52 protein-coding genes (2 of these 52 running past the window's edge) are annotated in these 57,671 nt (G+C 43.3%); 12 read left to right on the forward strand and 40 right to left on the reverse strand.

Annotated features, from left to right (window positions below; genetic code table 11):
- From NYE58_RS23410 to NYE58_RS23420, 3 genes are all read right to left on the reverse strand, one after another.
- A protein-coding gene (locus NYE58_RS23410; protein WP_341003122.1) for an alkaline phosphatase crosses the window boundary here: on the reverse strand, positions 1-1,547 show its 5' portion. The gene continues 85 nt to the left of window position 1, outside the view; the window shows 1,547 of its 1,632 coding nt (coding positions 1-1,547); its start codon is at positions 1,545-1,547; the stop codon falls past the left edge of the window.
- Between the two features lie 1,076 nt (positions 1,548-2,623).
- Complete coding sequence (locus NYE58_RS23415; protein ID WP_341003123.1) at positions 2,624-5,212, reverse strand: metallophosphoesterase; 2,589 nt, start codon at positions 5,210-5,212, stop codon at positions 2,624-2,626.
- An 88-nt stretch (positions 5,213-5,300) separates the two neighbouring features.
- Positions 5,301-6,209, reverse strand: a complete 909-nt coding sequence (locus NYE58_RS23420; RefSeq protein WP_341003124.1) for a chitosanase — start codon at positions 6,207-6,209, stop codon at positions 5,301-5,303.
- A gap of 235 nt (positions 6,210-6,444) precedes the next feature.
- Between NYE58_RS23420 and NYE58_RS23425 the strand changes: the two genes are divergently transcribed.
- Positions 6,445-7,284, forward strand: a complete 840-nt coding sequence (locus NYE58_RS23425; protein WP_076217885.1) for an AraC family transcriptional regulator — start codon at positions 6,445-6,447, stop codon at positions 7,282-7,284.
- Positions 7,285-7,304: 20 nt separating this feature from the next.
- On the opposite strand, the gene NYE58_RS23430 is transcribed toward NYE58_RS23425, so the two are convergent.
- The 3 genes from NYE58_RS23430 to NYE58_RS23440 all read right to left on the reverse strand — a co-directional run bounded on the left by NYE58_RS23430 (position 7,305) and on the right by NYE58_RS23440 (position 10,197).
- Positions 7,305-7,955: a polysaccharide deacetylase family protein gene (locus NYE58_RS23430; RefSeq protein ID WP_175618995.1), complete on the reverse strand. Its 651-nt coding sequence runs from the start codon at positions 7,953-7,955 to the stop codon at positions 7,305-7,307.
- Between the two features lie 78 nt (positions 7,956-8,033).
- Positions 8,034-8,639: a YkoP family protein gene (locus NYE58_RS23435; protein WP_081383212.1), complete on the reverse strand. Its 606-nt coding sequence runs from the start codon at positions 8,637-8,639 to the stop codon at positions 8,034-8,036.
- A 289-nt stretch (positions 8,640-8,928) separates the two neighbouring features.
- Positions 8,929-10,197 carry a hypothetical protein gene (locus NYE58_RS23440; RefSeq protein ID WP_341003125.1) on the reverse strand — a complete coding sequence of 423 codons (1,269 nt, stop codon included), beginning with the start codon at positions 10,195-10,197 and terminating at the stop codon, positions 8,929-8,931.
- Between the two features lie 55 nt (positions 10,198-10,252).
- Here NYE58_RS23440 and NYE58_RS23445 point away from each other — a divergent pair, with 55 nt between their 5' ends.
- Positions 10,253-10,423, forward strand: coding sequence for a hypothetical protein (locus NYE58_RS23445; RefSeq protein ID WP_175619925.1), 171 nt, complete (start codon positions 10,253-10,255; stop codon positions 10,421-10,423).
- Positions 10,424-10,464: 41 nt separating this feature from the next.
- A complete protein-coding gene (locus tag NYE58_RS23450; RefSeq protein WP_341003127.1) occupies positions 10,465-10,938 on the forward strand; it encodes a hypothetical protein in 474 nt (157 codons plus the stop codon).
- Positions 10,939-11,040: 102 nt separating this feature from the next.
- Here the strand turns inward: NYE58_RS23450 and NYE58_RS23455 are convergent, their stop codons facing one another.
- The 9 genes from NYE58_RS23455 to NYE58_RS23495 form a co-directional block, all read right to left on the reverse strand.
- On the reverse strand, positions 11,041-12,249 hold the full coding sequence (locus NYE58_RS23455; protein WP_076276154.1) for a hypothetical protein: 1,209 nt from the start codon (positions 12,247-12,249) through the stop codon (positions 11,041-11,043).
- Between the two features lie 34 nt (positions 12,250-12,283).
- Complete coding sequence (locus NYE58_RS23460; protein ID WP_341003128.1) at positions 12,284-13,678, reverse strand: hypothetical protein; 1,395 nt, start codon at positions 13,676-13,678, stop codon at positions 12,284-12,286.
- 61 nt (positions 13,679-13,739) lie between these two features.
- Positions 13,740-14,291: a DUF4303 domain-containing protein gene (locus tag NYE58_RS23465; protein ID WP_076276152.1), complete on the reverse strand. Its 552-nt coding sequence runs from the start codon at positions 14,289-14,291 to the stop codon at positions 13,740-13,742.
- A gap of 63 nt (positions 14,292-14,354) precedes the next feature.
- Positions 14,355-14,921, reverse strand: coding sequence for a hypothetical protein (locus tag NYE58_RS23470; RefSeq protein ID WP_076217881.1), 567 nt, complete (start codon positions 14,919-14,921; stop codon positions 14,355-14,357).
- 37 nt (positions 14,922-14,958) lie between these two features.
- Positions 14,959-15,708 carry a hypothetical protein gene (locus NYE58_RS23475; protein WP_076276151.1) on the reverse strand — a complete coding sequence of 250 codons (750 nt, stop codon included), beginning with the start codon at positions 15,706-15,708 and terminating at the stop codon, positions 14,959-14,961.
- Between the two features lie 180 nt (positions 15,709-15,888).
- Positions 15,889-16,506 (reverse strand): hypothetical protein, encoded by a 618-nt coding sequence (locus tag NYE58_RS23480; RefSeq protein ID WP_341003129.1) that lies wholly within the window; start codon positions 16,504-16,506, stop codon positions 15,889-15,891.
- 68 nt (positions 16,507-16,574) lie between these two features.
- Positions 16,575-17,147, reverse strand: coding sequence for a hypothetical protein (locus NYE58_RS23485; protein WP_312148251.1), 573 nt, complete (start codon positions 17,145-17,147; stop codon positions 16,575-16,577).
- Positions 17,148-17,557: 410 nt separating this feature from the next.
- Positions 17,558-19,489, reverse strand: a complete 1,932-nt coding sequence (locus NYE58_RS23490) for an AraC family transcriptional regulator (protein ID WP_341003130.1) — start codon at positions 19,487-19,489, stop codon at positions 17,558-17,560.
- A 288-nt stretch (positions 19,490-19,777) separates the two neighbouring features.
- Positions 19,778-20,149, reverse strand: coding sequence for a MerR family transcriptional regulator (locus NYE58_RS23495; protein ID WP_341004292.1), 372 nt, complete (start codon positions 20,147-20,149; stop codon positions 19,778-19,780).
- A gap of 135 nt (positions 20,150-20,284) precedes the next feature.
- Between NYE58_RS23495 and NYE58_RS23500 the strand changes: the two genes are divergently transcribed.
- A complete protein-coding gene (locus NYE58_RS23500) occupies positions 20,285-21,043 on the forward strand; it encodes an SDR family NAD(P)-dependent oxidoreductase (RefSeq protein WP_076276148.1) in 759 nt (252 codons plus the stop codon).
- Between the two features lie 137 nt (positions 21,044-21,180).
- On the opposite strand, the gene hcp is transcribed toward NYE58_RS23500, so the two are convergent.
- From hcp to NYE58_RS23535, 7 genes are all read right to left on the reverse strand, one after another.
- Positions 21,181-22,473, reverse strand: coding sequence for a hydroxylamine reductase (gene hcp / locus NYE58_RS23505; protein ID WP_036688774.1), 1,293 nt, complete (start codon positions 22,471-22,473; stop codon positions 21,181-21,183).
- A gap of 94 nt (positions 22,474-22,567) precedes the next feature.
- Positions 22,568-23,968 carry an MFS transporter gene (locus NYE58_RS23510; protein WP_139332077.1) on the reverse strand — a complete coding sequence of 467 codons (1,401 nt, stop codon included), beginning with the start codon at positions 23,966-23,968 and terminating at the stop codon, positions 22,568-22,570.
- Between the two features lie 188 nt (positions 23,969-24,156).
- Positions 24,157-24,714, reverse strand: coding sequence for a cysteine hydrolase family protein (locus tag NYE58_RS23515; RefSeq protein WP_076127240.1), 558 nt, complete (start codon positions 24,712-24,714; stop codon positions 24,157-24,159).
- A gap of 199 nt (positions 24,715-24,913) precedes the next feature.
- Positions 24,914-25,522, reverse strand: coding sequence for a CPBP family intramembrane glutamic endopeptidase (locus NYE58_RS23520; RefSeq protein ID WP_076306918.1), 609 nt, complete (start codon positions 25,520-25,522; stop codon positions 24,914-24,916).
- Positions 25,523-25,632: 110 nt separating this feature from the next.
- Positions 25,633-26,955, reverse strand: coding sequence for a GHKL domain-containing protein (locus NYE58_RS23525; RefSeq protein ID WP_341003131.1), 1,323 nt, complete (start codon positions 26,953-26,955; stop codon positions 25,633-25,635).
- Positions 26,956-27,681, reverse strand: coding sequence for a LytR/AlgR family response regulator transcription factor (locus NYE58_RS23530; RefSeq protein WP_312148262.1), 726 nt, complete (start codon positions 27,679-27,681; stop codon positions 26,956-26,958).
- Positions 27,682-27,810: 129 nt separating this feature from the next.
- Positions 27,811-29,025 (reverse strand): MFS transporter, encoded by a 1,215-nt coding sequence (locus NYE58_RS23535; protein WP_341003133.1) that lies wholly within the window; start codon positions 29,023-29,025, stop codon positions 27,811-27,813.
- Positions 29,026-29,361: 336 nt separating this feature from the next.
- Between NYE58_RS23535 and NYE58_RS23540 the strand changes: the two genes are divergently transcribed.
- From NYE58_RS23540 to NYE58_RS23555, 4 genes are read left to right on the forward strand one after another with little or no spacing between them, the layout of a single operon-like run.
- Positions 29,362-30,942 carry a spore germination protein gene (locus tag NYE58_RS23540; protein ID WP_341003134.1) on the forward strand — a complete coding sequence of 527 codons (1,581 nt, stop codon included), beginning with the start codon at positions 29,362-29,364 and terminating at the stop codon, positions 30,940-30,942.
- A 5-nt stretch (positions 30,943-30,947) separates the two neighbouring features.
- Positions 30,948-32,117, forward strand: a complete 1,170-nt coding sequence (locus NYE58_RS23545) for a Ger(x)C family spore germination protein (protein ID WP_076276143.1) — start codon at positions 30,948-30,950, stop codon at positions 32,115-32,117.
- A 2-nt stretch (positions 32,118-32,119) separates the two neighbouring features.
- The gene (locus NYE58_RS23550; protein WP_076276142.1) at positions 32,120-32,362 is read left to right on the forward strand and encodes a hypothetical protein; all 243 of its coding nucleotides are present in this window, start codon (positions 32,120-32,122) and stop codon (positions 32,360-32,362) included.
- A 23-nt stretch (positions 32,363-32,385) separates the two neighbouring features.
- Entirely contained in the window at positions 32,386-33,492 is a 1,107-nt protein-coding gene (locus NYE58_RS23555; RefSeq protein WP_341003135.1) for a GerAB/ArcD/ProY family transporter, read from the forward strand.
- Between the two features lie 425 nt (positions 33,493-33,917).
- Here NYE58_RS23555 and NYE58_RS23560 read toward each other — a convergent pair whose 3' ends face one another.
- Entirely contained in the window at positions 33,918-34,733 is an 816-nt protein-coding gene (locus NYE58_RS23560) for a CAP domain-containing protein (protein WP_341003136.1), read from the reverse strand.
- Positions 34,734-35,018: 285 nt separating this feature from the next.
- On the opposite strand from NYE58_RS23560, the gene NYE58_RS23565 reads away from it, so the two are divergent.
- Positions 35,019-36,008, forward strand: coding sequence for a ketoacyl-ACP synthase III (locus NYE58_RS23565; protein WP_076276140.1), 990 nt, complete (start codon positions 35,019-35,021; stop codon positions 36,006-36,008).
- A 17-nt stretch (positions 36,009-36,025) separates the two neighbouring features.
- On the opposite strand, the gene NYE58_RS23570 is transcribed toward NYE58_RS23565, so the two are convergent.
- Positions 36,026-36,607 carry a LysE family transporter gene (locus tag NYE58_RS23570; protein WP_076276139.1) on the reverse strand — a complete coding sequence of 194 codons (582 nt, stop codon included), beginning with the start codon at positions 36,605-36,607 and terminating at the stop codon, positions 36,026-36,028.
- Between the two features lie 114 nt (positions 36,608-36,721).
- Here NYE58_RS23570 and NYE58_RS23575 point away from each other — a divergent pair, with 114 nt between their 5' ends.
- Positions 36,722-37,276: a helix-turn-helix domain-containing protein gene (locus NYE58_RS23575; RefSeq protein ID WP_076190704.1), complete on the forward strand. Its 555-nt coding sequence runs from the start codon at positions 36,722-36,724 to the stop codon at positions 37,274-37,276.
- A gap of 77 nt (positions 37,277-37,353) precedes the next feature.
- Here NYE58_RS23575 and NYE58_RS23580 read toward each other — a convergent pair whose 3' ends face one another.
- The gene (locus NYE58_RS23580) at positions 37,354-38,472 is read right to left on the reverse strand and encodes a copper amine oxidase N-terminal domain-containing protein (RefSeq protein ID WP_341003137.1); all 1,119 of its coding nucleotides are present in this window, start codon (positions 38,470-38,472) and stop codon (positions 37,354-37,356) included.
- Between the two features lie 254 nt (positions 38,473-38,726).
- Between NYE58_RS23580 and NYE58_RS23585 the strand changes: the two genes are divergently transcribed.
- Positions 38,727-39,353, forward strand: a complete 627-nt coding sequence (locus NYE58_RS23585; protein WP_076190697.1) for a glycoside hydrolase domain-containing protein — start codon at positions 38,727-38,729, stop codon at positions 39,351-39,353.
- Between the two features lie 671 nt (positions 39,354-40,024).
- Here the strand turns inward: NYE58_RS23585 and NYE58_RS23590 are convergent.
- Both NYE58_RS23590 and NYE58_RS23595 read right to left on the reverse strand, forming a co-directional pair.
- Positions 40,025-41,851 (reverse strand): M56 family metallopeptidase, encoded by a 1,827-nt coding sequence (locus tag NYE58_RS23590; RefSeq protein ID WP_341003138.1) that lies wholly within the window; start codon positions 41,849-41,851, stop codon positions 40,025-40,027.
- The gene (locus NYE58_RS23595) at positions 41,851-42,240 is read right to left on the reverse strand and encodes a BlaI/MecI/CopY family transcriptional regulator (protein ID WP_076143756.1); all 390 of its coding nucleotides are present in this window, start codon (positions 42,238-42,240) and stop codon (positions 41,851-41,853) included. The genes NYE58_RS23590 and NYE58_RS23595 overlap by 1 nt, the downstream gene beginning before the upstream one ends.
- A gap of 275 nt (positions 42,241-42,515) precedes the next feature.
- Here NYE58_RS23595 and NYE58_RS23600 point away from each other — a divergent pair, with 275 nt between their 5' ends.
- A complete protein-coding gene (locus tag NYE58_RS23600; RefSeq protein ID WP_076217867.1) occupies positions 42,516-42,905 on the forward strand; it encodes a hypothetical protein in 390 nt (129 codons plus the stop codon).
- A gap of 136 nt (positions 42,906-43,041) precedes the next feature.
- On the opposite strand, the gene NYE58_RS23605 is transcribed toward NYE58_RS23600, so the two are convergent.
- The 13 genes from NYE58_RS23605 to NYE58_RS23665 all read right to left on the reverse strand — a co-directional run.
- Positions 43,042-43,917 carry an amidohydrolase family protein gene (locus NYE58_RS23605; protein WP_076276136.1) on the reverse strand — a complete coding sequence of 292 codons (876 nt, stop codon included), beginning with the start codon at positions 43,915-43,917 and terminating at the stop codon, positions 43,042-43,044.
- Complete coding sequence (locus NYE58_RS23610) at positions 43,904-47,074, reverse strand: GNAT family N-acetyltransferase (protein WP_341003140.1); 3,171 nt, start codon at positions 47,072-47,074, stop codon at positions 43,904-43,906. Before NYE58_RS23610 ends, NYE58_RS23605 begins: the two co-directional genes overlap by 14 nt.
- 251 nt (positions 47,075-47,325) lie before the next feature.
- The gene (locus NYE58_RS23615) at positions 47,326-48,501 is read right to left on the reverse strand and encodes an MFS transporter (RefSeq protein WP_341003141.1); all 1,176 of its coding nucleotides are present in this window, start codon (positions 48,499-48,501) and stop codon (positions 47,326-47,328) included.
- A gap of 179 nt (positions 48,502-48,680) precedes the next feature.
- On the reverse strand, positions 48,681-49,700 hold the full coding sequence (locus tag NYE58_RS23620; protein ID WP_341003142.1) for an LCP family protein: 1,020 nt from the start codon (positions 49,698-49,700) through the stop codon (positions 48,681-48,683).
- A 30-nt stretch (positions 49,701-49,730) separates the two neighbouring features.
- Positions 49,731-50,852 (reverse strand): FtsW/RodA/SpoVE family cell cycle protein, encoded by a 1,122-nt coding sequence (locus NYE58_RS23625; protein ID WP_341003143.1) that lies wholly within the window; start codon positions 50,850-50,852, stop codon positions 49,731-49,733.
- A gap of 138 nt (positions 50,853-50,990) precedes the next feature.
- Complete coding sequence (locus tag NYE58_RS23630) at positions 50,991-51,524, reverse strand: hypothetical protein (RefSeq protein WP_341003144.1); 534 nt, start codon at positions 51,522-51,524, stop codon at positions 50,991-50,993.
- Positions 51,525-51,614: 90 nt separating this feature from the next.
- Positions 51,615-53,000, reverse strand: coding sequence for a sensor histidine kinase (locus NYE58_RS23635; protein ID WP_341003145.1), 1,386 nt, complete (start codon positions 52,998-53,000; stop codon positions 51,615-51,617).
- A 3-nt stretch (positions 53,001-53,003) separates the two neighbouring features.
- Complete coding sequence (locus tag NYE58_RS23640) at positions 53,004-53,708, reverse strand: response regulator transcription factor (protein ID WP_076127275.1); 705 nt, start codon at positions 53,706-53,708, stop codon at positions 53,004-53,006.
- A gap of 137 nt (positions 53,709-53,845) precedes the next feature.
- Positions 53,846-54,928 (reverse strand): Gfo/Idh/MocA family protein, encoded by a 1,083-nt coding sequence (locus NYE58_RS23645; protein ID WP_341003146.1) that lies wholly within the window; start codon positions 54,926-54,928, stop codon positions 53,846-53,848.
- A gap of 17 nt (positions 54,929-54,945) precedes the next feature.
- Positions 54,946-55,863 carry an AraC family transcriptional regulator gene (locus NYE58_RS23650; protein ID WP_248548564.1) on the reverse strand — a complete coding sequence of 306 codons (918 nt, stop codon included), beginning with the start codon at positions 55,861-55,863 and terminating at the stop codon, positions 54,946-54,948.
- 2 nt (positions 55,864-55,865) lie between these two features.
- Positions 55,866-56,864, reverse strand: a complete 999-nt coding sequence (locus tag NYE58_RS23655; RefSeq protein WP_076190676.1) for a Gfo/Idh/MocA family protein — start codon at positions 56,862-56,864, stop codon at positions 55,866-55,868.
- A 189-nt stretch (positions 56,865-57,053) separates the two neighbouring features.
- The gene (locus NYE58_RS23660; protein ID WP_038572157.1) at positions 57,054-57,413 is read right to left on the reverse strand and encodes a GIY-YIG nuclease family protein; all 360 of its coding nucleotides are present in this window, start codon (positions 57,411-57,413) and stop codon (positions 57,054-57,056) included.
- A gap of 42 nt (positions 57,414-57,455) precedes the next feature.
- Positions 57,456-57,671, reverse strand: partial view of a DUF6530 family protein gene (locus NYE58_RS23665; RefSeq protein WP_038572158.1) — the 3' portion only. Its footprint extends 264 nt past the window's final position; only the last 216 of its 480 coding nucleotides appear in the window; the start codon falls outside the window, past its right edge — the gene reads right to left on this strand; its stop codon occupies positions 57,456-57,458.

Raw genomic sequence — 57,671 nt, forward strand, 5'->3', positions numbered from 1 at the left:
CCATCCTGAATGACGATATTTTTATCTATAGGCAGCTTGAGAACTTGGCCTGCTTTTTTCACTACAACCACCGGATTAGTCTTATCGGTCTTATCTAGGGTAATCGTAGCTCCTTTGGCCTTGAATTTATCACTGGATACGTACAGTGTATCCTGAAGCTGCGCCAGATTGAGTCCGGTTACTTCTTGAATATACTTATTCACATCCGTATTCTGGATTACACCGCTGTTCATGAAATCGGTCGGTTTAAAATTAGCCGGATGGTAGGCGAACAATCCAACTTCTTCCGATGTGTGATCATCCGTAGAGAAGGTTACTCCTATTTTATCCCCCAAAATTTTACCGATGACTGGCGAAAGGTTGTCCTGCATTCCCAATCTGACTTGATCCGCTTCTTCTTTGGTTAGATCACTAAGTCCATAATTATCCGCAAGGACCTTTTTGAAATTGCTCTCATTAATACTGCCTTCAATGTAATAACTGGTGTGCTTCGCTTTCTTCAGCACGGAGATTAGGTCTTTGGTAGAATCATAGTTCGTCATATTGAGCCCGCCGGTAGCATGATCCGAAACCGATAAGACTGCTGTATTCCCGTCTTTTTCTGCAAAATCAACAGCGGCTTTGAAGGCTTTATCAAACGCTAAGGTCTCACTCATAATCCCCACTGGATCGTTATCATGACCATACCAGTCAATCTGGCTTGCTTCGACCATCAGAATAAAACCATTCTCGTTCTGTGACAACTTCTCTATCGCTACATTGGTCATTTCGGCAAGGCTCGGTTGCTTTTGCGGATTCAGGTCAAAATCAGCATCCAGTGCTTCGGGGTTGAATAGTCCCCAGATTTTATTCGTTTTAGAATTCATTAAACCTGCTTTATCCGTTACGTATTCATACCCATTTGATTTCAGGATTTTGGTTAAATCTTCTCCGTCCTTGCGGTTAATGTCTTCTTTGCCGGGTACCAAATACCCGGAACCGCCCCCAAGTAGTACATCTACACCACTATAGACCATCTGTTCTGCAATAGACTGCGCATTGTCACGCGTGTATGCATGACTTAAAAATGTAGCCGGTGTCGCATCCGTTAATTCACAAGTGAATACCGTTCCTGTACTTTTCCCTGCCATTCTCGCTGCATCCATAAGGGTAGGCAGAGGTTTGTTCATGTCCTCTGGTTTAACTGCGCTTACGAAAGGCATCGTTATTCGGTCTGGAAGTATGGATACCGTCTCACTCTTAACCTTATGGCCTGTGGCATAAGCCGTAGCTCCCGCAGCGGAATCTGTGGTCAGTGAATCCGTAGAATAGGTTCTCACCAGCCCGCTGAAATACTTATCCATCGCAAGCGCCTGACCTCCCTGATACCATCTGGCCAAGTTCACATCGGATAAGCTCATCCCATCCGTAATAAACAGGATTACGTTTTTGACCGATTTGTTGGTAGGAGCATCAGAGTTATTGGCGTAGGATGTTCCGTTGCCTGCTGCAAGCAGACTGCAAACCATAACTGTACTGCAAATTGTCCCGATAACCTTTTTGCGCATTTGAATCCTCCTCTAGCAGATTTTGTTAAGTACGTTACTAGTTTAAAGGAGGATTGTATGCGGGAGCAGCACCTATTCTCTTATTTTATATTAAATTCTATGCATATTTTGTCTTGACCTGTGCTACTGATATTTGTAAAAAAGGGGCGCCCTAGGGGCACCCTTTGCATTATTATTGTCTTATTACGAGGACATCTCGAGGCGCTCTACCCGTGCTTTGAATTCGGGAAATTTCGGAGCTTGTAAGGATACGGCCTACCAATATCAACGAAGATGTGACATTGTTAAAGTTAAAATTATTCAAGTTCGCTACGTTTTGGCTGCCACGGAATACACGGAACGATCCCTGAAAGTTAATTCGCGAAAATAGTACAAGCGTTACTTGAGAGCTCTGCACAACATTTCTGAGACGGAAACTCGAGAGAACGTTGTTAAACCGAAACGCTCCAAGATCACGAACCGCAACTCCCCCACGTCTGAATCGAATCCGGCGATTGGTAAAATTAGTACCCGACCAAAGAGTAAGACGTATATCACTGTTAGCCAACTAAATCAACTCCTTCTCTGAGATTGATATAGTCTATTACTAACTTCAAAGAACGGTACAAGACAAACACAGTTGCACAAATGATTGTTTTTCAGATTTCCCTACGGTGGTATTATCCAAATCACCGGGTCGAGCCTCGGATAGGTTAGCAGTCGAAGTGATTTTCCAGTTATATTCATCTACCTATTAGACACTTTCTTATACGTTAGGAGGGAATATGAAAAAAATAACTCAAACATTCGGGTATTTAGGTAGTACAATGTTGGCTGCAGCTTTACTGTCATGGATCTGCGTATTTTTGTTTCACGGCTTACCTGGGGTCTATGTATGGATGGCACTTAAATTTATCATCCCAATTCTAGGTTTCGTAGGACCCACCCCGAACCCTCTTGCCGATTCTGCTCATGATCTGGTAAAAAGTGAAGCTATCTTTCCGAGGAGTTACCCTAGGAGGAATGGACAGCTTCAACAACTATGAAAAAAAGGCGTTAACGGATGCCTAAGCTCCGTCAACGCCTCCTCTATCCATTCATTGCATTCCTGCCTCTGCTGGAAGCGAATTATTTCTTGTCCCCACTGCTTTAATCACGAAATTGTAGGCTTTAGCAGAATCTATGCCGTTTAATGTATAACTGTAACTCGTCTGACCGCTTACCGTCGGCACATAAACGCTCCAATTTGTGCTGACTTTATCATTTTTCTCGTACATCCGGTAACCTCGCACAGGCTCAGAGCTATTTGCTGGCGCTTTCCACGAAAGAACTGCACGGTTCCCTGACTGTCTTACTGCACTTGGATTTTCGACAATGCCGGGTTTGACGTCAGTCCGTTTAATACTGTAAGCATCATAGACGGCAAGAGGTTTATCTTTAACAGCTGTGTAGGATGTGAATTTCAGCACGTCGCTTGTAATGGAAACATCCACGAACATTTTCTTATTGGGCTGGTCGTTTTTTGCTGCAAAAAAAGTGTCTGCATCTGGATTAATGGCATAAAATTTCGAAGCGGCCGAGTTGCCCATCAGATACACGGTCCCTTTAGGATTCAGCACATTTCCTTGCTCATCGGTAATGACATTCTTAATCGGAACGTTGTTCAGCATTTGAAAAGACCTCATATACATATGGTCATGTCCCTCAAACACCATATCCACACCCAGCTCATCAAATACAGGAATTAGATATTTCCGGTAAAATTCTACCCGGTCGCTTTCTGCCGAAGCATTATCCCCTGAAGAATACGCTCCCTTATGCATCGAGACGAATTTCCACTTCTTGTCGGTCTTTGCCACTTGATTCCGCATCCATTCCAATTGCTTCGTGAATTGAATATCCGCTTTATACGGCTTAACCTCCCCTTCGTACTGGGAATTGATCTGCATAAACAGGGCATCGCCGTATTCGAAAGCATATACCGACCCGTCATGAGCGCCCGTCCCGACATCTTTTGGAAGATTAAAATGGTTATAGAAGTTGTTATTCGGATAATCCTCTATCTCATGGTTGCCGATAATCGGTGCAAATGGCACATTGGCAAATTCTTTTTTCGGCACACCTAAGAACCACTGCCACAGCTGCTCCAGATCACCGTCATCCGTTAGATCCCCTGTAAGAAGAACAAACTTGGGATCTACCGTTTTCTCAATAGCTCTCTTAAAAGTATCCTGCCACAGATCGAAATTCGATTTACTTGAGCCTTGGGTGTCGGTTACATAGAGGAAATGGAAATCCTGATTATCCGCCTTGTCCGTAGTAAAAGAACCCGCCTCGCTCCAGCCGTCCGCATCACCGTTACCGGCCCGGTAGATATACTTAGTTCCAGGCTTAAGACCGCTTGCAATAACCTTGTGGCTAGCGAACTTTTTATACTTTTTGGAGCTTCTGTCTCCTGATGTCATTAAGGTTTCAATAACTGTTACGCTGCCCTCATAAGAAGCTGCCAGTTGTTCCGGGAACTCGCTTCCTCCCGCATTGGCGGCCTCCACTACTTGCACTACTGTACCTCTGACGGTTTCGGCTGTATACCAGTCAAAGGCAATACTTGTCTTCGGGTCTCCATTAAAAGTCATGTTCAGAAGCGTTGGTGTTTTGATGCCGGTATCCGGAGACTTCGTCTTAAAGCTCCAGGTAATATCGTTCTCAGGTGTCCGGCCATCCGTAGTTCCCTTAACAAACTCTTTAGGGACGGTCACGTTGTAAGTTTTGCCGGCAGTGAAAGTAGGGTGGCTGACTTTGACTGTGTCTTGACCGAGGAGTGAAGCAGAAATGTTGGTAAGAGGAAGATTGTTTTCTGTGATTACAACTTGATAACTGCTGTCGAGACTGATGGCTTTGTTAAACTTCACGGTGATCTCTGCGTTAAGGGGAACATCTGCAGCCCCTGAAGCGGGCGTTTTGCTTACCTCAAGTGTGGGAGTGTCCCCAGGTTCGCCGCTGCTGCGTGTTCCTTTAATTATCACATCTTTGATTCTGCTTGAGCCTGAGCTGGACACCGTTCCCCCGCTTACGCTTTTCGCAGAGTTTACCACCCAGCGGATATAGAGTACATCTTGATTGTTTGTTCCGGCAGGTAAAGCGAGGTTAGTTAATTTGCAGGAATTATTGGAACAATTAAAATTGTTCTGGGCTAGAACAAGGTTGCCGCCCGTAACATCTGTCCATTCCTGTTGATCTATACTGTATTGCACCTTAAAATCCCTGGGTCCTGTACTTGAAGAGGTTTGCTGGGAAGAAAGGAAGATCCCTTCGAAGCCTTGGGTAGAAAGCGTGGCAAGCCAGTATTTTAGGCCCGTTCCTTCATGCCAGCCCTGGTTGCGTACGCTGTTCTCACTTGACTCATAGGTGTACGCATCCGTATTAGTTCCTACATCACGAATGGATGAAGATGTCTGATATACCCCGCCGGTAGCCGGAAATACACCGTTTTCGCCTTTGTCTTTAAAAATCCACTGGGCAATCGTTTCCTGAACTGCAGTTGCTTCATTTACAAGGTCTTCCTCAATTTCTTCCCTTCCTGCTGAGACAAAACCAGTCAACTCCATGGCAAGCAGCAAACCTATAACCATTAGACTGATTACCTTGTAAAATCTATTTTTGAGATAAGATCGGTTGTTATCCATTCAGCCCATCTCCCTCTTCCTTAATCTCACTTATCATCGAACCGCCGTCTCCGAGCAGAACGGCGGTTCTGCTACCCTTACCTTCCTGTTATTGGAGTTCCCAGTCGGTGACTTGAAGGATTGCTGAATCTGCACCCTTCAGGTCTGTCTCTCCCATGTTCAGCAAATTGCTCCACTGCTTCACACGGTTCTTGCCGTTAGGCGGAGAGTTATACTCATTAGTATCCACAATCTTGGTCCGTTCTTTATAAAATTTGGTCATAAAAGTCTTCTCATCCGTGATGCTTCCGGATTTACCCAAAAGCCCTTGAAGGGTCTCGGAGCCGCCGGTAGCTCCATGGTTCAGCGCTGCATCCACGAAGGAACCAATAGTTAATGCCGAGTTAAAGCCGCGTTTGCGGGCCTGCTCCACACTGTATTTAATATAGATATTGTAGAACGTTTTCCACATAGCCTCTCTCCACTCGGGATCATTTTGCAAATTGCCGATTTTTCTGCAGAAGCTCTCTTCGCTTTCATTGATCTCGAGGATCTTCCCTTTCATCGAACCCTTAACACCGATCCGGGCCAATGCGCCTTTAACCGAAGGATTACTCGCGCCTTTGGCAGCGTCATATGCCTTGAACAGATCCGGACCGTCGGGACCGGTATCATTTGAGCCGCCTGTAGTCGCACCGAATATTCCAATCGTATACCCGCGGTCATCATCAATATCTTCACAATATCCGTAAAAATTGATCCAGTTCAGATCGTCCTGCTCCGGTTTGTTGACAAGCATCATAATATTGTTCCACTGCTCACCATCCAGACCTGTGTTGTCACGCAAGAATTGAAGTGTTGCCGGTGAGAAATTAGAATCAGGGTTCCCTGCCGCATAACTTTTCTGTTGAGATGTTTTGGACAGACAGCCATAAGAAAAAATCATTGAAAAACTGAGCAGAATCATCAATGAAAATTTCATCTTCTTGGAAACCTTACTCTTCGTTGAATTTAGCACCGCAATCTCTCCTTTAATTGAATAGTTTAAGCGCTTTAACTTTTAGTGGCAGTGAACCTTATCCCTAACCTATCTGAGCATGACAGCCCTCCTTTTTCCAACACTTGGTAATTCAATTTAAGCTTATCTCAAAAACTTTGTCCAAACAGCACGTATTTTCTTGTAAATATTAATTTTTATACATATGTTGCTACAAAGCATAGATTAAGTCTACAATCCTCTTAGGAGGTGCTGAATGAAACCGGTATTTTATGAGTCTACTCTTTTTGACATCAGCCGCAAGAAACAGGTATACACCAGCATGCCTTCAAGACACTATCATGATGCATATGAGATTCTGTATTTAATATCCGGGGATTTTTATTATTTTATAGGGGACAGAACTTACCAGGTTGCGGGCGGAACACTGCTATTTATGGATATTCACGAAATGCACAAACTGGTCAATTCCGGCTGCAATATGTATGAACGGGTTACACTCCTGTTTAAAAAAGAATTCCTGCAGCATTTCTGCACCGGCAGTCAATGTGAGGAACTGCTCGAATTGTTCAAAAGTGATTACCGCGCTTTGAAGATGACCGGGATGGATCAATATTTCATCGAACAGCTTTTTCAGAAAATGATCCAGGAGGGGAAGAAGCAAGCCCGCGGATATGAACAGTACCAACAAATATTATTGGTGGAGCTGCTTCTCTATCTTAATCGTAAACTATTTGACAGCCGCGTAGCTTCATTTGTAGAATCCAATCGTACACATAAGAAAGTCCTGGACATCGTTAATTATGTAAATCAACATTATATGGAACCGCTCAAGCTCTGTGAGATTTCACGGCAATTCGACATAAGCTCTTCCTACCTTTGCCGCACTTTTAAAGAATCCACCGGGTTCAGCTTCATTGAATATATCAATAACATCCGCATTAAAAAAGCGCGTGATTTGCTGGTTGGCTCTTCTTTTAATGTTACTGAAATTGCGGGAATGGTTGGGTTCGATAACACCTCCCACTTTGGACGAACCTTCAAATTAATAATGGGCATCTCGCCGCTCTGCTTCCGCAAACAATTTAAGTCTTAATAACAACTCACTGGAATACGTCAAGACATTTCATCAAGCCTAACAAATTGCAAGTTTCTTGCCTGTAGTTGGTTTAGCACTTCTTCTAAAGCTTGCAGCATAAAATAAGGAGCATGCCGGTCCGCGCCCGCAGTCTCTCCGCTGTCGTGAAGTAAAACAACGGAGCCATCGGTGATTCCACCTAATAAAATGGCCTGCATCCGGGTTTGACAGGCCCGGATGTTCCAGTCACTCGCCTTCAGCGACCATAGAACAATTCGATACTGCTTGTGCCGAAAGAAATCAAATAGATTGATTAATCCCCAGGGTGGACGGTAATGATTGGGTCTGATTCCGACAATAGACTCTATAATATCAGCGGAGCGTTCCAGATGTTCTCGCCTAATTGTACTGGGCAGCATCAGCCAATTAGAGGTATGGCAGTAATTATGGATGCCAATCTGATGGCCTTCCCGATCCATCCTTCTGATCAGATCTGGATACTGCTCCGCTCGCGATCCAAGCACGAAAAAAGTAGCCTTCACTTGATGTAACTTCAATAAATCCAGCAATTCCGGCGTATATTTTGGATGTGGCCCATCATCAAAAGTGAATGCCACCTGTTTTTCTACCGTTCCTTTGCGAAAAACACCAAAGCCGCTCACTCGCGTAATCAAACTTGGAATAAACATGTAAAGAGTAGCGGCACATAGTATTCCTCCTATCAGATATGTAAGTATGATTACACCTCCTTATAACAAGCATAAGACCTATCCAGAGTAGTTCTGTCCGGGTGAAAATCGATTTTTCAGTGAGGCGCGTGAATGGATCAGTAACATCGGGACCAGTTGCTCTGTTCGCCGATTGATTCTTTGTCTCCCTTCAGGATGCATGGCAGACAGCAGCAATCGAAGATAGATGGTGGTGATGCGTTCGAAAACGCCGGACTTTATATTTTGTTGTTCAAAACCAAGACCGTGCGTTAATCCCCGATGGAGCAGTGTAATCCCCAATAAAGCCTTGACCTGCCTGAACTCCGACTGCGATTCGAACGCTTCATTGATTTGCTGCATTGATTTGCGCAGCATGCGAGCCGTTTGCAGTGCGGCACGATCCGATCCTTCGGACCGGATCAACTTCAGGATTCTTTCATTGTCGAGGTGGAGTTCTCCCACCCATTCTCCCTGATTGATGACCGTGGCGTCTTGGCATACAATAGGCTGTCCCCGGTGCTTTTTTAGCATCACGGTACATATACCAAAGCGTGACTTATGTGATCCGCGAAAATGTGAAAGCAACGCAAAAGTTTTTTCCCACATCATCCAGACGGACTGCACCGTGGTTTTACGTATTTTGAAACCCAACTCATTCACCATCCTTAAAACGGTTATTGTCTCTCATTTCATCCATTGTACCTAACGAAACTTTCTTTTTTCCTAACGTCTACTTCTATTTGACGCTATTCACCGGAATTTCTCTGCGTGTAAATCTAAATTTTTGGCATCTAGTTAAAAAAACTTTCTGACCTAAAAAAAGGACAAAATTTAGTAAGTCTTAAATTAGACAACTTCTGCAAGAAAATCCAACTACATAAAGAAAAACCCATGTCTCTTGGACATGAGTTTCGGATGTTATCTTTTTGACTAAATCAATCTGGTTTCACTATCATTCCAAACTACCCCACTCTACCACATCTCCGCTGGTGGCCTTCACGGCATAATCACAATCCAGCTTTCCGCACAGCACATACTTCTTCTGCCCAGGATCATATACATAGACGGGTGTTAATTCGAACCATCCCTTGAGCTTATCATAAGCTTCGTCATGGCTCACAGCAATTTTCCCTTCACTCTTGAATTCATCAAACGTATCGAGCATTAGCTTGTTATCCATATAATTTATAACCTTATAATTGTTCGTATCGATGAACAGAAGGAGCTTACGCTGAAACATACGATTACTTGATACATTCTTCCTCAATGTCGCTTGAATATGTCCTCTTTCCCGATGTAAAGTCTTCAATATCCATTGTCCGGATTCTTCCGGATAGAGCTGGCTTAAACCAATTTCGACTGCGGTTATACATTGGGCTTGTTCTATGTCTGTGATTGAAAATGAATCTGGATGCGGCTCACGTGCTATTGCCTGTTCGATTGTAACCACTTCTTGCAGACGGATCTCCGTCCTTGCGAACTGTTTCGTGTCCGCTTGCTCCCACTGCATTACTTGATCAATATTCAGTCGTGCTCTCGTTCCTGATATCATCTCAAATGGAATTGTGGTTGTTCCATCATTTGTAATGTAGATTTCTTCTATCCCATAGATCGGCAGGAGATGTTTCATCTCGTACACTGGATATTCTATAAGCTGTAGTTGGTTTTTAGCCAGTGGCTCTACCGCTTGAAGCGTGAGAGAATAATTCTCTTTTTGCACAAGGGAGCTGGGAGGAAACTGGCCATAGACACTATAAAAAATAATTCTACCTTCCGCATCGAAGCGTAACTCCATTCGCCCGCCGGGAGAGATGGGTATACCGTCTATACATTCAGCAAAATGATATTCTCCTCTTTCTTCCTTCACTAGGTAGAATTGTTTACCATATTCAAGCCCTACTTCAGCTTCCATCCACTGAATAACGCCATTTAATTCAATGTTTTGGAACGTTGTTCGATTTGCATAAGATTTCCCTCCAACAAAAATAACACTTTTATAGTTATTGGATAGCAAGTCAAGCGTAATGACTGCAGTTCCCTCCGGATTATAATCTTCCTTCCATTCCTTAATGTGAGAAGGAAACCATTCCATACTAAGCAAATAGCCGGTTTCTCCCAGCATCGTAACTTCGCGATAAATTTCATTTGTATGTAAATAGTAGTTGTCCAGTCCATAGGTTTGCTGTGTAGCATTAACTAGTTCTTTGATTCGGAAATCCATATCAGTGCACCCCACAAAATTGATACCTATATCATATCATTACTTAGCAATGATTATGAAGCGCAGCGAATCATATCTGCTACATATTCTACGATCTTATGTAACGGGTTTTGCTGGTGTTCAGAAAATGATCAGTAGCTTGGGGTTTAATAATGCAGAGTGTATCAATCGATTGGACAAGTCAGGGAAATTCACCCTGCTGACTCAGACCTTGCCAGAATACTAAACGTGTATAGTGAACACATATTTTAATGGAGGTATATCATCATGATTGACATCATCGACGGAAATGCGGCATTAATACATTTTTTTCCACTTCCGGCGCATCTTTATTCTAAGAATATTGCTTGTATTGTTGCTGTAGCGCATGCAGAAGAACGGGGTCCAAATTTAACAGGCCTCATAAATGCTCTATACTCGAAGGGATATACAGATCTTGAACATCTATTCAATTCCACATGGAAAAAACTATATCAAGTTCCGAGGTTGGGCCAGCAAAGACTGGTGCTTCTACTTAGTTTACTAGAACGAATTTCTGCAGATCCCAAGACCATAGAAAACTATACAGCTGTCCCTCATGTTACCATCCACAGTAAAAAGGAAATGAAAGAATTAACTTTAAAGAGGATCATTAAGAAGTATAACGAAACATTTGTAGAGGTATTAACTGAAGACACCGAAAAAGAAGCTCGTTTAAAGAAAATTAAAGATAGACTCCGAGAAATGGGGATGATCGTATAACAAAACCCCGCCAGTATAGTGAAATGCCCCCCTTAGAATAGACATTGGATAACCCCCTGGGTCATTCCGATTTCTATTCTAGGGGTGTGACTTTCAATTCATTTAGTAATCGCGTGCTGCATCGAACCAGCGTTGAGCCATCTCCTCTGTGATAGGCTGGCCAATCAGGTGGTCAGACTGGCTAAGTTGCCATACCGCTTCACCAAGGTCTTCTCGTTCGGTGGTTTCGATGCCCTTAAGATTGTTGAAGCGCACGGTGAAAGCGGTAATGGCGGCCTCGGCTTCAGCAAAGCTACGGGCTTCGGACAAGGTTACCTGTGCAACGTTGTAAGCTTCATTAGCCAGCTTGGCTAGACGTTTAGCCCAGGAGGAGAATGGGCGGCCAAACTCGGTCGTCCACCACTCTGGCTTTCGTAATTGGCTCACTGAAGCATGGTCGGTCCAAGGACGGGTTTCAGCGCGAGTTTTCATTTGCTTTTTTATACGCTTGCCAGCGCTTTCTTCGACATTGTAGGCGATGAATCTGTCAAGCAACGGCCACGCGTTTAAGGTCGGCAAGTCCCCCAGATCAGGCATGAAGCGCAGCTCCAGATTCGTTAACTGGGTATGATGAGCTAATAAATTCAGGTCGCAGAAGTTTCCCCACAAACTCAGTGAGTTAAGGTTTGGGTACCGGTTTAGACACTCTAGCGAGATGGGCTGTCCCAGCGGTGCGTTATGTAGCGTCAAGCTCGTTACCTGGTGCAGCTCCCCCATATCGGGCAGCAAAAAAGGGGGATCATTCTTACGTCGGCCGGTGCGCGGTGCTAGTGTAAGAGAAGATGGCATATCACCTGTGGCCGAGAAGCGTGATAGATCGCCGGACACACTCAGGCGGAAAGGCTGCTTCGGAAGTATTAGGCTAAGGGACCTCCCGGATGGTTCCAACTCGACATGCAAGCCATGCAAATTGGACTGACTGGCGTCCGCCACCGTGTCTGCAGACAGGATCGGAGTCCATGTCATCTCTTCAATGGGACGTTTCTGTGCCCAGTCAAAGAAGCTTGAATCACTGCCTGTATAATGCAGAAATCGCGGCCAGGGAGAGCCAGCCGGTGTGGCAAAGACATCGAATACGGTCCAATCGATAGGCGCATCAGACGCGACATGAAGGTCAACCTTTTTCCCCAATTGCGACGGACCCATGGATAGACTGCCCACACCGGGCTTAAGGACAAGAGTATGACTACGTGGACCTGTCAGGTTGATAGGATAACTACCAACTTCTCTAACAGAACCAGCTGAAGGACCAGCTTGGCTATCATTTGGCATTTCTATCATCCTTTCCTCTAATGCATATCAAGATCTAACCATTCATACCTGACTCTATCTTCTCAGTAATAAATTGTTTGAATCTTGTAAAATACCGCTCTGATGCTTCCCAGCGCCTAAGATCCAAATAGGACATGTCCTGCTTGCCATATTGATCGGGCGGCTGATAATGCCGGGAAACATAAGTTCCATTGTCCACTGTATAAAAATAATACGCTTCATCTGGAGTCCTGATTTCAATCCGACCATGTAGAAGGTCTCCGTCCTCGTCCGTATGCGTTTGACGGAAGCTGTAACATTTAGAGCCGTCCCAGAACCCGCCATTCTCCTCCACTTCCGAATATAATTCCCGAATTACAGTGTGTTGCAAAATGTCTTGCACATACTGTACCTCAATGTTTCGTAAATAAAGCTCAGCCATATTAACGCAGGTCAGCAACATCGTCCAGCAGTCGCTAATCTCTGCTAGTTGTTCCTGAGACTCTTCTGTAATGTCCTCCCACTCAGACCCTTCTTCTATGGTTCTCTTCAACAAACCGACAGAATGATCTTGCTCCAGCCAAATATAATAGTGATGCCGGTTATCATTCATATAAACGCTAAGATCCCGCTCATCCCCGTCAGCATCAATATGCTCCAGTTGAACTTTGAAAAAAACGTCTTGCTCCCGAAAATTAAAAGAAGGCTTGTCACTTGGCATTAAAATACACTGCGTCAACTTCAATATATTTTCTTCATTGATTGTGTTATGGGTGAAATATAAATGAATAGCTTTCTTGCTAGCGGGGGATTCCTTTATTTTTTTTAGAGCAGAACGGCCTTCTTTAATTACGTTCACCAGTGTACCAAAGGAAAAGTCCTCCTCATCCTCTTCCATATCCCAAAAAACTTCATCAATCAACACTTCATGAATGTCTACCGGAAGCTCCTGAAATACGCCGTCCCCCTCCCACACATTTACTAAGCAGGCGATCGATTTATGTCCGTCCACTTTGAAACTGTACTCGTCATCCTGAACCAAAACCGCAGCGCTGAGATCACCTTTAACAATCGTTTCCCCATGATTGTAGGAGCCACATAATATTTCCTCAATCATCAGGTTGCCCGAAACATAAATTTCCTGACCGCCTACAGCTATATTTTTCGCACTCATATTACCGGTCACCAAAAGCCCTATGGCACCATCCGTTTCTTTATTATAAAGATTGTCTACAGTAAAATTTCCTTCTATAAAAATGATGATTACCTCTTTTTGTTGCGGGAAAGGTTGCTCCCAATCTAGATTAAGAGAAGGCAGCGTCAAATCCCCTTCATAGTAAGCGGCAAGTTGCTCGTCACTAAAATCTTGGTAAAACTTCGCCCACCAAGATCCTTCGGGAAATTTATCTGCTAGTTGGCTAATAGGAATGAATCTGAAAAGATTGCTCATAAATTATTTTCCTCTCATTTTAAATCCGAATATAGTAGACGATTTCCGAAAGCGGAGGCTTCTACTCCGCCGCTTCCTCCAACCATACTTGCATAGCTGGAGATTCTGCCCGATTCAAACGGAGGGCGATTTCAGTATTGATCTCATCCGGCGGCATGACTTCGACAAGGACGCATACTGACTCTCGCAGTTGATTCAAGGCAAACACACCTTCATCATCGAGTATTTTCATCGCCAGCTCCATGGCCTTCAGCCTCAAATCAAACTCGCGATTCCCTTCGTCATCCTCAAGAACCGCAATGAAAGAACGATCGGTAAATCGTTGTTTAACATTATCAAAGTTCTCATCGCCGAAACAACAATAGGGCGAATCCGCATAAGACCATTTGATAAGTTCCGCAATCGCCGATGCCGGTGTGTCACTTTCGACGCCTTGCCTGGCTGCTTCTACCTCCAAAGCTTCCCACGACCAGGCGGAGATACTTGGCGCATGTCCCTCGCCAGTAGTGTAAAGGGTACAGTAATAGTAACATTCGCCATTTTCAAAAAGAGCGCGAAAAGACGTTCTAGCAGCATCGGCGATCTCTATCGCCAGCCTCTCTATTTCTTGCATCGGCTTCCTCCTTTCCGTTAGTTGATCCGTTCAGGCAGGATGTCTTCTATTTGCTCCAGCCTTCTAGAAATGATATGGCGGTGCTTTTTCTACTACAAGGTTATCAGGATGAACATCAGTTGGCTCATAGTCATTCATACGGAGAAGGATATACTCAATCTCTTCTAATGGCATCTGCAATTTCTGGCTGACTTCATAAAGATCCATGTCTTGCGAAAGTAGGTCCCGTGCTTGATTTAACTTTCCATTTAGCCAATTGTTTTCGAGCATCCATTTTTTCACTAGGTCCAGTAGTTGATTTTGGGTTTCCTTATCTGCATGCTTATTATATTTAGCAACTGACTCTGACAAATAGTTAAAAAGGTGAATACCTAATCCCTCACGTTGCTCATGCTTGGACATCCGTTGGTACTGCTCATAACTTATGCTGATATCTAATTCGAGGGTATGATCCCTGCTATCAAGCCGTCTGGATGTTTTTCGGCCATAACCTTCAGGTAAAACACGCAACACAAAAAAGATATCATAGGGAAACTCCCATGTATTTGCTAATTCCTCTAAGGGCAGCAGTTCATCTCTCAATTGACCCACACACGTTCCATGTGTATCCAAAGTAAAAACTAGTTTCATGCATACCTCCCTCTCCCAGACTTACGGAGCACCCAGATTAGCTGTTATTTTCTGAAATCGCTTCGCAGCCTTTCGATAAGAGCCACTGCTCCATTACGGCAAACGCCTGACCCATATCCTGTTCATAGAAGATGGCCACCTCTTGCTGGTAGGCATAATTCAACCGTACATATCCTCCCAGCTGCCGGTAGAACAGGAAACAAACATAGGCATTCTCAATAAACAAATCCGGCGGAAATTCATGTTGGCACAATCCAGCCAGTTCGGGTAGCGTAAGCTGGGCTTGCCCTTGTGGCAAACGCAAAAAGCGATGGCTGCGAGTGCCCGTCCACGGTTCATAATAGACGCTCTCCCCTTGACTGATTCCATACACCTGACGATAAATTTCGTCCAGCACCAAGGCGTACAACCCTTCGTCTTCCTGCTCCCCTGCCTGCAGGGAAATCGCCTTTACGTGCTCCGCATGCCGAGGTAGCCAAAGCAGCCCAGTTGTCTGGGGATGTATTGCCAGAAAATCACCGTCCACCGTTGTACCTATAACGATACACTCATCGATCTGTTGTTCAGTAATGGGGCTATTCTCGTCATGCTCCCATAATCCGTACTCTGCAAAAGATTTAAGCACCTCCGCATCCGGAAACTGAACATTCAGCCACCCTCTGTAAGTCCCTTCGCCGAATCGCCGCAAAAACCGGAGGTAGCCCGGTGGATAAACAGTGGCGTCTTCCTTTGCAAGTGCTTGGTTTTGACCATCAGACAGCGGTTTTGGCCGAGATACGATGTACATAAATACTCCTCCTGCTGCCCCCAACATGCAACTCTTCCAGATAGTGAATTCTTTAAAATATTGCAGGTTGAGCAGCTTTTTTATCCAAGATAATACTGAAATTTTAGAGAGTGCAACATATCAATCCCCAATTTTTGAATTCTCCAGCTTGGTCAATGCCTCGGTGTAATTTGCCCTGAACTATTTGCCACCCATCACAAGCCCATATTTATTGAAAATCCACGATTTGCTCAAATCGTGAATCGCACCATGGCTTATACGCACAGAAGGCTTTTGCTCCTTCATAGCATCTGCATCATGCGCTGAGAAGCGAAGCGGCTTTGTCATTTTTTTAATAGCACCCGTTATTTCATCGAAAAACGTATATGTTAACGGCTTATGATCCCGAATATCCTCATAGATATAATACTTCCCTTTTTCATCTTCCAAAGCTATTTGAAAGCCTTTAGGAAATGATAGCAAGATACACGGCAGTTCATCCTCTGCCCATTGTCCGTAATATGGAAAATAGACACTCTCATTTCTCGCGAAAAATCCGGAGCTTTCATTATCAGACGTAACAGAAATGGAATAAACAAAGAAAGGGGGACCCTCATTCCTTTTTTTCTCTGCCGTAAAATAATGATAAAAGGTCTGATATGCTTCATACACCTGTTTCAGATCATGCTCTGTCTGGGCATAATTGGTTAGATGAAATTGCGCTTGCTTATGTTCAAAATGCTTCAAAACGCTTTCAAACTCTTCCGGCCTGATGAAGAATCTAAGTTTATAAAATCCGCTGTTCTTTAATTTATCCATTTCTTTTTGCTCACCGCCATGTATTAAAATGTCATCTCAGAGGTCCTTAGCCATTTACTCGTGTATTTTCAAAATTCATATTTCACAAATCGATTTTTGAGAGCTTCTTCGTACGGGATCCACTCCCAGTCACTCCATAAAGACATGCTTACGATTTCTGACAGCTTATCTACGGCTAGTCCCGGACTCGTAATGCCAATGAAGCCGTCAAAATCCTCATTACGGATATCCAACGCTTTTCGCAAGTAATCATCATTGAGACGCTCTTCCCGGAGTTGTTCATATTCATCCCTCGTCCACTGCTCACAAAAGATCTTTTCGGCTTGAATGTCTCCATTCTCGAACAACGACAACTCGAATATCTCCTCATTCATATATCCGGCGGTCATCACTGGCTCCCCGGTAAGCTGGGACAACGTTTTACCGGCCTTCTTCACCGTACCCCATACAAAATAATCGTGGAGCACGCTGATCCAGTTTTCGTTGCTTTTGCTTACATACATGACAACTTTGCTCTCTGGAGCTTCATGATTTTTCTTGCCTAATACTTTGGCATGCCCTTCGCTTAGCTCTCTTAATGCTTCGACAGTCTTCTCAAGGTTATTCGACTTGATATGCAAATTTGCGAATGATCTTCCCACGAAATGGCCTCCTCTAATCGCTTTTTTAATCAGCCGGATTCTTATTTATATCCTATTGATCGGTTCTATGAATGTCTCATATTTCCATTATAGTGATCGCTTGTCCTGAGTCTACCTACTTTTCACCTGGATTTTAGAAATAACCTTTGCACAGAAAGAGTTATAACCTTGACCGTTCAACACAATCTCTAGTCCCTTCCCCACTCCGCTCTTAAAAAAAGGAGGGTATCCCTCTGCCATTTTATGACGTTTAGGACACCCTCAGTCGAGCTATTCCGCACCCCCACAACACTCTTCATCTTTCCAAAACAAAATTTTTTCGTCGTCACTTATGATAAGGATCAGCGCGCTGGCTGTAACGGCAAGTTCTGATTTTATATTACCGTTCGATCAATCCTTACTCTAGGCAGTTACCGACTCGCTGCCTCGATGATCCAGTCGGTCAAATCGTTGATTTGTCTTTTCACGGCGATTGGGTCGCGGTACCAGGATTGGTTCTCCGTCCATAAAAATACCCGATTGTTGCGAATCGGCTCTAGCGACCCCCAGATTGGATCAGCCTGCAGCGATTCCAAGCTGGCTTCCGTCGTCAGAATCAAATAATCACCCATGTACTCCGAAAGTTTCTCCAGCGAAAATTCATAGTAGGATTCCTTCAGCATAAATTCTGGAACCGTCGTCGGCGGCTTCAGCCCCATTATTTCATACATCAGCCGGCCGCCTCGTCCCGATTTCGGACCAAAAAGGCTCACGTTTCCATCGTACTCTTGCATAATCGAAAGCGTCTCTCCTTCGGGAACGGCTTGTTGGACTTTCTCCCGAATGTCTGCAATTTCCTTCTCGAAATTTTCGTTCCATTTCTCCGCTTCCTCACGTCTATCCAGCAACTCGCCAAAATACAGCATTTCTTCCTGAATGGATACAAACTGATTGTAAGGAACCGATACCGTAGGTGCGATCATCTGATATTTCTCGACTACCTCAGGCTGTGGATTATGCGTTATGATTAAATCCGGATTGAGTTCCAGCAGCTTCTCTAACGAGTCGCCTACATCCGTCACGACGTCCAGCATTCCCTCGAGATAAGGACTCGACATCAAGAACGATTCGGCTGCGATCGGCTGGACTTCCAGAGCAAGTACGGTGCCGAGATAAGAAATTGCCGCTACGCGCTGAGGGTGTGCAGGAACTTCGACATCGCCGAAAGCGGTCTTGACTACCTTGATCTCAGAAGATGCCAAAACCTCTGACTCTTGAGTGATCATGGTTGGAGAAGCGCTGACGGCAACCTGGCTGTTCGTTGCACCTCCGTTGTTCACCGACCCGCCACAAGCTGTTAACATCACGGTCAAACATAACAGCATCACTGCATAAAAACTTCGGGTTGCTCTAGTCATTTTATTCGCCCCATCCTGTTGAAATTGATAATCAATATCACTCACATAAAAAGGATAGCTTAATGACCGGCTTAGAACAACGGACGATTGTGACCTATTCCTTGCATAATCTGAAACGAACTGGCCGTATCGTTTACGATATTGACCTGGCGTCATGCCGGCATGCTTTTTGAACATGCGGCTGAAATAAATGAGGTCCGGATAACCGACATGTGATGCTATTTCCTGTTGTGTTGCTATCGTGCCGGCCAGCAGAGCCTTCGCATCTTCCATTCGGAAACGAATGACGTAGTCCAGCGGACTGAGCCCTGTCTGTTCTTTAAATTTTCGCGATATATATTGTTGGCTGTAATTCAATTGCCGAGCAAGCTCCTCAAACGAGATCGGCTGGCGATAATTCCTGGACAAATGTCGAATAACTTGCTCCGATAAAGAGGGCTCGCCGGCTCCGAACAGACGCTCCCTCAGGACAGCGTGAACGAAGCGGATAAAGTCTCCCTTGGCCGACAGCCGGGTCAATCCGTCGTCAGATTTAAGCCAACCGTCGCGTATCGTTTGAAGCAGCTCAAGCATGGCCAGCGGTTCGCCAGGCGGGAACCCCCAGCTTTCCAGAAACGGGTCGGATTCCTCCATCATCATATGAAATTCGCACGAGGCCGAAGCGGGGAGAAACGCTTTGTAGAGTACGATATATACATTCAGCGCTTCTCGGCTCCGAACCGTCACCAGAGAGCCTTTGCCGGCGTGTAGTACATGGAAACGATCGCACAGCCATACCTCATCGTCAACCCACAACTCGCCTTGTCCTTGAAAAGCGAATAAAAATGCGCTTGCCGGCAAACGGTATTGATTCAAATCGTTGTCGATTCCGGCCTGTTTTAGCCGTACGTCCAGTACACTCATAATCACCTGGTTCCATATTTGTATAAGTTTCAGAACATCCATAACTGATTCGCAAACTCCCTTTAAATTCTCAAGAGATAATCATTCTCAATTGAATCATGTTTCTAAACACAATAACGAATACGTCTAGCGCTGTCAATAAGGTGTTGCCGAATGAGACGAGGATGCGAATAGCGAGGCATACGGCTATTTTGCCGGAGCCTAGCCCAAAAGCAAAAGACGCTGATCCGCAAACATACGTGCGGAACTAGCGTCTATCAATGAATCGTGAGGGCCCTTTTTTTGATCTCACAATTATCTTAATCATTGGCATACTTTTATGTCGCCTGCTTAGTAAATGCCTGTCTCTTTCGCAAGGGAATTTTTGTAGGCTGCAATTTTGTCTTTCAACATCTTCTCTGTGGCTGTTAAGTTTCTGATTTGGTTCTGTATAGAGTTACTATGATTCTCAAGAAGGTTCAAGCGGGCTTGGGCCGTATGCTCTCCTTCTAAATATAACTGCGCATATTCTCTAATTTGTGAGATCGGCATTTGGGTTTGTTTCAACCTCATCACAAATCGCAGCCAAGCAAGATTGGAGTCATCATATATTCTTTCTCCATTCGCATTCCGCATCGGAGCAATAATCTTTTCCTTTTCATAATATCTCAGTGTATATGCGGTAATCCCTAGTAATTTGGCTACATCGCTGATCGAATACATACAAGCCCCCGAATCTATGTTGATTTTAAGAGTCCCCATAATTATAAAAAATATTTGACTTAGAGTAAACTCTAAGCTTTATGATTACATCGTTGTTGAAATACTAAATATTCTTGTAAAAACGGAGGAATTCACATGAAATATACTGTAATTACAGGCGCCAGTTCAGGTATAGGTTTTGAAACCGCTCTAGCCTTTGCGGCTCGCGGTAAAAACTTAATTGTTACAGCCCGCAGAAGGGAGCAACTGGAGGAGCTAAAATCTGAAATCAATCATAACTCCCCCGATGTAGATGTCGTTATTCGAGTAACTGACTTATCCGTTTCTAGTAATGCTTATAAGCTTTATGAGGATCTACAAGGGTTCGAAATCGAAACTTGGATCAACAATGCGGGGTTTGGAAATTTCGCTTCAGTGGCCAAGCAAGATTTAGATAAAATTTCTGCAATGCTGCATCTGAACATTGAATCGTTGACGATCCTTTCCTCTCTATTCGTTCGTGATTATTCCAATGTTGAAGGAACACAATTAATCAACGTTTCATCCGGTGGCGGCTATACGATTGTGGGAAATGCCATTACGTACTGTGCGACTAAGTTCTATGTGAGTGCCTTTACTGAAGGACTCTCTCATGAGTTGAAGAGTCAAGGTGCACTTATGCAGGCTAAAGTGCTAGCACCTGCCGCAACAGAAACAGAATTCGCGAAGCTTTCTTTCGATGTCCCCGAATTCGAATATCATGGGACTGTGCCGAAATATCATACCGCGAAGGAAATGGCTGGATTCATGCTTGACCTGTATGATAACGATCATGTTGTGGGGATTGTTAATGGTTTGACGTACGAGTTCGAGTTGAGAGATACCCTCTATAATTATGTGGCGAGCACGCGATAAGCTCATCTTGTAATGGCAAGTTAAGAAGCATGACCATCCATTACGGATCGCTATGCTTCAACAATGATGTATCACCTAAATCCCCTATCAAAAAAAGGCTACCAATCCCTTATGGGCGGCAACCTTTGATTTTTACTCTACGACAACGCCAACATCGCGTTCATATCTTCTTCAGCAGTAGTAATTAGCTTCAATCCAAAAAGCTCTACCAGAACATCCAGTACACCTGGTGAAATAAACTCGGGTGGCTTTGGTCCGATGCGAATGTCCTGAATGCCGAGACTGAACAAGCCTAGCAGAATGGCTACTGCTTTTTGCTCAAACCAAGACAGCACGATGCTGACAGGCAGCTCGTTCACCGTACACTCAAATGCCTCAGCCAGAGCCATGGCAATCTTCACTGTAGAACCGGAATTATTACATTGCCCAAGGTCAATGTAACGCGGAATACCGGTGTCTCCAACGGTGCCATAATCTACGTCATTGAAACGGAACTTTCCGCAAGAAGTCGTTAAAATGACAGTATCGTTCGGTAAGGAAGTCGCCAACTCACGGTAGTAATTCCCGCCAGTACCTGGCGCATCACAACCAGCAATGACGAAAAACCGGCGGATATGCCCGTCTTTGACAGCTTGAATGATCTCTGGTGCTAACCCGATTACAGTTTCATGATGATATCCGGTCGTAAGTACCAGATCTGACTCTACATCAGCCGCAGGTAGGGACAACGCACGATTAATTAATGGGGAGAAATCGTCGCCCGTTATTTTCTCTACACCTTCCAGCCCCGCTACTTCATATGAGAAAAAGCGGTCTGCATACGTGCCTTTAATCGGCATTACACAGTTTGTGGTAGCAAGAATTGCACCGGGAAACTGCTCGAACAATCTACGCTGATCATACCATGCTTTGCCGATGTTGCCTTTCAGATGTTTATACTTTTTGAGTGCAGGATATCCATGCGCAGGCAGCATTTCTGAGTGGGTATAAATGTTGATGCCTTTCCCCTCTGTCTGCCGCAGTAATTCCTCCAGCGCATATAAATTATGTCCTGTTACAACAATACATTGACCTTCAATTTTGTTCTGACTGACTGTGATCGGTTGCGGAATGCCAAAGCGGTCCGTATGCGCACGATCCAGTACATCCATGATGCGAACCGCCGCATCCCCGACCTTCATCGCCATCTCCAAATGTTCCTGTGTATTAAAGTTGGAATTGGTCAACGTCATATACAAAGCTTCGTGGGTGATACGATCCACCTCGGGATCGCTATATCCTAGCTGCCGGGCATGTGTCGCATACGCTGCAATTCCTTTTAATGCAAAAATCATCGTATCCTGCAAACTCGCAATGGTTTCATTTTTGCCACATACCCCTACAACGGTGCATCCGCCATTCGGTGTCTGTTCACATTGGTAACAAAACATATCGTTATCCTCCATATCTAGATAATCATTCGTTACTTCCAACGTAACAGAACACCAAAGCTTGAGTTGTGATTACACACACATTTTTTTTAGATCAAGCAGATTTAAATGTCCTTCTATTTATAACAACCATTAATACAATAACGCTTAAACAAATGAAAATATTAATCTCAAAAACCAATTTGAACGCCTGCAACTGACTCCCTTGTCCTGTCTCTCCACTCATCACACCAAGTCCAAGTGCTGAGCCAAAGACCATACCCGCATTTCTTGTTAAAGCAATTAATCCGCCAATCGAACCCACGTGTTCCCGAGGTGTCTGCTGCATAATGAAGCTATTATTAGGAGAGGCAATGAGCCCCATACCAAGGCCAATAAGAGATAGAATCGCCGCGATTCCATAAATCGGTATATGATCTAAATACACCAGTAACAAGATAAACCCGCTTCCCATGCAGCTCAGTCCCATAAGCATCAGACGATGAGAGCCATAACGGTCGGAGCAGTAGCCTGCGAGAGGACCTGCAAACGCCAAGGCAATGGGATAAGCCGCCATAATATATCCTGTCGTAGATGACGAGAACGGAGCCGACGCCCCCATCAAATAAAATGGAATGAGGACAAGCAATGTATTAGATAAAATAAAAGAGGCACAGCTAACGATCAAGCCTCCCGCTACAGTTGGAATTTTCAATGCTTGTAAGGGTAGAAAAGGATTCTTTTGCTTCCGCTCCCAGAATAGAAAAGTAATCAACAACAAGGAAACCCCCACCAAACTTGTCATTGTCCGCACGGACACCCAGCCCCATTTGCTCCCATTTGTTATTACGAGAAGGACCAAGGTGATGAATGCCATAAACAAGCTGGCCCCCACGAAGCTGATAGCACCCGGCTTGCGCTCTTGCACACGGTTCGGGATGTACCGATATGCCATAATTGTAGCCACAATCGCCACAGGAACATGGATTAAAAATAACCATTTCCAGCTCAGCCACTCTGCAATCAAACCTCCCGCTATAGGTCCCGTCATCCCGCCCAGCGCGACAGCTGTACTTAAAATTCCGAGTGCACGACCTCTTTGCTCTTTCGGCATATGAATGGTGATGAGTGCAATATTAGTTGCTTGGAACATCGCAGCTCCTACTCCCTGTACAACTCTGAGCGTTAGCAATATTGGCAGATTAGGTGAAAAAGCGACCAGGATAGAACCCACAGTAAAAATCACAAATCCAAGATTGTGAATCCGGCGAAAACCATAACGGTCTCCCAGTTTCCCCATAATAGGAAGAAGAGCCGTAATCACTAGCAGATAACCTGTTGTGATCCATAATCCCTTCCCAAGCTCTGTCTGAAAATAATTCACAATAAAAGGAAGCGACACATTCACAATTCCAGCTGTAAAATGGGAAATAAACGCCCCCATACAAATAGCCGCCATCATTCCCAGCCGCTGCCCGTGTGTGCTTTTAAACTCTATATCTTTTGCTGCCATCATGTTGATCCCGTCCCTACTCATATTGTTTAAGAATTACTAACAATTATAAGTAGATCCCTTGCAAGAACAATCCCATAAAGATGGGATGGGAATGGTTTAGGCGAATATGTCTATCAGTATAGGTGACGAAAATCAGAGATAATGCAAAACAGCAAAAAGCGGCACATTTAAGTGCCGCCACTGAATTATTATCTATAAGAGTCATGCGTTGGGCGAAACAAATCTTCTTCGGAACTTCTGACCATAGAAAAATGTTCGACATTGTAGTGCCCATGTAATGTTTTATTGTGATGCTTGATGATTTGTTCTGCACTTAAAACATCATTGTCCGTTGTAGAATGACCATCTCCGACCAATGTAACATCCATGCCGCTAACCGTAGCCGTCCGAACCGCAGTATCGATGCAGTGTTGAGTTTTACATCCCATAATCACCACATGCTCAATCTGCTGATCTTTCAGATATTGTAGCAGCTCAGTTCCGTGAAAAGAATTCGTTGCCAGCTTATCAAAGATTTTGGCATTTGCAGACCTGTTGATTTCATTGTGAACTTGAAAGCCTGTACCTGTTCCTTCAGCGACATCTAGATCCCTAACGAACACAACTTCGACATCGGCTTCTTTTGCTTGTTCAATCACTTTATTAATATTCCGGATAAGCTGCTCTTTATTGAATACTGCACTTTCCTTTTCGTTTCCATCCATTAATTCTTGTTGTGCATCGATGATTAATAATACCTGATTCAAATGATTTTCCCCTTTCGAATGGTGGGGAAACGTCAACGCTTGATCAGTTAAACGTTATCCCCATATCATTTTGCAAGCTGACATTGTTTTTCATAATATCTACCTCCCAATAAAAATGGTATATAAACTTTAATCTTATAATTTAAGACTTTTTTAGTTTACCATATTTTTAAAATGTACTCTCTAAAAACTTTGATTGCTACATCCATTGATACATCATAAAAATGGTGGAAATCAGATTAGTCAGCCCGTGCAGAACCCAACCTGGAATGATCGAACCGCCGGATAATTTCTCATCCAACATTCCGATGCTCCAACCCACAAAACCTGTAAGAATCATTACAACAGCAGAATTCAATAATCCGGAACTGCTGTATAACAGCACAGCATGTACGACACCAAATAATAAAGCTTGAGCACAGTTTCCAATTCCGAATCCGAATTTCGAACTTAACCGTTTACCAATGAAGCCGCGGAACAGAATCTCTTCGGACAAGCTAGTCTGTAACCAAGAATAAATCAATGCCGGAATCAAACCTTTAAGACCTGTACCATAAAACTGTGAGCTGGCCAAAGTATTCTTATCCAGCATATAGATTGCTGTAAGCATTCCCAGGCTGGTGAATATAGTCATTGTAAGTATAAACCATAGTATGAACTGCTTCCTAGAAAGCAAGTGGGGTTTCTTCCAGCCAATCCACATGGCAAAGGATGAAGTTGTTCTGCTTGTAAAAAACCAGTATGTATAGGGAATGATGCTGAATAAGATGAGCTGAAGGACTGCACTGATGAGCAATGACAATGTCAACGGAATACCCTCCCTTTAATAAGAACAGCCTCAATATATCATGGACCGCTGCTTACCAGCGGAAAGAGACCGTAACTTGCAGGTTAGGTGGAGTAGTTGGTTGCGGATTGCTACTCAGGCAGTGGTAATACCGCCAACATCATGAACTGCCCATTCTCATATCTGAAACTGACGCTTCCTTGAAGCTGTTGAACTGCATACTCAATGCTTTCGATTCCGAACCCTCTACGCCCAAAGTTCCGCTTGCTGGACAAAAAAGAGCCCTGCCCGTCCTCTGTAAGCAGAGATGCAGGATTCTTTAAAGAAATCACCAATAACCCGTCGCAATAAATCACTTCCAGCCCAATAACATTCTGCTCTGACTCTGGTAATCTCTGAACCCCTTCGATTGCATTATCTAATGCATTGCCTAAAATAATTGCAATTTCAACCTCTTTGCCTGCAAGTAACAGGTCCTGCGGGATGCGAAAATGAGATTGCATTGTAACTTGATGTAGCTCGGCTTTGGCGAACTTCTCATTATAGATGGCATCAATAGCTATATTTCCAGAAGAAATATACTTTTCTCCTGCCTCCTGTGTCGAAGCAAGCTCCGCAATATATCGCTTGGCTTCTTGTACAGCTCCTTCGTCCAGCAGAGAATGAATAAGGATCAACACATGGTTCAGATCATGCCGCAAACGCTGTGCTTCCTGATTAACTTTCAGTTTACTCGTGTAATCCTTCACTTGCTGCTGAAGCACATGATTATGCAATTCTATTTGCATCCGTTTCATTAACTTTTGATATATAAACATTACAGCCACATTAATTACAAGAATCCCAAGCAGGATGAATACAAAATCAAACGGAATATCAAAAGGTTTATCACTGGAATTTCTCAGATTCACAATAATAATAAGCAAAGAACCCGCAGAAACAAGATTCAGCACAGCCCAATCCTGATTCGACAGTAACGTTGTGGTATCCACTTTGAACAACCGCAGCAATAGCAGACATAACATGATGCTTAGCAAAACAACAAATAGGAAAGCAAAAGATAACCACCAGAAATTAACTGTATCTATTCCCTCGGCATTGAGTGGGATATGCTGAATCCCAGACCATACCAGCATCTCAATAACCACCGTAAACACTGTATAGAAACTGCTAAAGAACAGCTTTTGTAGCACACTGCCGCGGAAATAAATAATGGTAATCAGACTATACACAAGCAGGTGAAGGATGACCGAATCAACTAGAGGTAAGCTAGCAGCGGTAAGCGATTTAATTATATAAAAGATAATAAGACAACCTATAAATGACTGTTTGCTCCTGCTCAGGATCAGGAATTTCTTGAGAAAAATATAAAATGTGACCCCTTGCGAGACATATATAAGGACGAGCATAAATACACCAAAAAAGTAAGGACTAATCTCCCGGATGAAAGACATTTATCTTAAGAGCCTCTTTTCTATAAAGGCATGGTAGGACCGTAAAGAATCAGAGCTTCTACTGCGGCTGACGGGAAGCTCCACCCCGTTCTTCAGCTGAATAAGTTCTTTGCTTAAAGAACGAACATACAGCCAATTTACTAGGAATCCCGTATGTACGCGACAAAAATCATGTGATCCCAGCTGTCCTTCCAACTCTCTCAGTTTGCCATAATACGAGTAAGTCCCTTGTTCAGTACAAAGGACCAATTTTTTGCCTCGTTCTACCGTGATATACATAATATCATCTACCCTTAAATTATAGCTCATATGATGGATTGAGAATGACAGCACGTTGTTTCTTTGCATGCATTGCTGAATGGCTTTGACTGTGGCGGTCTGCAGTTCATGTTCATCAATGGGTTTCAGTAAATAGCGAAAGGGATGAACCGCAAAGCTTCTTCTCATATAACTTGTATGGCTGGTGACATAGATAATTAATACCCTGGCATCTTTGAGCCGGATCTTCTCTGCGACTTCTATACCGTTATACTCGGGCATCTCCATATCCAGATAAACTATATCGTATGCGGTAGTCGTCATTGCCTGAAGCAGGGTTTGGCCTGATTCAAAAATCTCAATAGAGGCAGTCATCCCTTGCAGGCTGGTTATCTGCTTCATGAGTAATTCTTCCAATCGCGAGGCATCTTGCCTCTGATCGTCACTGATTGCAATGTGAAGATTCATATTATGTATCCCTCCAAGTGAACGTAATTCTATCATATTATAATTTGAAAAAATATGAAGAACCGCCAAAAAGCCGATCCTCTCGGACCGGCCTATAAACTCTTTTTTACAGGGAAGTTTCTACCCTAGTCAATTCATCGGAATCGCGGACGCCAGCCGCCGAAACTGGATGAAAATAAACAGAGCGGTCAGCATCACCACAATTCCTGAACCGAGGAACCATAGCTGCACACCGTATCGATCCACCACAGGTCCTGCCAACAGCAGCCCAATTGGCGAGGACAACATCATAATGCTGGTCACGAGTGAAATGACACGCCCAAGCATCTCGGGTTCAAAAGAACGTTGGATCATCGCCATGAAGGGACCATTGAAGAAGGGTGCCGCACTGCCCATCAAGAACGAGAGAATGGCAAAAATCACAAATGCATTCGGACCAATCAAACCACTGATCACACAGGTAAGACCGATGACTAGCAGACCTACGCTCATATAGCTAATGTCGCTCCATTTAGATGAGAACATCGACAATAGCAGACCACCTAAAATCATCCCGATGCTGAACACCGCTTCCACCAGGCTGGCACTGTATCCTCCACGGCCAAAATGAGACAATGTCATATAAGGAAACAGTGTCGCCAATGGCATAAATGCGATACTAAACACCGCAGTAGCCCCCGTAATCAACACAATGGGTTTCGCTTGAATGAGTGCGTTCCAACCCAAACGGAATTCTTGAACGAAAGACGGCGCAGCTGAAGACTGCACTTTAGGCTGATGGATCTTCACCATGAACAGCATCAGATTCGCAATCAAAGCCCCAGCCACATCGAGTAGTAATACTGCCCCGAGCGAAGTTGCCGAGTAAACCGCTATCCCAAGTGCAGGACCCATTACATTCGAGAAAGAGAACACCATCTGCTGCCAGCCCGCGACTCTTGTCAATTCTTCTTCAGGAGCAATCAACGGAACAGCCGCCTGAAATGCCGGAGCATGAAAGGCTGATGCCGCCGAACGCAGGCTCAGAATGACATACACAAAGCCAAGTCCCGGTTCCCCCCACATGAAATAAATACCTAATATCAGACTGAAGAGCGCAATTGCGCTATCAGCAATAATCATCGTTATTTTACGATTCCAACGGTCCAGCCAGACCCCTACAAAAGGACCCAAGACCGCTTGCGGCAAAAACGCTGCCAACCCAGCAATCATCAAAACTGCCGCTGACCCTGTCGATTCCGTCAAGTGCCAGATCACCGCGAATTGAACCATCGAACTCGTGAGAATCGAGAAAATCTGTCCGCTAAAAATAAGGGCGAAGGCTTTTTTCCATTGTATTTGCATAAGGTCATCTCCTTTGATTAAAAACTTAAATAAACTCATTCCATGAGCATAGGCACACTGAAACAGGCACATCACAAATAAACTCATTTCCATATCTCAAAAAAATGAATGAGTCCATTTGTCTTGCACCACTGATTACCATAAACGAATGGAATGAGTCACAAGGAGCACCTCCTGAAAAAAATTATGTTCATTATAACATCGCATCTCTTCCCTGAGCCAGTTCCAATTGTTCTTTTTGCGAAAAATTTGATCTATCTCCACCTTCCGAATAAATTCCTAAATAAGGGAGAAGATAAAAATCACTTAACATCTCATTTATTTAAGGAGAATTGCATGCGGAAATTTTTTAACGCCAAGACACCTCCGTCTAATCCTAAGGTGCACCCTCAATTCGAAGCCGAAAATGAGCTTTCAATGAAGGGTCTTTTTTCCCATGCTATCTCTGCGTCTCTCGAAGACAACTTACAGATTATTAATAAATGTTTTGCCAATTGTTCGGACCTAAAGGTTATTCCATGGCATTATGGCCCGGATCTTAAGTATGAAGCCTCATCCGTCTATTTCAATACACTTACTAAGTCTGACCCTACAAATTATTTTAAAGATGTCTTGCAGAATTTAGTTCCGCATGAGCTGGGTCCCACCTTGGACGTGACCGTTGAAGATGTCATCTCCTATTTTGAAAAAAATGGTGTTTCATCACCACTGCTTGAATTAATGGACAATATCGGTCAAGCCATTAAGGGGATTCTTGATGGGAAAGTTGTCCTTTTCTTTACAGGTTGGCAAAAAGCCGTTGCCTATTATGCCTTCGATGTAGAACAGCGCCAAACCTCTGAGCCCATTTCAGAGCCTACTGTTCAAGGTCCCCACGTCAGCTTTATAGAAAGCTTAGAGCGTAATGTAGGTGTTATTCGTAGTTTGCTGAAATCTACTAATCTTAAGTTCGAGTTCTTTACCTCTGGTAAGCAGGTTCAAAGAACGTTGTCCTATGGTTATCTGGATGGAGTAGTCAAACCAGAAACATTAAATCAATTCAAACAACGGATAGCAAGTATTGATCAGGAAGAAATTCTTGACGTTTCCTATCTCGAAGGGTGGATCGGTGATTCGCTCTACTCACCATTTCCACAAGTCCGCTATACAGAACGACCGGATACAGCTATAACAGCTCTGCTAGACGGAAAGATTATTGCTATGGTTAACGGAAGTCCTTCCATTCTGATCTGTCCCGGGAATTTCATGGAGTTTTTTACGAATAGTGAAGATTATTACTACCGGACCATTTTTTCATCATTGATAAGAATGATTAGGGTCGCTGCCTTCATCATCGCCCTGCTGTTACCCAGTACCTATATTGCCTTATCCAACTTCCATTCCGAACTAATTCCCACAGTTCTGCTGCTTGCCATTCTAAACACACGCGAAGGAATCCCCTTTCCGGCTATGGTTGAAGCTTTGATCATGGAGTTTTTCTTTGAGCTATTGAGAGAAGCGGGCATACGCTTACCCAGACCGATTGGATCGGCCGTCAGTATCGTTGGGGCTTTGGTCATTGGACAAGCTGCTATTCAATCGCAGATTGCCTCTCCGGTCATGGTCATTGTCGTCGCTTTGACGGGCATTGCCTCATTTGCGCTACCACAATACAATATGGCAATTGCGCTGCGGATTTTACGGTTTCCCTTAATGATTCTCGCGGCAACATTCGGAGGACTTGGCATCATGGTCGGTTTTATTCTAATTTATCTCCATCTGGCTACCTTGCGCTCTTTAGGAGAACCGTATTTAGACTCGTTAGCTCCGTTAGATCTTAAAAGAGTACGTGATTCTATTTTTCTACTTCCGAGAAGACTGCTGCTTCATTCACCACGGAATCGACACCTATATAAAAAGACTTCGGGAAGGAAGTAGATATAGTGAAGCGGCTTACTACCATACTAATTTCCCTTCTTGTACTCACTCTAACTAGCGGATGCTGGGATAATAAAGAATTGGACGAGTATGGGTATGTGCAGGCGGTCGCCATTGACCAAAGCGAAGACAATCGGATTGTAATCACGACACATTTCTATAATCCTTCCACCAAAATAGAAATGGGACAAGCAGGGGATCCAGCGTCCAAGGGAATTAATATTGTTACGAGTGGAGAAACCTTTTTTGAAGCAATAAGGGAGATCCCGGCAAAATTTGGCCGAAAAGCCAAATGGGATCATATGCGTGTCATATTAATCGGGGAGCAACTAGCCAGAACCTCGAACATCCGGGAGGTACTTGATTTTTTCTCCAGGGATCAAGAACCGCGTGGTACTGTTCTTCCTCTCATCGCTGAGCAATCTGCGGCACCATTTTTAGATATCAACCCGTTTATCGAACAGACCATTGGTCAACAGTATAAGAGAATGGAGACGAGCGGTGCTCTATATGCCGCAAAAACTTCCAAGATTCCTCTCTATGAGCTGGCTATACAAATGTGTAGCCCCTCCAATACTTCCATCATCCCTTACCTCCATAATTCCAGTTTGGATCATAAACCATTGATATCTGGGCTGGCTGTAATTCATGACGGTAAAATGATTGACATTCTAAAGGAGAAGGATACAGAAGCATTCATGATGCTGACGGATAGATATATCTATGGAGTACTAGAATTTCCTTGCCCGGATGAGACCGAAGTACCGCTGCGGAAAAAAGAAACGCTTGAAGTGCTTACCTTCAACAGTACGCTTACTCCAATCGTAAAAAACGGTTCTGTGTCCGTCGGTGTAAACATTGCTATTGAAGGGATGATCGGAGAATTACGTTGCTCACATTTAAAAAACAATAAGGACATGAAGCTTTTTGAGCAGCGTATCATAACTCAGGTTGAACAACAGGTTGAGCATGCAACCAAGTTTTTGAAAACAAAAAAGATCGACGCACTCGGAATTGGCAATCAGATTTACCGGAAAAATCCGCAGCTGTGGAAACAACTAGAGCCTCAATGGAAGGATACATTCGCCCAGACTCAGTTCGATATCAACGTTGATGTCAAAGTGTTAAGCACTGGAATGAACTCAGGCACAATATTTGGAACAAAGGAGAAGTAGCTATGGTGGGAAAAATAATCTGCGTCCTCTTATTAGCTTCCGCTATGCTAACCCATGACATCCCAAGGTTTAAGCAAGCCTCCATCCGCGATCGAGTAGTTTATGGAGTATTATTACTACCCGTACTTTATCTCGGATTTATCTTTATTGCAGCTAAGCCATGGCCCAATTTAGATTCCATCTTCAATTTATTCACGGCTCCAGCTGAGCACATCGTCCATTGGATCAACCCTGCCATTTCATAAGCTTAAAGAATGAGGAGGAACGTATGAATAAGCAAGAACGTGTTAGTTCGATCCAAATGTCCATGCTGTTTCTCTTCTTTATGACCGGTTCCTCAATCGTTATCGTCCCTGCGTCACTAACTAACTTTGCCGGCAACGGAGCCTGGATATCCCTCTTAATCGCCTCGGCCATAGGAATGGCTCTGCTTTCCGGTATTCTATATTTGAACCGACGAGCGCCAGATCTTTCGCTTGTGGAACAAAGCCGCTCCGTACTTGGAAACGGACTGACCCTCGTCCTCCTTATTCCTTTCACTTGTGTACTGTTTTGGAATGTCGCTGGAATTGTAATTGAGATCGGAACCTTTTTCAAAAGCACGATGTTAAAAGAAACGCCCACTTACGCTGTAAATACCATGTTTTTTATTACCATTGCGATGACAGCTCTAGCTGGAATTGAAGTGATTGCCCGCATGGCAGCCGTCCTAATGTCACTAATGTTCGGATTTATCATCTTAGTCTGGATACTCGTAGCAGGGTTGTATCATCCCGAGTACCTACTGCCCATCATGCCTGATGGATTTAGGCCTATCCTAAGTGCTGCATATGTAGTCTATGGCTTTCCCTATTCCGAGCTTATCGTTTTTTCGATGATTTTACCGTTCGTGCGTAAAGAAGACAATTCTAAACTGGGAAAACAGATGTATCTTGCACTCATCATCAATGCCCTGACGTTAATTGCTTCTGTCATTAGCAGTATTATGGTATTGGGACCACTGTCCGGAAGCTTGAAATATTCATTATATCAGTTGGCGAGACTCATTTATTTTCAGGAAACCATTGAAAGAATCGAATCCGTGATTGGTTTTTCACTCATTATCGGGTTCTATTTCAAGGCTTCTATCCTGCTGCTTATTCTTATTAAAGTACTAAAGGAGCTTCTGAGATTGAAGGATGAACGCTTAATTGTTTTCCCTCTTGCTTTTGTCTGCCTGCTGTTATCTGTAACGACTTACTCACAGGAGTCTGAGCTTGAGGAAATCGTGAATACTACATGGCCCTTGATCACTAACCTAGCTTACATCCTGCCGTTTCTTCTGATTCTATTAGTCACTTTTATTCGTTATCATATAAGTCAACACAAAAAATAACCCGTTCTAAACGGATTCAATATCCCCTATCTCATTTCGCAGACTTCAGCTTCTTCTTTTCTTGAATCCAGCCCGCCAGTAAAAGTATTACTCTACATAATTGCTTGCCATCGCGATTGAAGATTCTGAGATTTCCGGACCCAGAAGACGTTATTCCCAATTTTTTGGCCTGTGGAGCAGAGTTTCGGACTCCACTGACGCTATCTCATATAAAAAGACTCATATTGAGTGTTTTTTTGTGGGAATAGCTGCTATACAGTCCGCTAGGATGCAAAATATGGACCAATGACGCGTTTAAGGTCAGCTGTGTCCGATGGGCTTGGTCTGTACAATTGTTATTGGATCAAACGAAGCAAAGTAGGGATGCCCAACAGCCACCTTTAGCTTATTAGGACACCCCTGTTAAGTTTATTACATTACTCGCTCTAACCAATAAATTCTTGAACCCACTCGCTGTTATAGTAACCTATTCCAATTTCTGTGAAGCTGCTATTCAGGATGTTGGCACGATGACCAGGACTGTTCATCCATTGGTTCATTACTTCTTCTGCGCTCGACTGACCTTTGGCGATATTTTCCCCTGCTGAATTGTATGAGATCCCGAATGCTTTCATCATATCAAACGGAGATCCATACGTTGGAGACTGATGGTCAAAATAGTTATTGTCATACATATCCTGCGCTTTAGCCAAAGCCATTTTCGAAAGTTCGCTATTTAAGCTAAGAGGCTTCAAGCCTGCATTCGTTCTTTCTTTATTCACCAGATCCAATACTTGCTGTACCGATTGGGATGTATTGGTGGATGGTTGTGGATTTGCAGACTTCTGTGGGACAGCAGAATGTTGCGGATTTGCAGAATATTGTGGTTTGGCCGATTGCTGCGGATACGTTGTTTGATCTGTTGTGCTTCCTGTAGGTGGATTGGTACGGATGAACCCATCCAGCCATTTCGTTACATCGCCAGGAACTTGTTTAGTCTTAATTGTTGAATTCCCTGCATTCTCCGTGGAAATGGAAGATGCTTGCGTTAAAGTTGAACTTGAGGCAGTTTTACGAGCATGATTGTCAACCTTCGTTTGTTGAGTTGTCATTTGGTTGTTGGCCGAGTGATTACCCGAACAAGCAGTAACGAGTAATAGCGCTACTATTACGATAAATGGTTTAATTAGAACCCCTCCTGATTTGGCAAAGTAGTGACTTAATCGAATAAAGTTTTTGTAAAGTACCCCTGATTTATTCATCCCTAATTCAAAAATATAAAAAGCAAAAAAGTCCACTCGCAACATGGTTGCTGTGGACTTAATCTTAGTGGATATTTTAGATGCGTCGATATAGTTACATTTATAGTAAATTATAGAATTTTTTGCTAATTAATGTTATGCTTTGTTAAGATCATAAAGTATAACATCAAATAAGATTTGGACAAACAAGCTTATAGAAATGAGCAGGCGTTGTTAGGTAAATAGATACTTTTAGATTACTTAATGTAATGTGATTGCAAAATTATTACAAGGAGTGATCATGCTATGTTAGAAGGTATCTCGATAAAACAAGTCTCCATTTATTGTCCTGAAAGAGTGATTAACAACCAATATTTTATTGACCATTTTCAAAAGCAAGGTATAGATATTAAGCGGATTCTTAAAAAGACAGGCAGAAAAAACCGCCATGTTATTGAAGGAACGAAGGAGAACTCGTTGACGATGGCGATTAATGCCGCTCAACAGGCAATTGATGCTGCATCATTGAAATCTGCAGATATAGACCTGATTCTTTTTTCCAGCTCAACTCCGGAATATTTATCACCTACGAATTCATTGCTTATTCACAAAGCTATCAAAGGTAAAGATGATACGCTTTGCTATGACTTGAATGGTAATTGTATAGGAATGTTTATTGCGGTTGAACAGGCTGCTCGTACTTTATACGATGATCCTGATAGAGATAGAGCGTTGGTTATCGGTTCGGATTTTTTAAATTTATGGGCTGATCCTTCACATCCAATAACATATTCAATTTTTGGCGATGCCGCCGTAGCCCTCATTTTAGAAAAAGATCATTCAGAGAGTGGATTAATTGACGTAAGGTATCTTTCGGACAGCCGTTTTACAGAAGAAATTGTGTACCCCGCTCAAGGATTGGCTAAGTCTTTGCGTGATGGGGCTGAACACCGCTACTTACACTGGGGGAGATTCAGCGGAATAGACAGTGTACGATTTGCGGAAGCATCTATTGTTGAATTATTAAACAAACATCACCTAACATTCGAGGATATACAAGTTTTTTGTTTTTCACAATTTACATTGGCTAATATTAAATTACTTCAAGTTAAGCTGAACCTGGATCAACATAAAATTATTTATGTAGCCGACGAATATGGCTATACAGGCACAAGCAGTCCCTTTCTGGCCTTATATTGTGCTATTGAACATGGTTTGATCAAACGTGGCGACAACTTATTATTTTGGACATTGGGGTCAGGTTATCAAGCCGGTTCAATGTTATGGCGTTATTGACATGGGGCTCCATTCATTCATCCTATCACTATCGAAACTCCACAATACACTAACAACAATCCCATAAGTATATTAAATTGACTTCTATATCTAGATATCATCTTTTTGAAAAGAGAACCACATAAACACCAACTAAAAGTGCCCATAAAACCGATGAAAGCTAAGACTATAGAGTAACTCAATAAGTTAAAATAGGAAGAATGAGAGGTAAGAATAAATGTAGATGTAACTGTGATTCCATATAATATCCCTTTAGGATTAATAAATTGTAAAAGCATACCCGCAATAAAACTGTTGTGTTTATCGCCACTTCCATCACTTTCTTGATGTTTACTTGTAATAATTTTAAATGCTAAATAAAACATGTAGACTCCGCCTATCACAGCCATACTAGATTCAATCTTAGGGATAAAATTGATCAGAAGTATATTAAAATAGCAACATAACAATATGATCACGAAAAAACCTGTGCCCACTCCTAAACAAAATCTCATTGTTTTTCGTAAACCAAACTGGTTTGCAAAAGTCATTGCCATAATGTTATTAGGTCCCGGAGTAAAGCTAGCCACAAATGCATATAAAAACAAAGAAACAATCACTGAATTACACCTCGTTGTATGTTATAATGTATTTATCAGACGCTATAACGTCCTTATGTGCGTTTTATTGTATATCCTGGTCGTTATAAAGTAAATAGGGATAGGAGAATTACCGTGGAAGAGATAAATCAAATCATTGCGGAGAATATAAAAAAGATTAGAAGAAGTAAAGATTTAAGCCTGGAAAAGGTGGCTGAATTAACAGGAGTAAGCAAAACAATGATTGGTCAAATCGAAAGAGGCGAATCGGCACCTACCATTACAACCATTTGGAAGATCGCCAATGGATTAAAAACTTCATTTTCTGCGCTGATAGATTACCCAAAGCCTGACACAAGAGTCGTATTAAGAAATGAAATTCAGCCACTGCTTGAAGACAACGGAAAATATCGGGTGTATCCCTCTTTCCCATTCGATGAAAGCAAACGATTTGAGGGTTATACAGTGGAGATAGACGAGGGTGGATACCATGATGCCAATCCACATATGGAAGGAACTGAAGAATTAATCACTGTATTTGATGGTGAATTGTCTTTGCGTGTCGATGATAATGAATATCTATTAAAATCTGGTGATTCTATCACGTTTAACGCAGACAAACCCCATGTATATTATAATCCAGGACAATCATTGACCCGTTTAAGCATGATCTTATATTATTCTAGTTAGCAAAAAAACCAAGGTTCTTAAACCTTGGGATCAAATCTTACTATGATAACCTGCGGAGATAACGCTCAGCCTCCCCATTATGAACCGTCCAGCATTAACTTATAAACCTTACCGTCTTTTGCATATTCATTATTAAAAAGCAGGGCATCCCCTTCTCTTTTCAGGAATTTCAGATTGTCTCCAAAAAAAGGAAGGTCGTTTGTTTCGGCATATTTTTGCTGCTCTACGTCAAGAAGTGCCTTGTACAACAATGTTTTGGCACCTGTTTTACGATCTATCATCATGAGGAAACCTTGCTGATTGGACCGAATCAGCAGAAAATCCTCGTCCATTCCCTCCACTAAATAATTACCCGAATTACCACCTAGGGTGTTCAGATTAATCGTCTCCGTTACGTTCCCTGTTCCATCTTCAATTAATCGTAATATTTTCCCATTGGTAAGCAGGAGCTGATCGCCAGCTATTTTCACATTGTCACCATAACGAAGATGGTACCCTACACTTGCGTGCCGAATGACCATTCCATCCTTAATAATCATCGTATACCATTTATTATTGATATGTGGTTCTCCGTAAACATCTGTTACGGTTAGATAGATTAGACCTTTCGGCGTCTTCTGAAAATCGAATTGAACAGCATCGAATAACTGCGAACCAAGGTTCGTTAGCAAGCGAGTTTGTCCTGCGGAATCTGTTAGATATAAACCCCCTGTTTTTTTATCCACTGTATAAGTAGATCCAGCAAATTGTGCGCTGGCACTAGCATAGTTCAATAGCCCAGTTGCTGTATATATCCTCTTCGTCGCATCCCAGCTGACCGTTGTTCCTCCTAATGAATTTACAAGAAAACGGGCAGGTACATAGAGTTGACCATTAATTTCAAAAGGAACACCTTCTACACTTACCAATTTACCATCAAGGACCCCCTGTTTACTTCCAATACGAACGGCTATCTTTTTTCCCCATCCAGTAAACTCCGCTCTTTGATGCGATTTATCCCATACAACCTTAAGTCCTGCCGCTTCCCAGTGACTGGCTGAAACATAAGTAATCCCATCCTTTACTAGTGCAGCGCTCGTACCTTTCCCGCCTCCATCCATAATGAAAGTGAAGTAAGCGGGCAATGCCGCATTCGCAACTGGAGCAGCAAGCAATGATGCAACAAGTATTGGAGCTAGCAACCATCTTTTATCCATATCTTGATCAACCTCCATGTTAGAAAATCATAAATTCTTCATAGGGTATAGACGCAGTTTAATTCCAAAGGTTCCTAGAAGTTAACAATAATAGTAAATTCTAAGATCAAAGTCTCTCCTTCTATTCACCCTCTCATCTGCCTCTTTTTCTCTCATTTCGTTGTTCCCCCAAGAATCTGTGAAAGTTTTCTCATAAATTGATAGGGAGGTTGGCGCCAAACCTTAAACAAAATAATTGAAAGAAGGCAATTACAATGGCTTTAGGTTGTGATACTGCTACAAATGTAACAGCAGCAAGATTAACTACACTTAAAAATAATAAATTCACATTCGTTTGCCGATATTTAAATCGCGTGGAAGGATACCAGGATGGTCTCACCTCAGCTGAGATTACACGGATTTCAGATGGGGGATTATATATCATATCCCTTTATCAAATCAGCAAATCGCTCGATCATTTTACGAAAGCCAATGGGGTTAAAGATGCTGAAACGGCTGTAGGCTTAGCAAGTGATTTGGGACAAACCAGCAGCACTCCGATTTATTTTGCGATAGACCGCGATATGACCTCTACCGAAATCACAAACAATATAGTACCTTATTTTCAAGGCATAAAATCAGTGCTAGACAGCAGTACTAAAAATTCCAAAGGTTATAAAATGGGTATCTACGGATCACGAGCAGTCTGCTCTCATATTCGAGGCACTAATTCCGCCACAACACGTTACACCTTCATCGTAGATAATGACTGGCAGGGAACCTTCGAGGATTGGAACCTGCGACAATATAATTTCAACACTGAGGTAGGAACCAGCACCGGCAAAATCAACGTAGACTATGTAGAGTCCTCCTCACATAGCGGTGGAGGCTGGAAAAAGTAATTTATTCGACTTTTATCGGTGACGAGGCGGCGTTATACTAAAGCAGATGATGATAGATTCAAATAAAGTCTCGTTATTATAAAAATAGTAAAAAGACAACCAGGCATGGATTATCCGATTATTGGAGAAGCTCTGCCTGGTGTTTCTGGTTTGTAGCGGTTTGTTTAAGCAGATATTCATAAATCGTAGCTATCCGACTTTAATGTCTTCTTTGGGCAACCCTCGGAGAAAAATCCATAGAATTTTCCAATGTCCAGCCGAATTACGATCGAGCATCCATTCCACACTGACAGCAACTCGCTTTCCTCACTGATAGCAGCTTGGTTTCTTCACTGACAGCAGCTTGCTTCCGCTATCCTCTCCCCGTATATTTTATCGCTGTAACTTTATGCAACCTATGAGATAACTGCACTCTATACACTTATTTCGTCTGTAAAAGGCTAACTTCTCACTTTAACTGTATTCTATACAATTAAAAATCACAGTTATCAGCTTTAGCGGCAAAAAACTAAAAAATAGCTGTACAAAATACAACTATCTTCATGAGCGAGTTTTTCGAGCGAAAATAGCTGTACAAAATACAATTAAAAGCCGCTACATATTAAATTCGTCCGCTCTCCATATAAAAAAGGGGCGAGATCTTTGTAGATCACCCCCTGCTCCACTTGCTTCTATTTAGAATCGCCCATTTGATCATATGCTGGATCATACGTCCACTTCAGGCCGTTGTCCTTACTCGACAGATAGATGGTACCTACAGTGTTGCCCTCTTTGCTGAGCAGAATAGGATACAATCCTTCTTTTCCATTAAAAATAGGTGAAAGCGGCGTTTTTTGATATTCATTAAAGGTTTCCGGAAGGGATACCACGAGCTTTTCCCATGACTGCCCCTTATCTTTGGTCCAATAAATAACAGGCCCATTATCTTCATAATATCTGAACCCTAAGAATCCGATATCCTTGTTAGAAAACCCTGCCCCGGCTAAACTTTCCGCGTATAAATCGTTAGGATTTCCAAGCTCCGTCCATGTCTTCCCGCCGTCAGAGGTCTGGTATACATAATTTAATGAGCGTCCCACGCCTGAAGAACCTCCGGAGACGATCCATCCATTTTGTTTGTCGGTAAACCCGATGAACTTGGCGTCATAACCCTTTGCACCTGCAATGTTGTAGTTATTCCACGATTTCCCCATGTCATCACTGATTAATACATGTAGAGGGGATTCTTTACCATCCGCAAATCCATATACAATTGCAGTTTTGTCCTCGGAGATATAAAATCCGGTATCCGCTCTCCCCATCCCCATTTCTGTTCCAGTCGTATCAAGTTTTAAAGGCGTTTGCGCTTGGATCTCCCCTTTCCGATAGGAGACAGAGACATTACCATCCTCGTCCATGGAATACGCATTCCCAGCGTCATGCACAACCACTTGTTCGCCACTAGAGCTGTAGGAATAAATAGTACCTGGTTTGAGCGCGGTATCTGAAGATTGGCCGTTTAGGTTCGTACAGGCTGCTAGCACTGCTGTTACACCAACCACCATTAAGACCGCAAGAAATGCGCCTACTCCATTTCGTTTTTCTTTCATATTTAAAATACTGCCAAATCGCTGCTTCATCGAGTGTTTTCCTCCTGCAAAATTCGTTGATAAAGCTACATGCCGTGTAGCATTACTTTGCATAACCGATAAAATGGCTGCGCAGTATTTCTTTCGATATGCCGCATTTTGCTTACGTACAACGGTGTCATCACAATAAATTTCAATTTCGCGGACAGCTTCGCGTGCCATGAACCAGACCAATGGATTAAACCAATGCAGTGCCTGCACAATCAGTAGCAGTAGCTTATATATGATGTCATGCCTTTTGTAATGGACCAGCTCATGTTTTAAGATAAACTCCAGCTCTTCGTCACTATATTGATCATGCGGCAAGAATAGTGTTGGATTATAAAAACCCATTAGCATCGGATTCGGAACTTTACTGCTTATCAGAACCGGAATGGCGGTTGTTACATGCATTTCTTTAGCGACTTGTTTGAGCTTGACGAACATATCCTCTCTCTGAAGAGGGCTGCTCCAACGTAACACCTGTTTCCTGAAAAAGAAATAACTCAGCAAATGATACCCTATAAAAAGCACAGCGCCAGTAACCCAGATGTAAGCTAAAATATTAATTATAGAAGGGATATGGCTTACATCCCCTGTCTGGACCGCCTGAGAGATTACTGGCGTATCCGCCTGCAAATTCTGGGACACTGAGCTTTGAAAGACAGTTGCTATGGCCTGACCTTCGGGTAGCTGAATCGCCACAGGAGGATTGGTAAAGGAAAAGTTGAATGGCAACAATAATCGCAAGGTTAGGATCAACCATATCCAATAGCTCAACTTAGCCGAATAATGTTTTCTTAACAAGGGAGTTAATGTGATTAAGCCGATAATAACTAAACTAAGGGTCACAGAAATAACCAGAAAATCTGTAAAAAGACCTGTTATCATCAGGATTCCTCCTTATCTACTCTATCGAGCAGTTCCCGCAACTCAGCAAGATCGCTTTTATCAATCGCCTTCCCGTTGTATAAGGACATCACCATATCCTGCACAGAGTTGCCAAACAGCTTTTCAAGCGTAGACTTCCCTTCGCTCTCTTTATAATCTGTCTCAGAAATTGCAGCGAGATAACGGTTGCTCCGCCCTTCTTTTTCGCAAGATAGAAAGCCCTTTTCAACCAGCCGTGACAGCACTGTCATCAAAGTTGCAAGCGCCCACTTACGTTTATCCCCCAGTTGATTCAAAATATAAGAGGAGCTAACCCAACTCTCGGCTCTCCAAATCACCAGCATAATTTCCAGTTCAGCATCTGGCAAGCGTTTGATTTTGTTATTCATCCATATTTCTCCTTGTTATACATTTGTGTAATACATTCATTATACAAACGTGTAATTAAAAAGCAAGCACATTATTTCTAAAATATGTATACATTCTTAGACGTTTATTATTTTAATAAAGGTTTCCCAAGTCCATTAGCAAATAATAAATAGAACCCTAGGAATTTTTATAAGATTCCAACAATGAGATAAGCAACGCACACTCAGCTGAAATTTATAACTATTTTGGAAACTAAGTGATTGGTCTGCATTATTCTTAAGTAAGGAGGTAGGTTATGAAAAAATTTAGTATTCTATCATTTTCACTGATAATTTTACTGATTTTATTATTTGTATTAGTCAGACCCACGCAAAAGATCGTAAGTGTGTATCTTGCATCCGAAACAACAGAAATTACTTATACTGACCGTGAAAGCCTTCAAATCTTCGAAGATGCTATAAGAACTGTAAAAAAAGTACGCGGGTCTGTTGATGTGGGTGAACCGACTTATCGAATGACTGTTACTTACGCTAATTCAAAGGTGGCCGGATTCAGCCTTTATATGGATTTTAAAACGAAAGATGGTTTCCTGATTAAAGCTAGCAATAGCGAAAAGATGCTGGATTTAAGAAATAAGAATTCGGTTGAGCTAGCTGATCTGTTAAGTAAAGAAAAGGAAGATTAAAATTTGGAAACTCGATTTAAAAATAGCATGATTATCACACAAATGTAAAAACAAGCCATCCTTTAGTACTAACTAAGGATGGCTTGTTCGTGATTATATTATTTTCCTGCGCTTCAGATATACTGTCCCGCTCCGCTCAGAGTGCTGCAATTCTCTGCTGGATGCGTGGGAATAATGCAAAGGCATTCTCATAAAATACTTTCTCGTGGTGCTGCTCAGGCACAAGCCGGCGGACGAACTCCGCATAGAGATCAATAGGCGCGAGTGGCCAATCGGTACCGAACAACATTTTTTCATAGTGATCAGAGTACACCAACGCCCGGCGAAAATGATCCATAAACAGGGGTTCATTCATGAACCGCTCAAAATGAGGCCGATCACCAACAACGAGACCGGACAAATCGGCATAGACGTTCGGATTCTTGGCGACCACTTCGGCAGCATCCATCACCCATGGATCGCCTAGATGGCAGACCATAAAGTTCACGTCGCGCCGTTGGAACGCCAGTTCATCCACGGTAAGGGGATGCGCATACTTAAGCAATCCATTCATCGAATACGTATCACCGGTATGAATAACCACAGGCGTGCCGTACTTGGCGGCCAGCTCATAGATCGGCGAGTAGATTTTGTCATAAACGTAATGATGATAGTACCCGGCATAGAGCTTAATACCAGCTACCTCAGGAGCTTGCAGCCTTGCCTCTATTCGGTCCAGCTCATCCAAAGCATCCTTTCCTCCGAGCATATTCGGATTAATGCCCACGCATTCCATTAAGAATGGCGGCACACTGGCTTCCAAGTCGAGTCCCATCGGATTGGGAGAGGCAGAGTCAGGGAAAGCTCCCTTCGTCTGCTCCGTGACCCCCATTCCAATGCCGAGAACAACGTCGTTCTTGTCAAACTCCGCTTTGAGCCCAGCAGCTGTGTAATCAACTTTGGAGAGATCCAGTGCTGTCTGATGAAAGCTATCGATGTCCGACAGATGAATGTGAATATCAATGATTGGCATTTATAGTCTCCTTTTTGTCAGAAACACTAGCAAAGGTCACCTTCATAAGATTACGAACTACCTCTGGATTCAGAGCGAGCTCTCCCATGATCATGAAGGTCGGCTGTGTCCAAGCGGTTTCTCCGTTCAGAAGTAGTAGATGGTGATTCACACCATATGTGAATACCTTATTGTTCACGTAAGACATAGCTCTCTGATTAGGATAACCATGCACCACATGCAGCATGTCTTTACGCGAAGTTGCACCGATTCGGATAAGCCCCTTGGATTCCAGATGGGCTTCGACCTTCCCGATTGGGAAGTTGCCTTCCTCTGGGAGATCCATCCAGCCTTCCGAATAGATTGGTGAAGGCTTAAAGTAACTATCCTCGGATAGCGAATAATGCGGCAGCGTCATTCCACTTTCATTGGTTACTGAAATCAACACACAGAGCACAGGGACTCCGGGCAGCATAAGGTAATGCTGATTGATCGTGATCCCCCGGTTTGCTTCCTGCTTCTCCATCGAAGTGGTCAGTCTCAATCCCTTCCAGACGTTGCCGTGATCATCCATCTGCTCCGTCCAAGCTGCGCTTCTTGGCTCCTGCAACCGGCTAAATCCGCCTATGCCAGATATACCCACACCGAGTCCACCATGCCAAGGATTCCACCAGGAACGTGGTTCAGCTTTCGGAAAGGTGCTGTCCAGCCACTCTTCTCCTTGGTGCTTCAAGGAATGCACAACGCTGCCGAAATCAGGAGCAGCTGCAATAGATAGAACTCCGTTGCTCACTGTGTAAATGGGACCCGCAGGTCCTTCTTCTATCCCACAAACAACGCTTGTTTCCGTTTGTGGAAACCAGAGGCCTGTTCGCTCTTGAATGCGATCCTCACCACGATAGACGACCCGGACCTTACGGCCAGATTCGTTGTGTTCTGGTGATTCTGTATCCTCAGTAGAGAGTTCAAAACCAGCGGAGTGCAAATTTTGTCCTCTTTGCAACTCCATCTCAGCGACACTCCGCTCCTCTTCTCCATCAGCCTGTACATACAATTCAAGGCTTCCATCAAGCGGTGTCATCTTTCGTTCGATTAGCTCGGCATGAAGTGCCCCTGCCGCAAAAGGATTTCCACCGCCGAGCGTTAGCTCAAGATGGTCATCCAACACCGGTATGACCGAATTCTGCTGTTTTAGGGCAAAGGCGCGGAATTCCGACCACTTAAGGAAGGTGTTAAGAGCAAACACCATAGTTTTTGTCCGTACGACATCTCCAGCGGAGATTCGGCCAAGATTATGCTCCAGCCCAAGCGGGTATTCCGGACGAAGCAATTTTAGCGAAGGATCCCAGCAGATTCCGCATGTGACGTTCTCTTCCTTGCAGAACAACCAGTTCTCCGTAATTTGTGCACTGTCCCAAAGACTTGGATCGCCTGAGTAAGCATCGCCCATGTCCACGTATTGGCCCTGATATGGCAAGATGAGCTGTTTACCGAAAAAGCCGAAATTCGTCAACAGATACATGTCTTCTTCCAGAATATCACTATTGGTATTGCAGACCTCACTATAAAACTCAGCGATTCCGTTGGCAAATAGCTTAGCCACTCTTTTTATCTCAAGACCCGGGAATTCTTCCGACTCGTAAAGAGATTCGAGAACCTGGCTCTCCCCTTCAGAATAGATCTTTACTTCTTTGGCCTGTTTCTTAGAGAATTCTTCTGCGAATGGCTTGCCTAACTTCGGATGGGTCAACCAGAAATTATGGCTCGAGCCGGGATATTCAATCCACATTCCATTGTCGGTATTATTAAGATGAATAGAGTAAGCGCCATTCACAGCCACCCACTGATCCCCGTTTTCCCCGCCAAAGCGGCCATGCGTTCCCTTCATTAGAACGGATAGTTTGCTTATGAAGGTGACTGCCTTCTCTCCAACCGGAACGGCCGTTACCTCAATAGCCTGTGAATAAAGACCGTATGAATTTAGGGTATAGGGTACTTGAATAGAAGCCTTACTCTTAGCTGGAACAGTAAAGCTTACTGTACGGTCCGCCCAGACGAGGAATTCGTCTTCGGGCAAATCAAAAGAAAATTCTGCTTCTGCAGCAAAATTATTCTCCACATTAAGGTACAGTTCCGAAGGAAGACCCAGATACAGTTCCCGGTGTGGCAGCGCTATCTTCATTTTGAGTGGAAATTTAGGAGCAACGCCAATGCGGAATTCCGCACGCTTGCCACCGATGATCCACTTGCTCATAACAACGGGGTGTGTCTTCTTATCGTTCTGCTCTTCCCGAACTGAATCAAGCTCAAAATCACCTTCCACGATAACCGTTTCACCTGGAGCGAGTATTCGCGCAGCAGATAGAGCAAAACGGATATTTTTATCGTTCTGGCCTTCGATCTCAATGGCCAGCTCAGACGTCGAACGATTCTTGATGCGATAGCGAATCTTGTAGGTCGAACCAAACACAAGATCATGATCATCAATTTCCGTAGAGATTTCATAGTCTGGTGTATCAAGAGCGGTCAGACCGCGGCCAGTCTTCTCGAATTCCGCCCGCAAGGAGAGTTTTCCCTTTTGCCAAGTGTAATCAAAGAAATCAAAGCCACGCTCCTGGCGGCCATCTGGCTGGATGGGAAGTTCACGGGTACTGTCTGCATACCAATCCAGTTCTTCAAAATAAGGAGCAAGTGCTTCCGTTTGCAGTACTGTTGGAATGAAGTTCATCAGATGGACGTAATCTTCATTTTTCTCCCAAAAAAATCCGCATTTCTTATACATCGGTACGGCTTTCGTATTACCTGCCCAAGTGAACAGATCAAGACGTGGCCAGCCCGCTTCTATTGTTTGGCGAACAGCGTTCAGAATCAGATTGCGGCCAACCTTGTATCCGTGATAATCGGGGCGTACATTCAATAGCGGGACATACAAAGCCCCTTCATCTTGACGGTAGTGGGCGAAGCTGCAGAAGCCGACTACCTCTTTGCCATCAACGGCAAGAAAGGCATTAAGATTGGACGAGATCTCCATCTCACGGCGCACACTGTCCTCAGTTCTTTGATTGGTGCCTCCGCCCCAGCTTTCGTTGCTGCGGTTCCACATTTCTGCGACCGCCCCAGCATAAGAAGAATCGTATTCGATAATGCGGATTTGTTCCGCTGTAGTATTTACAGTCATGCTTTCATCTCCTTATTCCTCAAAAAATATGAGTATGTATTCGTATAAAGTTATTGTGGATAACCTCTCTACAACATATTGAAATAACTCCTACGAGTTCTTATTATACTATTAACTGGAAGCTCAATACGAGGTAAAAAACTCTTTCTCCTTATTTTCTACATAAACTCACTGCCAGCAGAAAGCTACAAAAAAAGCTGTCGAGTCACCCTCGACAGCCTGAAGCTGCTCCTAAGAGGAGCCTTTCTTCTTTAACAACTCTCCACACGATCCGCCGCTCTTTTCTTCATATTAGCGAGACCTACAATACATATCAACAGTACGCAGATAGAATAAGGAAGCGCCATATTAACGGTGTATAAGGCCGTACCTATAACTGGCCCTATGAATGACCCGCCACCTTGCAGGGCCGCAATAAAGGAAGCAACGCTTCTTTGCTCATGGTCTTGAACCGCCATTGAAGCACCCGCACTGTAGCCGAGCAGTGTAAAGCCGATGCCAATACCCAAGAATGTAAAGTCTACATACGCAAATCTGATGAACAATAACAATCCCAGCAAGCCTAAGGCAACAAATAAGAGTCCTACGAGCAGCACTTTTTTAGGATGCCATTTGAGATACTTACTGATTACAATTTGCGAGAGCACTACCATTATTCCCGAGATCGCCAGCCCCATTCCAATTAACTGAGTGGCTTGCTGAGTACTGTAACCCAAGCTATCCTGCACAAAAAATCCGATAGTAACCTGCACGATATTCAGAGCAAACGAAAGCAAAAGTCCAATCCATAAATAGAGGCGTATCCGTCGATCATTGGGGGAAAGTGAAATCGCCTGCCGCTCAATCTCAATATTCTTTTCTTTAGGAATAAACACCAGAAACAATATAGCCAAGGTGAACAATAAAATAGCTGCCGCGTACATTGGTGAGGTCAGGCCCAGTGAAGCCATTCCTCCACTCATTGCGGGTCCTACTACGAAACCAAGACCGTTGGCCGCACCAAATAATGCCATTCCTTGTGTACGGGTTTCTTTTGTACTCCAGCCCATAACATAAGCTTGTGCTAATGCCGGAATTCCTCCAAAGAAAAAGCCAGCGATTGCGCGAAGTAAAAAGAAACTCCAAAACAAACTCTCTTTACTCTGTGCATTTACTGCATAATCAGCCAATAGGGCAAAAATGATGAGTGTGGCCATATAGACGAACATAATCGAAGCAAGCAGCCACTTTCGGCTCATAAACTTTTGTTTTTCCCAGAAATATCCTCCGAGCAGCCAACATAACCCCGCCACCGATACTAAACATCCTGATTGAAAATCACTCAGCCCCAAATTTCGCGCAAGCGGACCAATAATCGGATTAAAAGCAGCTATTGAGATCATTCCTGTAAGTACGATTAGAAACATAATACCCCGTCTGTATTTCATAAAATCCCCTTCTCCTCTCAAGTAAACCAGAAACAATATACGATTCGTTATAATCGCTGTGTTTATGGTACTATGCATGGAAGTCAGGCCTCTACCTCTTAGCGGATTACTTTACTGGTTAGCGGGATTTATAGTAGAACAAACAAAAAACCCTGCTCTTAAGAGCAGGGTTATAGATGTTAATCCACCGTTCCAACATTCTCCAAGTGTAATGAGCTTTCGGAGCTGACGCCTGCTTCCGTACTCAGAGTAGTAAGTGCTTGTTTTAGATCCTCTTTATTCACATAGACATAAGGACTCTTCCAAAGAGATTCCACATGTAAGGAATTAATATGCTCTGGTTTAAGTTTAGGGAAGTTGAATAACCACTGCTGCAGATCTGCTTGAGGAATATCCGTCTTCACATTTTCACCAATGATATCCAATACATTTCCCCATTGGGACACGCCTTGGAAATTCCCTAGCTTATCCAGGATCTGCTTGATTACTTGCTGCTGCCGATCATTGCGCTGGAAATCGGAGGATTCAGCCGTTCCTTGATTCGATTTACGGTACCGCACAAAATCAAGAACTTGTTGGCCATCCAGCTTTTGCAAGCCTTTCTTTAAATCGATGTGTGTACCATCTGCCGTATCGGTATATTTCATATCCATATCGACATCTATAGTCAGTCCGCCAAGCAAATCCACGGTCTCCTGCAACACATCAAAATTCACCACAACCATGTGATCAATCGGCAGACCGAGCAAATTGCTGAAAAACTCTTTTGTATTCGGAATAGCCTCTGTTTTGTCTTTTATGTAATGATAAGCATAATAATAATTGGCTTTACGGGAAGGTAACGATTTAGGTTTTAACAACAAATCCCTGGGTAAAGATAAGAAACTCGTCGACTTCGTGTCCGGATTAAAGCTGACAAGCATCAGAACATCGGTATTCATTACCCCACCGCCACCGTCCCGGCTATCTACCCCGGCAAGCAGAAAAATCATAGGTTCAACCGATACGGTCTCCTTTTTTTCCTCTGGAGCAGCAGTGGGTTGGACGGTGACTGGAGCTGCCATACGCTGTATCGCATCATCCGTCTTTTTGTATAAATACCCTGCATATACTCCAATCCCTATAATAGTTGCGCCTAAGACAAGACCAGTGCTCGTCAGAATTTTACGGGTTGTTGTCCACTTGCGTTTGTTAGACATAATTTCCTCCACTCAGTTCCAATAGCTTATTCAATCAGCGCTTTCATCCTTATGAACTTTAACACTTAGCACTATGCCAATCGCTATCATATTAGTTAGCAATGAGCTGCCTCCATAACTAATAAAAGGCAATGAAATCCCCGTTAGGGGCAGTAACCCAATATGCATCCCAAGATTAACGGAAACTTGAAAGATGAACATAGCGATAAACCCGGTGACAATATAGGTACCCGCACGGTCCCTACTATCCAGCGCAATAAAGATCATTCGGTACACGAGCAGCAAATAAAGCATCAGCAGCACGGATGAACCTATAAAACCGTATTTCCCCCCGATGACTACATAGATCGAATCGGAATACGCATATGGAATATATCCTTTTCGCAAAAAAATACCTTCACTGCCCGATAATCCTCCGGAGCCAATGGCTATCATTGCGTTTTTCACATGCCAAGACTTATCTGGATCGCTCTGCGGGTCCAAAAAAGCTTGGATTCGTGACAGTTGATGGGGCTCGACAATCTTGGATAACAGGTCGAAGTTAGCATAATACAGCCATAGTATCGTGCCGATCGAAATAATCACAACACCAAGGATCAGAATCATATATAGAGCACTGATGTTACCAATCCACAGCATACTAAGTAATATGCCAGCAAATACGAGTGCTGTACCCAAATCGGGCTGATCCATTATTAAAATGAAAGGAATTAAAAAAACGAAACAGACCGGCACTAAATCTTGAAAAAATCGCAGCCGCTGGCCCTCTCGTGTACCTAATAGATGAGCAATGAGCAGCACCGTACATATTTTAGCCAGCTCGGAGGGCTGAAGCTGAAAGCTCCCAATACTTAACCAACGCACAGCACCATTGAGGTTTTCTCCAACCAGCTTGACTAGTACTAGTAAACCTATGCCCACGCCATAAAAGAGATAGGCTAACCTGCCTAATAGAATCTTATAATCTACCAAAGCAATGAATAACATGGGTAGGCAAAATAAAGCAAATAAATACAAATAACTTATGTAAAGACCGTCTAACCGCGTATCCGTAGTCGCTTCATAAATAGCAACAGTACCCATGCCAACTAAGCAGGTGGTGAGAAAAAGTACGGATCTGTCCAGCTTTGCAATTTTGGTAGAGATAAGCATTTACAACCTCTATTTAATTTCTGTAGTTTTCTTGTTGTGTAGGGGATATATACATGAAAATGGGCATTATAAATAATCCGCTGAGCACTTTTACTTCTTTTTTCTCAATGAAGCGCTGCGGATGATTAGGTTAAATGATTACCTCAGATCAAATTTGCCCTGATACGCCTTCTTCGATAACAGCTTAAGTTTATCTTCACTTAGCGTATAAATATCCAGACCATTCCCAGCCTCACCCAATGACCAGCCAAGCGCGAGCTCGTTATGGCCATCTTCATCAACATCAAAGAATCCGGCATAATCTAGACCATACCCAAACCCCTCGACCTCGGAAATCTTCTGCCAAGCTTCATTTTCCTGCCTCAACAACATTGCTTTTATAGCGTATCCTTTGTTTTTACTGTACTCATACACAACTACAGCTTCGTCGATTCCGTCTCCATCCATATCGCCAAAGGAGATGGCATTATCTTCTTGTCCCTTCATCGGAGTTATCAATTGAGCTTTGTCTGGAAGCCACTTAATAAATTCCTGGCTCGTTTTGTCTCGCTGCAGATTTGCTTCTGATGATGGAGGTTTAATCAGCTCTCCGGGTGTCGCCGGGACTCCGCATCCTCCGAGCAAAAATAAAGTTGTCAACAGGGTACCTATTTTTATGAATTTGCTCGGCATTTGGATCATCGACTCCTCGCTTGTCCGCATATATAGTATTTTATCTGTGAAAGAGATGAAAGTGGTTATGAAATAGTTAAATTTGAATTCTTATTCTATCGGTAAGTCAAAATGGACAATCGTTCCTTTGCCTAAAGTGCTGCTTATTCGCAGCTCTCCATGATGCAATTTAATGATCTGTTCCGAGATGGATAATCCCAAGCCGCTGCCCGAAGCCTGTTGATCCCCTTTGTAGAATTTTTGCCGCACATTCTCTAAATCCGTCTCAGCGATGCCTGAGCCTGTATCCTCTACAGAAATCACGACTTTCCCTGGAACCGTATGAGCGGTGATAAAGATTCGACCTGATGAACCAGTAAATTTGAGTGAATTATCAATGAGATTAATCATGACTTGCTTCACACGATTCTCGTCAGCTTGAATCACTGGCAGATGTTCTTCTATTTTTACATCTAGTGAGATGCCTTGTCGGGTCGCTCTAGGGGTAAGTTGTCTGCCGATATGCTGCAGTAGTTCTGTTAGATCCACAGATGTGAAGTGAACGGCGATTCTTCCGTTATCCAACTTGGAGAAATCCAACAATTCATCCACCATATTAGTTAACCTGTCACTTTCGGATTCAATAATATCAAGCCCATCATAAAACAGAGGTTGATTACTCACCTCACTCGCCTTTAAGGTAATTGCCCAACCTTTGATCGAGGTCAAGGGTGTTCGCAGTTCATGGGATACGGAAGCGATAAAATCATTCTTAAGCTGTTCACTCTTGGAGATTCGACTTGCCATCATATTTAACGTATCCGCCAATGAACCCAGCTCATCTTGATAGCGCTTATGCACTCTGATGCTAAAATCACCTTCGGTCATCTGGTCTGCTGCCTGCTTCAAATCTTTAATGGATCTGGTTATGGTCCAAGACAGTAATAATCCAAGTAAGGTGACAATGCCAATGACGATGATCCCCACCCCGATCAGTAAAACCGTAATCTGTTTAACTGTATGTATAGTTTCCGTTAAGGACGTGATAAATCTGACTCCCCCCACGATGTTTCCATTCGCTTGTAAAGGATAGGATACCGCGTAAATCGCTTCCTCTGTGTTAGAGTCCGCACCTTTCCAACTGCCGGGCTGCCCTTTTATTGCTGCTTGCACATCTATGTACTCAGTCATAGTAAGATCGCCTTGAAGTCCATTTGAATCCTGCAACAGCCGGCCTTCAACATTAATAATCTGTACCTGTGCATCGGAATGACTCGCAAAACCCTTCAGTAACCTATCCGATTGTTCCTCCAGATCCTGGTCCCCAAAGTATTGCTGAAAAAAAGAAGCCGATAGCTCTGCTTGATTCATCAGGGTTTCCTCTATGTTATGAAAATAATAATATCGCACAGATACATTAAGAATGATTTCAAGAATGAGCACAGTAAGACAGATGACTACAAAATAGCTTCCTACTAATCTTTTCTGAATCCCCATTCTTCAACCATCCTTTCTAAAGCGGTATCCGAGCCCCCATACCGTCTCAATCCAAAGCGGATTAGAAGGATCAACCTCAATTTTCTCTCTTAACTTACGCACATGAACATCTACCGTCTTAGGATCTCCAATATAATCCTCTCCCCAGACAAGATTCATTAATTCATTCCTAGAGAGTGCTGTATCCGGATGCTCCAGAAAGGTCTTCATCATCTGAAATTCCTTCGGAGTTAATTCAATGCTGTCATCCTGCTTAAACATCTTGTTTGCATTCAGATCCAGCCGAATCGGTCCAGCTTGAAGTATCGTTTTTTGCGGCTTGAGAGCTGATTCTGTACGGCGCAAAATCGCTTTAATACGTGCTACCAATTCTAATGGATTAAAAGGTTTAACAATGTAATCGTCAGCGCCCATTTCAAGGCCATTGATTTTGTCCATATCCTGTCCACGAGCGGTTAAGAAAATGATGATGACCCCAGCGTCTTTCTCTCTTAGCTTTCGGCATATTTCGAACCCATTAGAATCAGGCAACATGATATCCAGAACCAGAACATCTGGACGGCTCACCTCAAAGCTCTGCAAGGCTTCTTCTCCACAAGCAGCTTCACTAACCACAAACCCGTTATTCGTTAAATTTATAGATATAAAACGTCTAATATTATCGTCATCTTCCACAATAAGCACATGATTGCGATCAATAGTATCCACGATTTCCACCCCTATTACCCAGAGTCTAAACAAGTAAAAAACAAAAAAACTCTCCCGGTAAAGAGAGAGTCTTGTCTCAGATCCCTATAATTAAATCACAAGTGGATATTACTCTAAATCGCTATAGTTGTCAAAATCTAATCCAGATACACAGCCTTGCCGGTCTGCGCCGATTCATAAATAGCTTCCAATATTTGCGAAACAACAAAAGCCTGTTCAGGAGTTACAACCGGGTCCTTATCCTGTTCAATCGCTTCAATCCACTTTCTTAATTCTATATCCGGAGCACTTTCAGCTTTTCCTTCATAATAGGCAACGCCGCCTGCCCCAAGCTCAATTTTATTAGTGTACAGCTTGCTGAATTTCTCTCCGTTAATTCTAAGTCCGTCCTTCATATCTGCGCCTGCTTCCGTCCCACTTAAGCTGCATTTCGCTTCATGTACGTCTAGTGAATTCAGAGCCCAGCTCGCTTCCAGCATGATTGTTGCGCCATTCTCCATTACGACCATTCCAAAGGCTGAGTCCTCCACGGTGAACTTTTTAGGGTCCCACGGTCCCCATGCGTTGGCGGCTTCTTCTTTTTGTGAAAGTTCATGATATTTAGTGCCAAGCACGACTTTAGGTTTATAGTTATCCATCATCCAAAGGGTTAGGTCCAGCGCATGAGTTCCGATATCGATAAGCGGACCGCCGCCTTGTTTCTCTTCATCAAGAAATACTCCCCAGGTCGGTACGGCTCTCCGTCTGATGGCATGTGCTTTTGCAAAATAGATATGACCAAGCTCTCCGGACTCACAGGCTTTTTTCAAATATAAGCTGTCTTCTCTATATCGGTTGTCATATCCAATGGTCAGCTTCTTGCCTGTACGTTTCGCTGCTTCAACCATTCGTTTGGCATCTGCCGCTGTCTTAGCCATTGGTTTTTCGCACATCACATGTTTTCCGGCTTCTAGTGCAGCGATTGATATTTCCGCATGGACATCATTAGGCGTAAGCACATGAATAATATCAATGGATTGATCTTTTAATAGTTCAGTGTAATCCGTATAGACAGTAGCTTTATTATTTCCGTATTTCTCCACTGCTTCTTCAGCACGTTCTTTAATAATGTCACAAAAAGCCACGATCTCAACCTTACTTTGTCTGCTCAAGCTTGGAAGATGTTTGCCATTCGCAATACCACCACATCCAATAATCCCTACACGAAAAACCTTACTCATATCCTTCACCCTCACCTCTAATGGATTTGTTTGCTGTTTCGATAAGTTGCCGGTGTCATGCCTAACCGCTTGCGGAAGACAATATGCAAATAGGTAGCATTGGTAAACCCTTCCGACTGTGCGATTTGTTCTATCGGATAATTGCTTTCTTCAAGCTTGCGGCAGACCGCTTGCAATCGGATGTCCTCAAGCGCCCTACTGAATGATTGTTCTGCATTTACTTGCTTAAACACCCGCTGCAGCTGCCTTGAACTAATATTCAGCTTTTCCGCAACATTTTCTAAGGTAACCGTTCCTGAATAATTCGCTTCCATATATTGCATTGCGTATTGATACCGGTAAGTCAGCATATCTCTAACCGGCGCCTCCGTGCGGATCCCGCCTGAATCATACGCTCTAACGGCCTTTAATAAAATACTAATCACGAGATGCTTAATTGAAGTATAATATCCGGTCAACTTCCCATCGCATGCTTCGTACGCTTCTCGAAAACACTTCATAGCCCCGTGATAATCTTGTGCTGGGACCAAGGGTAAACACTTCAGCTTCTCCACACAGGTCTCAGCTTCCGCAACCTCCCAAAGATCAGCATCATCCCGGATCCTCTTCTTGATGTCAACATGCAGGCATAGCTCTTCCATGGATTCATCTGCGGCTGCCTCTTGACGATGCATGACACCTGGTCCGGTTAGATAGAACATTCCCTCTGACAGAGGATACTTTTGATCCCCAAGAATGACTTCTCCCTTCCCGCGCGGAATGAAATGAAACTCAAATTCAGAATGATTATGGAACTCGACTACTCTGCCCGGTGGAAAAGATGTCAAATGAAATCTAAACACTGTAATCTCGTAATGTCCCCATAGAATCGTGATATCCAATCTTTCAAGCATGTCCTGCTTCTCAAACATCATCTCATAGGGAAAGCTGCTCAACGTTAAGTCCTCCCAATCGGAATTACACAGCCTTCTTTAGCCGAGCGGTTCGCCGCCTCCATTAATCTGGTAAGCTCAACTGCCATTTCAACATTTTGAGTGGCGAGTGTATTATTTTGAATATGATCAACCCATTGATGGAAGGCGCTTTCACGATTGCTTTGCAGGGCTACTTCTTTCCAGCCTTCTTCTTTATCCGTGGATTTGTTCGTTCTAAGAAGAAGCTTATTCTCTGGTGTTCCGTAAAGCAGCGTTCCTTCAGTTCCATGCACCTCGATAGTAAACGGCGAATGACTATTCACGAAACCAGCCTCCACCACACCAATTGCTCCTGAATCCGTAAATAATGTCACTACAGCATTATCTTCCACTTCTTTACCGGTTACATACCCAAAATTAGCACTAACCCCAGTCACATCTTGATCTAAGAAAAGCTTCGCCAAATACATGGGATGACAGCCAAGATCAATCAAAGCTCCGCCTCCACATTGCTCCAAACTAAAGAAATGATTAGGAAGCCAGCTTTCCGTTGCTCCGTTATGGGATAAGCGAACTCTAACGTAAGTAATCTTGCCGAGCAGCTCCTGACTTAGAATCTCTTGAATAGTTAATGTATAGCCGTCATTTAAACGAGGCAAGGAGACCGTTAGCTTCACTTTGTTCTCGTTAACTTCTGCGATAATTGCGTTAACTTCTTTTAACGTTGGGGCAATAACTTTTTCTGTGAAAATATGTTTGCCCGCCTTGGCCGCAGCCACGATTACGTCTCTATGCATATTCGTTGGTGCATCCACGATAACGGCATCTATATCCTCTTGCGCAAGCAGATCATCCAGTGATTCAAAAAAAGGAATATTCAAGCTTTCCGCAGCTTTGTTCCCACGCTCTACGTTTTCGTCCCAAACTGCAGCTAATACGGTATCTTCATGCTCCTGAGCTTGCTTGGTATAATCCCATGCATGCACATGCCAATAGCTGAGCTTACCAATTCTAATGGTCATTTACTTGTGCCTCCCGTATATATGTTATTCTGACATCTGCTATAAAAATAACACATAATAAACAGCTTTTTTAGTAGGAAAATGCGACAAAACATATATAATATTACGACACATAAAATCCGGAGTGAAATACGATCCCTAAAAAAAGAAACCCTTGCTATAAAAGCTAAAGGTTTCTTTATACTTGGCTTAATGGGTTAGTGGCTTATTATATCCTTTGTCATCAAAGGGCTGCAGTTTCTCGAACCACTTCTTTTTCAATAGTTTAAGCTCCCAGCGCACGTCGGTTACGTCTTCTGACTCCTTCTGCTCTAACACCTCATAGCTGAAGGCTTCTGCTCCAAGTTCCTTCCAGTCCTTTTGCAGCTCTGCATTCGCAAATCTGCCCATATCTAATTGCATCTGTATAGTCATCCATTTATTCTTCAGGTTGGGATAGCTGTCAACGAATATTTTCCCGCTTCTTTTGTTTGTAATTTGAATAGCACCCATGTACGTCTTGAGCTGCTTATATTGCTCCTGAAGTTCTTTACGTTTACTTTTGTCCATTATAATTTATGATTCTCCTTTCACAGGCCATTCTGCTAAATTTCAGTACCCCATTTCTTTTAATAAACGGGACAATACCGAAAGTCGTTCTCCGATCATTTCACCATCATCACTAAGCGCCTGAGCGAACAGCTTAATATCATTATCAATCATGGGATTATCTGCACATACAGATACACTCATTGCATCTCCCTGCAGTCCAATACGATCAATCATAGGGCTCTCGGGATCATACATTTTTGGAAAACGATAGGCCTC

The organism is Paenibacillus sp. FSL L8-0708 (assembly GCF_038009325.1).
Taxonomy (GTDB): domain Bacteria; phylum Bacillota; class Bacilli; order Paenibacillales; family Paenibacillaceae; genus Paenibacillus_AQ; species Paenibacillus_AQ odorifer.

What these genes read in the sequence shown, in the direction of transcription:
- NYE58_RS23460 (WP_341003128.1), bottom strand. Translation starts at nt 13,678, where the DNA reads ATGAGCAATCTTTTCAGATTCATTCCTATTAGCCAACTAGCAGATAAA.
- NYE58_RS23555 (WP_341003135.1), top strand. Translation starts at nt 32,386, where the DNA reads ATGAATAAGCAAGAACGTGTTAGTTCGATCCAAATGTCCATGCTGTTT.
- NYE58_RS23610 (WP_341003140.1), bottom strand. Translation starts at nt 47,074, where the DNA reads ATGACTGTAAATACTACAGCGGAACAAATCCGCATTATCGAATACGAT.
- NYE58_RS23580 (WP_341003137.1), bottom strand. Translation starts at nt 38,472, where the DNA reads ATGGATAAAAGATGGTTGCTAGCTCCAATACTTGTTGCATCATTGCTT.
- NYE58_RS23585 (WP_076190697.1), top strand. Translation starts at nt 38,727, where the DNA reads ATGGCTTTAGGTTGTGATACTGCTACAAATGTAACAGCAGCAAGATTA.
- NYE58_RS23655 (WP_076190676.1), bottom strand. Translation starts at nt 56,864, where the DNA reads ATGACCATTAGAATTGGTAAGCTCAGCTATTGGCATGTGCATGCATGG.
- NYE58_RS23445 (WP_175619925.1), top strand. Translation starts at nt 10,253, where the DNA reads ATGAAGCGCAGCGAATCATATCTGCTACATATTCTACGATCTTATGTA.
- NYE58_RS23510 (WP_139332077.1), bottom strand. Translation starts at nt 23,968, where the DNA reads ATGATGGCAGCAAAAGATATAGAGTTTAAAAGCACACACGGGCAGCGG.
- NYE58_RS23525 (WP_341003131.1), bottom strand. Translation starts at nt 26,955, where the DNA reads ATGTCTTTCATCCGGGAGATTAGTCCTTACTTTTTTGGTGTATTTATG.
- NYE58_RS23635 (WP_341003145.1), bottom strand. Translation starts at nt 53,000, where the DNA reads ATGGGGATTCAGAAAAGATTAGTAGGAAGCTATTTTGTAGTCATCTGT.
- NYE58_RS23550 (WP_076276142.1), top strand. Translation starts at nt 32,120, where the DNA reads ATGGTGGGAAAAATAATCTGCGTCCTCTTATTAGCTTCCGCTATGCTA.
- NYE58_RS23440 (WP_341003125.1), bottom strand. Translation starts at nt 10,197, where the DNA reads ATGGATTTCCGAATCAAAGAACTAGTTAATGCTACACAGCAAACCTAT.
- NYE58_RS23540 (WP_341003134.1), top strand. Translation starts at nt 29,362, where the DNA reads ATGCGGAAATTTTTTAACGCCAAGACACCTCCGTCTAATCCTAAGGTG.
- NYE58_RS23415 (WP_341003123.1), bottom strand. Translation starts at nt 5,212, where the DNA reads ATGGATAACAACCGATCTTATCTCAAAAATAGATTTTACAAGGTAATC.
- NYE58_RS23595 (WP_076143756.1), bottom strand. Translation starts at nt 42,240, where the DNA reads ATGAATAACAAAATCAAACGCTTGCCAGATGCTGAACTGGAAATTATG.
- NYE58_RS23605 (WP_076276136.1), bottom strand. Translation starts at nt 43,917, where the DNA reads ATGCCAATCATTGATATTCACATTCATCTGTCGGACATCGATAGCTTT.
- NYE58_RS23590 (WP_341003138.1), bottom strand. Translation starts at nt 41,851, where the DNA reads ATGATAACAGGTCTTTTTACAGATTTTCTGGTTATTTCTGTGACCCTT.
- NYE58_RS23465 (WP_076276152.1), bottom strand. Translation starts at nt 14,291, where the DNA reads ATGCAAGAAATAGAGAGGCTGGCGATAGAGATCGCCGATGCTGCTAGA.
- NYE58_RS23625 (WP_341003143.1), bottom strand. Translation starts at nt 50,852, where the DNA reads ATGCTTATCTCTACCAAAATTGCAAAGCTGGACAGATCCGTACTTTTT.
- NYE58_RS23480 (WP_341003129.1), bottom strand. Translation starts at nt 16,506, where the DNA reads ATGGATAAATTAAAGAACAGCGGATTTTATAAACTTAGATTCTTCATC.
- NYE58_RS23490 (WP_341003130.1), bottom strand. Translation starts at nt 19,489, where the DNA reads ATGGATGTTCTGAAACTTATACAAATATGGAACCAGGTGATTATGAGT.
- NYE58_RS23495 (WP_341004292.1), bottom strand. Translation starts at nt 20,149, where the DNA reads ATGTATTCGATCAGCGATGTAGCCAAATTACTAGGGATTACCGCATAT.
- NYE58_RS23435 (WP_081383212.1), bottom strand. Translation starts at nt 8,639, where the DNA reads ATGGTGAATGAGTTGGGTTTCAAAATACGTAAAACCACGGTGCAGTCC.
- NYE58_RS23560 (WP_341003136.1), bottom strand. Translation starts at nt 34,733, where the DNA reads ATGAATAAATCAGGGGTACTTTACAAAAACTTTATTCGATTAAGTCAC.
- NYE58_RS23630 (WP_341003144.1), bottom strand. Translation starts at nt 51,524, where the DNA reads ATGCCGAGCAAATTCATAAAAATAGGTACCCTGTTGACAACTTTATTT.
- NYE58_RS23615 (WP_341003141.1), bottom strand. Translation starts at nt 48,501, where the DNA reads ATGAAATACAGACGGGGTATTATGTTTCTAATCGTACTTACAGGAATG.
- NYE58_RS23450 (WP_341003127.1), top strand. Translation starts at nt 10,465, where the DNA reads ATGATTGACATCATCGACGGAAATGCGGCATTAATACATTTTTTTCCA.
- NYE58_RS23530 (WP_312148262.1), bottom strand. Translation starts at nt 27,681, where the DNA reads ATGAATCTTCACATTGCAATCAGTGACGATCAGAGGCAAGATGCCTCG.
- NYE58_RS23425 (WP_076217885.1), top strand. Translation starts at nt 6,445, where the DNA reads ATGAAACCGGTATTTTATGAGTCTACTCTTTTTGACATCAGCCGCAAG.
- NYE58_RS23645 (WP_341003146.1), bottom strand. Translation starts at nt 54,928, where the DNA reads ATGAGTAAGGTTTTTCGTGTAGGGATTATTGGATGTGGTGGTATTGCG.
- NYE58_RS23535 (WP_341003133.1), bottom strand. Translation starts at nt 29,025, where the DNA reads ATGCAAATACAATGGAAAAAAGCCTTCGCCCTTATTTTTAGCGGACAG.
- NYE58_RS23660 (WP_038572157.1), bottom strand. Translation starts at nt 57,413, where the DNA reads ATGGACAAAAGTAAACGTAAAGAACTTCAGGAGCAATATAAGCAGCTC.
- NYE58_RS23500 (WP_076276148.1), top strand. Translation starts at nt 20,285, where the DNA reads ATGAAATATACTGTAATTACAGGCGCCAGTTCAGGTATAGGTTTTGAA.
- NYE58_RS23470 (WP_076217881.1), bottom strand. Translation starts at nt 14,921, where the DNA reads ATGAAACTAGTTTTTACTTTGGATACACATGGAACGTGTGTGGGTCAA.
- NYE58_RS23565 (WP_076276140.1), top strand. Translation starts at nt 35,019, where the DNA reads ATGTTAGAAGGTATCTCGATAAAACAAGTCTCCATTTATTGTCCTGAA.
- NYE58_RS23475 (WP_076276151.1), bottom strand. Translation starts at nt 15,708, where the DNA reads ATGTACATCGTATCTCGGCCAAAACCGCTGTCTGATGGTCAAAACCAA.
- hcp (WP_036688774.1), bottom strand. Translation starts at nt 22,473, where the DNA reads ATGTTTTGTTACCAATGTGAACAGACACCGAATGGCGGATGCACCGTT.
- NYE58_RS23600 (WP_076217867.1), top strand. Translation starts at nt 42,516, where the DNA reads ATGAAAAAATTTAGTATTCTATCATTTTCACTGATAATTTTACTGATT.
- NYE58_RS23455 (WP_076276154.1), bottom strand. Translation starts at nt 12,249, where the DNA reads ATGCCAAATGATAGCCAAGCTGGTCCTTCAGCTGGTTCTGTTAGAGAA.
- NYE58_RS23620 (WP_341003142.1), bottom strand. Translation starts at nt 49,700, where the DNA reads ATGTCTAACAAACGCAAGTGGACAACAACCCGTAAAATTCTGACGAGC.
- NYE58_RS23430 (WP_175618995.1), bottom strand. Translation starts at nt 7,955, where the DNA reads ATGTTTATTCCAAGTTTGATTACGCGAGTGAGCGGCTTTGGTGTTTTT.